A 57,671-nucleotide genomic window follows, 5' to 3' on the forward strand; every position below is an offset into this window, starting at 1 on the left:
TGTCGGAGGAGTACTCGGCGGCCGGGATGGACAGCGACTTCTTGTCGAGCAGCGGGGCGTACCCGGCCGGCCGGGCCGGCGCGGTGACGCCGCTGCCGGAGGACTTGGTCGGCGAGGGCGCGGCCGTCACCGGGGCGTTGGAGGAGGCGGAGCCCGGGGTGGTGGCGGAGCCGGACGCGGCCTGGGTCGGCGCGGCCGCCGGCGTGGACGTCCCGGGGCCGCCGCCGCCGGTGGGCTGGGCCGGGGCCGAGCTGGCGGAGTCGCTCTTCTTGTCGTCGCCCAGCTTCTTCATCAGCACGATGCCGCCCGCCGTGCCGCCGACCGCCATCACCAGGGCGACCGTCAGCAGCACCTTCCAGGAGACCCCGCCCTTCTTGGCCTTGGGCGCCGGCTCGGGCTCCTTGGTGGTGGTGACCACCGGGCCGGGCGGCGGGGTGTCGAAGGACGGCGGCTCCGGCTGGAGCTGCACGGTCGGCGGGGAGGGCAGCACCGGGGCGGTCGGGGTCTCGGTGGGCGGCTGCGGGGCGCCGTACGCGCCGACCGGCGGCGGGACGAAGCCCTGTGGCGGCCCGAACGGCTGTTGCGGCGCCGGGGTCACCGCGGTGGCCGGGTGGGTCGGCGCGTAGGTCGGCGCGGTGACCGGGGCGGCGGCCGGCGGCGGGGGAGTGGCCGGGACGGCCGGGAGCGGGGTGGGCGGCGTCGCGGGGACGGCCGGCACCGGGGTCGGCGGAGTCTTGGGGAGGTCCGAGCGGCGGGTGATCTCGGTGTTGACCTCGCGCGGCAGCCAGTCGTCGCCGAACCGCAGCTGGCCGCCGACCTCCGGGTGGTTGCGGGCGACCTGGATGATCTCGGCGGGCGTCGGCCGGTCCTCCGGGGACTTGGCCAGGCAGCGCAGGACCAGCTCGCGCAGGCCGGCCGGGACGGTCTCCAGGTCGGGGTCCTCGTGCACCACCCGGTAGAGCACCGCGGTGTCCGGGCCGTCGCCGAACGGCGCGGCGCCGCCGGCCACGTAGGCGGCCAGGGCGCCCAGCGCGAACACGTCGGTGGCCGGGGTGACCGGCTTGCCCTGGGCCTGCTCGGGGGACATGAAGGCCGGCGAGCCGATCCGGTAGCCGGTGCCGGTCAGCGCGGTGGCGTCGGCGGCCCGGGCGATGCCGAAGTCGATCACCCGCGGGCCGTCCCCGGCGACCAGCACATTGGCCGGCTTGAGGTCGCGGTGGACCACCTCGACGCTGTGGATCGCCTGGAGCGCCTCGGCGATGCCGCCCATCAGCAGCAGCACGGTGCGGACCGGCAGCGCGCCGTTCTCCCGCACCACCTGCTGGAGGGACGGGCCCGGGACGTACGCGGTGACCAGCCAGGGCGCGTCCGAGTCCAGACCGCCGGAGTCGATCACCTGGGCGGTGTAGAGCCCGTGGATCCGCTGGGCGTTGCTGACCTCCTGGGCGAAGCGGCGGCGGAACTCGCTGTCCTCGGCGAACTCAGGGCGGACCACCTTGAGCGCGACCGGGCGCCCACCCGGCGTGTACGAGAGGTAGACCCGGCCCATGCCGCCGGCACCCAGCCGGGCGAACAGCCGGTAGCCGCCGACCTCCCGGGGGTCGTCCGGGAGGAGGGGCTGGAAGACCGGCGGGAGCTTGCTGGCGTCCCGAGGCGTGTCGGCGGTCATGTGTGGTGATCCCCCTGGGAGAGCGGTGAGGTCGTGCGGCCGGCCCCCGGGCGCGATGACGGGCGCCCGGGCGGTGGTCCGGCGAGGCATAACCTATCGATCCGTCAGGTGGGCGCGCAGGTCGGACCCGGATTGGTTGCAGAGCTGCGACCTTGACATGGCGTCACCGGGAAGCCGTGCGGCGGATGGGGCCCCGGGAAACGCCTGCGGCCCCCGTCCTCCCTGGTCGGGGAGAGCGGGGGCCGCGAAGGCGTTCGACGTCAGAGCGTCAGGCCGATCTGATCGATCGCATCGATCAGATCGAGAAGACCTCTTCGATCAGCGCCTGCTGCTCGGCGCCGTGGCGCTTGGCCGAGCCGACCGCCGGCGACGAGGCCGCGGTACGGGCGACGCGGCGCAGGCGCGCCCCGTTGGCGCTGCGGCCGATGACGACCTGGAGGTGGTCGACCAGGTTCATCGCGATGAACGGCCAGGCACCCTGGTTGGCCGGCTCCTCCTGCGCCCAGATGAACTGGACGTTGTCGCCGTAGCGGGCCAGCTCCTCCTGGAGCTCGGCCACCGGCAGCGGGTAGAGCCGCTCGACCCGGACGATCGCCGTGTCGGTGACGCCGCGCTCGGTGCGCGCCGCCTCCAGGTCGTAGTAGAACTTGCCGGCCGTGATGACGACCTTGCGGACCTGGGCCGGGTCGACCGTGGTGTCGCCGATGACCGGGCGGAACGAGCCGGACAGGAACTCCTCGGTCGCACTCGCCGCGGCCTTCAGACGCAGCATCGACTTCGGGGTGAAGACGACCAGCGGCTTGTGGTGCGGGTTGTGCGCCTGCCAGCGCAGCAGGTGGAAGTAGTTCGACGGCAGGGTCGGCATGGCGACCGTCATGTTGTTCTGCGCGCACAGCTGGAGGAAGCGCTCCGGGCGGGCGGACGAGTGGTCCGGGCCCTGGCCCTCGTAGCCGTGCGGCAGCAGCAGGGTGACGCCGGAGTGCTGGCCCCACTTCTGCTCGGCGGAGGCGATGTACTCGTCCACCATGGTCTGCGCGCCGTTGACGAAGTCGCCGAACTGCGCCTCCCACATGACCAGCGCGTTCGGGCGGGTCAGCGAGTAGCCGTACTCGAAGCCCATGGCCGCGTACTCCGACAGCAGGCTGTCGTAGACGGTGTAGCGGGCCTGGTCCTCGGTGAGGTACTGCAGCGGGGTGTAGTCCTCGCCGGTCTTGCGGTCGATCAGGACGGCGTGCCGCTGGCCGAAGGTGCCGCGGCGGCTGTCCTGGCCGGCCAGGCGGACCGGGTGGCCCTCCATCAGCAGCGAGCCGATGGCGAGGGTCTCGCCCATCGCCCAGTCGATGGTGTTGTCCTCGACCGAGGCGGCGCGGCGCTGCAACTGCGGCAGCAGGCGCGGGTGGACGGTCAGCCAGTCCGGGTGGTTGACCTGGGAGGCGGCGATCCGCTTGACCATCTCCTGGGAGATGCCGGTCTGGATGTTGACCGGGAAGTCGGCGACCGGCTTGCCGTTGGTGGCGTCGGCCGGCGCCTGGGCCGCGTCGCGGACCTCGGCGAAGACCTTCTCCAGCTGGCCCTGGAAGTCCTGGAGCGCCTGCTCCGCCTCTTCCATGGTGATGTCGCCGCGACCGATCAGGCCCTCGGTGTACAGCTTGCGCACCGAGCGCTTCTTGTCGATCAGGTCGTACATCAGCGGCTGGGTGAACGACGGGTTGTCGGCCTCGTTGTGACCGCGGCGGCGGTAGCAGATGAGGTCGATCACCACGTCCTTGTGGAACTCCTGGCGGAACTCGAAGGCGAGCCGCGCGACGCGGACCACGGCCTCCGGGTCGTCGCCGTTCACGTGGAAGATCGGGGCCTCGATCATGCGGGCCACGTCGGTGCAGTACATCGAGGAGCGCGAGGACGCCGGGGCGGCGGTGAAGCCGACCTGGTTGTTCACCACGACGTGCACGGTGCCGCCGGTGCGGTAGCCGCGCAGCTGCGACATGTTCAGGGTCTCCGCGACGACGCCCTGGCCGGCGAAGGCCGCGTCACCGTGGATCTGGATCGGCAGCACCGGGAAGGTGGTGCCGCCCTGGTCCAGGATGTCCTGCTTGGCGCGGGCGATGCCCTCGACGACCGGGTCCACGGCCTCCAGGTGGGAGGGGTTCGCGGCGAGCGAGACCTTGATGGTCTCGCCGTCCAGGCCGGTGAAGGTGCCCTCGGCGCCCAGGTGGTACTTGACGTCGCCGGAGCCGTGCATCGACTTCGGGTCGAGGTTGCCCTCGAACTCGCCGAAGATCTTGCCGTACGGCTTGCCGACGATGTTGGCCAGCACGTTCAGGCGGCCGCGGTGGGCCATGCCGATGACGGCCTCGTCGAGGCGGTGCTCGGCGGCGGAGTCGATGGTCGCGTCCAGCAGCGCGATCAGCGACTCACCACCCTCCAGCGAGAAGCGCTTCTGCCCGACGTACTTGGTCTGCAGGAAGGTCTCGAAGGCCTCGGCCGAGTTCAGCCGGCGGAGGATCCGCAGCTGCTCCTCGCGCTCCGGCTTCGCGTACGGCTTCTCCAGGCGCTCCTGAAGCCACTTGCGCTGCTTCGGGTCCTGGATGTGCATGTACTCGATGCCGACGGTGCGGCAGTAGGTGTTGCGCAGCAGGCCGAGGATGTCGCGGAGCTTCATCATCTTCTGGCCGCCGAAGCCGCCGACCGCGAACTCGCGCTCCAGGTCCCACAGGGTGAGGCCGTGCTGGACGACGTCCAGGTCGGGGTGCTTGCGCTGCTTGTACTCCAGCGGGTCGGTGTCGGCCATGAGGTGGCCGCGGACCCGGTAGGAGTGGATCAGCTCCATGACGCGGGCGGTCTTGTTGACCTCGTCGTCGTGGGTGGTGGCGACGTCGGTGGCCCAGCGGACCGGCTCGTACGGGATCCGCAGCGACTCGAAGATCTCGTCGTAGAAGCCGTTCTGGCCGAGCAGCAGCTGGTGGATCGTGCGCAGGAACTCGCCGGACGCCGCGCCCTGGATGACGCGGTGGTCGTAGGTCGAGGTCAGCGTCATGATCTTGGAGACGCCGAGGCGGGCCAGGGTCTCCGGGGCGGAGCCCTGGAACTCGGCCGGGTACTCCATGGCGCCGACGCCGATGATGGTGCCCTGGTTCTGCATCAGGCGCGGCACGGAGTGCACGGTGCCGATGCCGCCGGGGTTGGTCAGCGAGACCGTGACGCCGGTGAAGTCGTCCATGGTCAGCTTGTTGGCGCGGGCCCGGCGGACGATGTCCTCGTAGGCCTGCCAGAAGCCGAAGAAGTCGAGGGTCTCGGCCTTCTTGATGGCCGCGACGACGAGCTGGCGGTCGCCGTTGGGCTTGACCAGGTCGATGGCCAGGCCGAGGTTGATGTGCTCCGGCTTGACCAGGAAGGCCTTGCCGTCCTCCACCTTGTAGCTGTGGTTCATCCCCGGGTGGGCCTTGATGGCCTGGACCAGGGCGTAGCCGATGAGGTGGGTGAAGGAGACCTTGCCGCCGCGGGCGCGCTGGAGGTGGTTGTTGATGACGATGCGGTTGTCGATCAACAGCTTCGCGGGCACCGCGCGGACCGAGGTCGCGGTCGGCACCTCCAGCGAGGCGTCCATGTTGGTGGCGACGGCCTTCGCCGGGCCGCGCAGCTGGACCAGCTCGGGGCCGGCCGGCTCGGCGGGGGCGGCCGGGGCCGGGGCGGCGGCCTTGGGGGCCGGCGGCGCGGCGGGGGCCGCGGCGAGCGGCGCGGCGACCGGGGCGGCCGGAGCCACCGGGGCCGGGGCCACCGGGGCGGCGGGCGCGGGCGCGGGCGCGGCCGGAGCAGCAGCAGCGGCGGGCGCGGGGGCAGCGGCAGGGGTCGGCGTGGGGCCGGCCTGGGTCGCGGCCTGGGTCACTGGGGTCACCTCGGTACCGGGCTTGTAGTCGGCGAAAAAGTCCCACCAGGCTCGGTCGACCGAGTTCGGGTCCTGGAGGTACTGCTGGTAGATCTCGTCGACGAGCCACTCATTGGGGCCGAAGCCAGTGGAGCTTGCCGAGCTGTTGGGGGTTTCAGGGGACTGTGGCGACACGGCGGCAACCGCCCTCTTCCGCTTCCTTTTGGGATGTTTGGACAGCGGGGATTAAGGCTACGCCCCTGACCAGTGATCGCGCAGTCCCCGGGGCTCAGGCGTCGCCCAGATCACAGTCCTGACCTGGGATTTGGCTGAAAAAGTACGTTAGAAAGCCGTATCTGAGGGGAACCGATCGGGCCCGACCGGGGTCTATATCCGGATGAAACCGGACAAAGCCCCAGCTGAACCGTTCGACGATCTTCGTGTACGTCTGTGTCGTATCTGTGACACAAACGCCCTGCGGGCGGCCTGGACGATCCGACGAGTCGCCCCGGCCCGCCCGGTCCCGGCCGCCGGTGCCGGTCGCTAGTCCCGGCCGGGCAGCCGGACCTCGATCCGGCAGCCGCGCGGCGACTCCGCGACGGCGATCCGCCCGCCGTGCAGGTCCACCGCCCAGCGGGCGATGGCCAGGCCCAGGCCGGTGCCGCCGTCCGCGCCCGGCCCGGCGGCGGTCGCGGTGCCGCTGCGGCTGAACCGCTCGAAGACCCGGCCGCGGTCGGCCGGCGGGATGCCCGGGCCCTCGTCCTCGACCTCCAACAGCAGGCCGCCGGGCTCGCCGTCGGGCCTGGCCCGCACGGTGACGGTGCCGCCGGGCGGGGAGTGCTTGCAGGCGTTGTCGACCAGGTTGGCGACCACCTGGTGCAGCCGTTCCGGGTCCGCCACGCCGGTCAGGCCGGCCGGGCTGACCTCCAGGGCCAGCCGGACGTCGCCGCGCCGGGAGAACGCCCCGCCGGCCGTCGCGCCGTCCACGGTGACCCCGCGCAGCACGCCGTCCAGGAACTCGCGCACCTCGAAGGGGCGGGCGTCCAGGTCGACCACGCCGTCGTCGATCTTGGAGAGGTCGAGCAGGTGGGTGACCAGCCGACCGAGCCGCTCGGTCTGTTCCAGCGCCGCCTCCAGCGTCGCCGGATTGGGCTGGACGACGCCGTCGACGACGTTCTCCAGCACGGCGCGCAGCGCGGCGATCGGCGTGCGCAGCTCGTGCGAGACATTGGCGACCAGCTCGCGGCGGTGCCGGTCGGCGGCCTCCAGGTCGGCGGCCATCTGGTTGAAGGTGGCCGCCAGCTCGCCGATCTCGTCGCGCGAGCTCACCTCGACCCGGCGGCTGTAGTCGCCGGAGGCCATCGCGCGGGCGGCGGCCGTCATCTCGCGCAGGGGGGCGGTCAGCCCGTGCGCGAGGAACTGCATGAAGAGCAGGGAGGCGATCATGGAGAACACCATGATGATCCGGATCTGGGTCTCGGACCGGATCGCCACGACCACCATGCCGGTGGCCAGGAAGACGGAGACGATCACCAGGAGGGCGAGCTTGCCCTTGATCGAGCGGACCGGGTCGAGCGGCCGGATGTCGGCCCAGACCCGGCGGGCGGCGCGGGCGGCGAGCGTCTGCGAGCGCGGGCCGTCGGTGTCCCCGTTGCGTTGCTGTGGAAAGGTCATTGGTCCCCTGTGCTCCCCGCGGGTGATCGCCGGCGCGGTGCGCCCGGCGGTTCGGCGACTGCGGACACGGGCCCCCCGGCGGCCCGTTGCCCGAGGTCCGCCGCTTAGGAGAGCGGGGCCTCCAGCGCGTACCCGACACCGTGCACGGTGCGGATCCAGCTCGCGCCGATCTTCCGGCGCAGCGCCTTGACGTGGCTGTCCACGGTGCGGGTGCCGGACGCGTCGGTCCAGTCCCAGACCTCGGCCAGCAGCTGCTCGCGGGTGAGCACCGCGCGCGGCTGGGCGGCCAGGCAGGCGAGCAGGTCGAACTCGGTGGGCGTCAGGTGGACGTCCCCCGAGGCCAGCCGGACCCGGCGCTGCACGTGGTCGATCTCCAGCTCGCCGAAGCGCAGCGAGCCGAGCGCGGGCGTGCGGGCGGCCTGCTGGGCGCGCTCGACGCGGCGCAGCAGCACGTTGACCCGGGCGGCCAGTTCGCGCATCGAGAACGGCTTGGTCATGTAGTCGTCGGCGCCCACGCCGAGACCGACCAGCAGGTCCGTCTCGTCGTCGCGCGCGGTCAGCATCAGCACCGGCACCGGTCGCTGGGCCTGGATCCGGCGGCACACTTCGAGGCCGTCGAAGCCGGGCAGCATGATGTCGAGGACGACCAGGTCGGGCTGCCAGGTGTGGAAGCCGTCGACCGCGCCCGGGCCGTCGTGGGCCACGGCGACCTTGAAGCCCTCCGCGCCCAGCCGGGCCGCGATCGACTCCGCGATCGTGGGCTCGTCCTCCACCACCAGCACTCTGCGCTGGCTGCTCACCGCGCCGCCGGTGTTGCTGCTGTCCTGCTGAATTTCTGTCACGGTCACGCCACCGCCCCCAGGGCTGCGGGCCGGCCACCTGTGGGGATGGCGGGGCTCCGCTCGTAGTCTTGTTCCGTCGTGGACTGTGCCGGGTCCGCCGTCCCGTCGCGCGCGGATCGGAGGACGGACTGTGGGCCGCCCACGTCTCCCGCGCACTCCGCAGCGTACGGACAGTGGATGCCTCCCGGCAGGTGGACCGGACGTTTCCGGCCCGTGGGCCGGCCTGTCAGGCCGCCCTCGGACCCACTCGCGAGTGGGCACGGGCCGATACCTTACCCGGCGATTTTTCCGCGGGTAACGGTACGTATGCAGTCGAGTTGACGCCAAGTCGCCGGTCAGAGGCCTTACTGACGCGTTAATCGGAAGAAGGTCCGGACCAATGGCGGAAATCCGGCCGACCGGTAGGCCGGGGGACTTCACGGGCTTTTCCCAGCTGGCTCTCAGGACTCCGACGTAACGTGGTCACGACAACGCCCCGCCGGGTGGGATTTCCGGCGCGCGCCGGTACGTTGGGCTCCTGGCGAGTAGCCGGTTGCTGTGGGCGTGGAGCGGGAGGCGGCATGGCTGGACTGCGGCGAGGTGCCGGACGGAACGGGTCGCCGCCGGCCGGGCCGCCGTACGGGATGCTCCGGTACGGCCTGCGGGCCGGCGTCGTCGACTGGTTGCTGGAGCGGGTCCCGACGCCTCGGCGCAACCCCTTCACGCTGGGCTATCTCGCCGTGGTCGGCGCGACCACCACCTTTGCCAAACTGGCAGATCCCGATCTCGTCCTGCGTCTGCAGGAGGCCTCCAGTTCCGACGGCCACAATCTTTTGCAGCATCCTTTGCGCGCGCTGGTGCTCAGCGGATTCTGGGTGGCCGGCGAGGTGTGGATGCCGTACCTGTGGGGATTCGCCTTCACCCTGGCGCCGCTGGAGCGCCGGGTCGGGCCGGCCCGGGCGGCGGCCGTCTTCGCGATCGGGCACGTCACCGCCACCCTGCTCTCCCAGGGCGTGGTGATCGCCGCGGTGGAGACCGGGCGGCTGGAGTCCGCGGCGATGGACTACCTGGACATCGGCGTCAGCTACGGCGTGCTGGCCTGCCTGGGCGCGGTGGCCGGGCTGCTCTCCTGGCGCGGGCGGCTGCTGGCGCTGGGCAGCGCCGGGCTGCTGATCGCCGAGCAGATCCTCACCGAGCAGGACGTGGTCACCGCCGTCGGGCACCCGGCCGCGCTGCTCACCGGGGTGGCGCTGTGGCGCTGGCTGCGCCGGGCCGAGCGGCGCCGACCGCGCCCGCGCCGGGTGGCCGTCCCGGCGGCCGGCTCCTCCTCTTCTTCCTCCCCGCCCGCGCCCGCGCCCGCGGCCGGCGGGGCCGGAGTGCCGGCCGCGCACTGAGGGTGGTCGGACCGGCACGGGGCCGGTCCTGGTCGGGTGACTCGTTCGGGTGATTTTGACGGCCCCGCCTGCGGCCTTTCCCGTTCGCTCACAGCGAACAGAACGTCGGGAACATCCGGCGGGCGCCGGGCCTTAGTCAGGTCGACTCAAGTTCGCTGACTGGGGAGAGATCATGGCATCGACGTCCACACCGCTCACCCTGCCCGTCCTGCCGCTCGACGACGAGGTCGTCCTGCCGGGCATGGTCGTCCCGCTGGACCTCAAGGACACCGAGGTGCGCGCCGCGGTGGAGGCGGCTCGCGCCGCGGCCACCGGCGCCGGCAAGCCGCAGGTCCTGCTGGTTCCGCGGGTGGACGGCTCGTACGCGGCGGCCGGCACGCTGGCCACCGTCGAGCAGGTCGGCCGGCTGGCCGACGGGGAGCCGGCCGCGCTGGTGCGCGCCGTGCGCCGGGTCCGGATCGGCGTCGGGACGACCGGCCCCGGCGCCGCCCTCTGGGTGGAGACCACGCCGTTCCGGGAGTCCTCGGTGGGCACCCCGGTGGCCGGCCGGGCCGCCGAGCTGGTCAAGGAGTACAAGGCGCTGTCCACCCAGTGGCTGCGCCGGCGCGGCGCCTGGCAGATCGTCGACCGGGTGGCGCAGATCGAGGGCGTCGGCGAGCTCGCCGACAACATCGGCTACGCGCCCTTCGTCACCGCCGAGCAGAAGCTCAAGGTGCTGCTGGAGGCCGACCAGGTCGCCCGCCTGGAGTACGCGCTGACGCTGCTGCGCGACCACCTCGCCGAGGAGGAGGTCAACGACACCATCCGCAAGGACGTCGAGGAGGGCGTGGCCAAGCAGCAGAAGGAGTTCCTGCTGCGCCGTCAGCTGGAGGCCGTCCGCAAGGAGCTGGCCGAGCTCAACGGCGACCCGGCGGACGAGGAGGGCGACTACCGCGCCCGGGTCGAGGCCGCCGACCTGCCCCAGAAGGTGCGCGAGGCCGCGCTCAAGGAGGTCGACAAGCTCGAACGCGCGTCCGACCAGTCGCCCGAGGGCTCCTGGATCCGCACCTGGCTGGACACCGTCCTGGAGCTGCCCTGGAACGAGCGCACCGAGGACGCGTACGACATCGCCGGCGCCCGCGCGGTGCTGGACGCCGACCACGCCGGCCTGGCCGACGTGAAGGAGCGCATCGTCGAGTACCTCGCCGTGCGCAAGCGCCGGGCCGACCAGGGGCTCGGACTCGTCGGCGGTCGCCGCGGGGGTGCGGTGCTGGCCCTGGTCGGCCCGCCCGGCGTCGGCAAGACCTCGCTCGGCGAGTCGGTGGCCCGCGCCATGGGCCGCAGCTTCGTGCGGGTCGCGCTCGGCGGCGTCCGGGACGAGGCCGAGATCCGCGGCCACCGGCGCACCTACGTCGGCGCGCAGCCCGGCCGGCTGGTGCGGGCGATCAAGGAGGCCGGCTCGATGAACCCGGTCGTCCTGCTCGACGAGATCGACAAGGTCGGCTCCGACTACCGGGGCGACCCGGCCGCCGCGCTGCTGGAGGTGCTGGACCCGGCGCAGAACCACACCTTCCGGGACCACTACCTGGAGGTCGAGCTCGACCTCTCGGACGTCGTTTTCCTCGCCACCGCCAACGTGCTGGAGGCCATCCCCGAGCCGCTGCTCGACCGGATGGAGCTGGTCCGGCTCGACGGCTACACCGAGGACGAGAAGGTCGTCATCGCCCGGGACCACCTGCTCCCGCGCCAGCTGGAGAAGGCCGGGCTCGGCGGCGAGCAGGTCCTGGTCGAGGAGGCGGCGCTGCGCCGGCTGGCCGGGGAGTACACCCGGGAGGCCGGGGTGCGGAACCTGGAGCGCTCGATCGCCCGGGTGCTGCGCAAGGTGGCCGCCCAGACCGAGCTGGGCGAGCGCGAGCTGCCGGTCGCGATCGGCGCCGGCGACCTGCGGGCCCTGATCGGCCGGCCGCACCACGTGCCGGAGTCCGCCCAGGAGCCGGCCGAGCGGCGCACCGCCGTCCCCGGGGTGGCCACCGGGCTCGCCGTGACCGGAGCCGGCGGCGACGTCCTCTACATCGAGGCCTCGCTCGCCGACGCCGAGACCGGCGGCACCGGGCTGACCCTGACCGGCCAGCTGGGTGACGTGATGAAGGAGTCCGCGCACATCGCGCTCTCCTTCCTGCGCTCGCGCGGCGCCGAGCTGGAGCTGCCGGTCACCTCGCTGCGCGACCGCGGCGTGCACCTGCACGTCCCGGCCGGGGCCGTCCCCAAGGACGGGCCGAGCGCCGGCATCACCATGACCACGGCGCTGGCCTCGCTGCTCTCCGGCCGCAAGGTGCGCACCGACGTGGCGATGACCGGCGAGGTGTCGCTGACCGGGCGGGTGCTGCCGATCGGCGGGGTGAAGCAGAAGCTGCTCGCCGCCGACCGGGCCGGGGTCAGCACGGTGATCATCCCCAAGCGCAACGAGGCCGACCTGGACGACGTCCCGGCCGAGGTGCTGGACCGGCTCACCGTTCACCCGGTGTCGGACGTCCGGGAGGTGCTGGAGCTGGCCCTGGAGCCGGCCGAGGTACTCGTCGCCGCGGCCTGACGCCGGGCCTGACGCCGGGCCGGGTGCCGACGGAGCAATCGGTGGGCGGGCGGCATCCCCGTGCGAGACTGCGAGGATGCCGTCCCCCACGCAGCGCGTCCTGGCCCGGGTGCCGGCCCGGCTGCGCCCGTTCCTGGTGCGGCACCGCCGGCTGGTGAAGTTCCTGGTGGTCGGCGGCGTCTGCTTCGTGCTCACGCTGGTGATCGACATCGAGCTGAAGTTCACCGTCCTGGAGCACAAGCCGGTGGTCGCGCTGACCGTCGCCACGCTGATCGCCACCGCGGTCTCCTACGTGCTGAACCGGCAGTGGTCCTTCCGGGCCGGCGGGCGGCAGCGGGAGGTGCTGCTGTTCCTGCTGGTCAGCGCGGCCGCCATCGTGGTCAACGACCTGCCGCTGGTGGTCTCGCGGTACGTCCTGGAGCTGCGCGAGCCGCACGTGGGCCCGTTCGTGCAGGAGGCGGCGGACTTCGTCAGCGGGATGGTCGTCGGGACCTTCGTCGCCATGCTGTTCCGGTACTGGGCGATGCGGCGCTGGGTCTTCACCCGCCCGGCCCGGCCGATCGCCGCCGATCCCGCCCGGCCGAGGACGCAACCGCCCCCGGAACCCGGTTACGCTGCACACGAGGTGCCACAGGACACGCCGTAGCGAGCGGAGCGGGGTGACCGGGATGCGCGAGCCGGACGGCGTCCGGACCGGGCCCGCCAGCCAGCAGGGGATGCGCCGGGCCAACCTGGCCCTGGTGCTCGACGCGATCGCCCGCGCCCCGCGCTCCCGCGCCGAGGTGGCCGCCGAGACCGGGCTCACCCGGGCGGCGGTCTCCTCGCTCGCCGAGCGGCTGATCGCCGACGGCCTGGTCGTCGAGGAGGGCCCGACCACCTCCAGCGGCAAGGTCGGCCGCCCCGGCACCGCGCTCGGCCTCAACCCGTCCGGGCCCGGCGGCCTCGGCGCCGAGATCGGCGTGGAACACCTCGGGGCCTGCGTGGTCGACCTGCGCGGGGAGGTCCGGGTCCGGCACCGCCAGGAGATCCGCAACCGGGGCCGCGAGCCCGCCGCCGTCATGCTCGACCTCGCCGACCTGCTGCGCGGGGCCGTCGCCGAGTCGGGGCTGCGTCCGGCCGGGCTGACGCTGGCCGTCCCCGGGCTGGTCGGCGCCTCCGGCGGGGTGCTCCAGCGGGCCGCCAACCTCGGCTGGGAGGACGTCCCGCTCGCCGCCGCGCTGCGCCCGGCGCTGCGGGCGGTCGGTTCGCCGGAGCTGGCCGAGCTGCCGGTGGAGGCCGACAACGAGGCCAATCTGGGCGGGCTCGCCGAACTCTGGCTGGGCGGCGGCCCGGAGCACTTCCTCTACGTCTCCGCCGAGGCCGGGGTCGGCTCGGCGATCGTGGTCGGCGGCCGACTGCTGCGCGGGGCGCGCGGCTACGCGGGCGAGTTCGGCCACGTCCCGGTCCGCCCGGACGGCCCGCTCTGCGCGTGCGGCGCGCACGGCTGCCTGGAGCAGTACGCGGGCGAGACGGCGGTGCTGCGGGCGGCCGGCCTCGCGGACGTCCGGGGCGACTGGGTGGCGCTGCTCGCCGAGCGCGCCGGGGCCGGCGAGCAGGCGGTGCTCGCGGCGCTGGCCGGAGCCGGCTCGGCGCTGGGCATCGCGGCCGCCGGCGCGGTCAACCTGCTGGACCCGGCCGAGGTGGTGCTGGGCGGCGGCTACGCGCGGCTGGAGCCCTGGCTGCTGCCCGCGATGCGGGCCGAGCTGGCGGCCCGGGTGACCGTCCGGCCCTGGGCGGACGAGCGGCTGAGGGTCTCCCGGCTCGGCCGGCGCGGGCCGCTGCTGGGCGCGGCCGTCGGCGTGGTGCGTGCCGTGCTCGCCGACCCGGGCCGGCTGGGGGCCGCCTGAACCGGTCACCCCCGCCGGCCCGGTGCGGTCAGGCCTGCTCGACCAGCTCGCGGCCGCCGGAGCGGGGGCCGCGCAGGACGGCCAGGAAGGTGACGGCGACGCCGAGCGCCGCCCACACCAGGAGCACCAGGATCGGCTGCGCCAGGTTGGTGGAGTCGAAGTAGGCGATCGACTTGGCCGCGCTGGTGCCGGCGCCGTTGGGGATCCAGGAGCCGATCGCCCGCCAGAACGGCGGCATCATCGGCGGCGGGTAGACCCCGCCCGCGCTCGGGTTGCCCAGGACGACGAAGATCAGCACCGCGATGCCGATGCCGACGATGTCGAACATGCACTGCAGCGCCATGGTGAACGCGCCGACCGTGAACACCACCAGGGCGCCCACCGCGGACAGGGCCAGGATCGAGCCCGGCAGCGCGTCCAGCACCGGCCCGGCGATCAGCGTGCCGCCGAGGCCGGCCGCGATCGAGTACAGCGCCAGCACGCCGAGCCGGATCAGCGCCCGGTGCGCGTTGGCGGGCTTGGACCCGGCGGAGATGCCGAGGATCGAGGCGACCAGGTAGCCGCCGACGCACCAGCCGATCACCAGGTAGAAGGCGGACAGGCCGTTGGTGTCGCCCTTGGCGAGCGGGACCACGTCCTCGACCTTGACCGTCCGGCCCTGGCTCTTCTCCAGGGCGGTGGTGATGGTCTCGGCGGCCTTGGCGGCGGACGGGCCGCGGGCGCCGCCGACCAGCAGGGTGTCCTCGGTCCCGGCCGGGTTCACCACCAGCGCGGCGTAGATCTTCTGGTCCTCGATCCGCTGGGTGGCGGTCGCGGCGTCCGGCGCGGTGACGGCCTTGACGGCGTCGTCCGGCACCGACTCCAGGGCCTGCACCAGCTTGGGGGAGACCTGCGGCGGGGCGACCACCGCGATCGACAGGTTGTGCGGCGTCGGGTGGTGCAGCGCCCCGATGTACGAGGTGATGAATCCGAGCTGAAGCAGCAGCACCGCGATCACCAGCAGTGCCGCGCGCGGCGTGACCGCTCCCTTCAGTTCGGCGACGAATCCCTGCCCCGGGGCGGCCATCGACATCTCCTTGTCTATCGGCGGAAAACGGATACTTCATACCATGAAGTAGTTGGCCCGCGGCACCCCGCGTGCCGCCTTCCGGCCATGGCGGCTGCGGGATACTGGCGCGGTGAGTGACGAGGAAGCCCTGCTGGCGGTGGAGCGCGAGGTCGCGCTGATGTTCCGGCGGGGCCGGGCCCGGGTGGCGGAGCTGTCCCGCCGGGTGCACCCGGAGCTGGAGGGCATGGCGTACAGCATGCTCGGCTACATCGAGCAGGCCGGGCGGGTGCGGGTGACGGACGTCGGCGTGCACTTCGCGGTGGGCAAGGCCACGGTGAGCCGGCAGATCCGGGCGCTGGAGCAGCTGGGCCTGGTGGCCCGGGAGGCGGACCCGCTGGACCGTCGGGCCGCGTTCGTCTCGCTGACCGCGGACGGGCGGCGGCGCTACCTGGTGGCCCGGGACGCCCGGATGGCGCGGGTGCGCGAGCTGATGGGCAGCTGGCCGGCGGAGGACGTGACCCGCTTCGCCGAGCTGCTGCACCGCTTCAACGACGTGTTCGGGGACTCGACCGGGAACTGAGCCGGCGGCCGGCCGGGCGGACTTTACTTGGGCTTGAAGAAAGTTGCCCTAAGCAACCATCTGGGCCTATGGTTGCTTAAGGCAACTTTCCTGTCTCCGCACCCATCCCCGCCGAAGGGATCCGGATGTCCGTCACCACCCCCGCCGCGACCGGAGCCGCCGCCGCCGTCGACGACCGACCGATGACCCATCGGCAGGTGATGGAGGCGCTCTCCGGCCTGCTGCTCGGCCTGTTCGTGGCCGTGCTCTCCTCGACCGTCGTCTCCAACGCGCTGCCGCACATCCTCACCGACCTGCACGGCGGCCAGTCCGCCTACACCTGGGTGATCACCGCGGCCCTGCTCACCCTCACCGCCTCCACCCCGATCTGGGGCAAGCTCTCCGACCTCGCCAGCAAGAAGCTGCTGCTCCAGATCGCCCTGGTGATGTACATCGTCTCCTCGGCGCTGGCCGGCCTCGCGCAGAACACCGGCGAGCTGATCGCCTGCCGCGGCCTCCAGGGCATCGGCGCGGGCGGCGTCGTGGCGCTGGGCCAGATCTGCCTGGCCGCGATGGTCCCGCCGCGCGAACGCGGTCGGTACAGCGGCTACTTCGGCGCGGTCTTCGCCCTGGCCACCATCGGCGGCCCGCTGATCGGCGGCGTCATCGTGGACACCTCCTGGCTGGGCTGGCGCTGGTGCTTCTACGTCGGCATCCCGTTCGCGATCGCCGCGATCCTGGTGGTCCAGCGCACCCTGAAGCTGCCGGTGGTCAAGCGCCCGGTGAAGATCGACTACCTGGGCGCGCTGGTCATCACCGGCGCCGTCAGCCTGCTGATGATCTGGATCACGCTGGCCGGGAAGAACTACGACTGGGTCTCCTGGCAGACCTTCGCGATGGTCGGCGGCGGGCTGCTGCTGGGCGCGCTCGCCGTGGTGATCGAACGCCGCGCGGCCGAGCCGGTCATCCCGCCGGACCTCTTCCGGTACCGCACCGTCACCCTGGCCGCGCTGGCCAGCGTGCTGGTCGGCGTCGGGATGTACGGCGCGACCACCTTCCTCAGCCAGTACTTCCAGCTGGCCCGCGCCAAGTCCCCGACCATGGCCGGGCTGATGACCCTGCCGATGATCCTCGGTCTGGCGCTCTCCTCCACCGTGGCCGGCCGGCTGATCACCAAGTACGGCCGGTGGAAGGCCTACCTGGTCGCCGGCACGCTGCTGCTGGCGGTCGGCTTCGGCCTGCTCGGCACCGCCCGCGCCGACACCGACTACACCCTGCTCTCGGTCTACATGGCGATCACCGGCATCGGCCTGGGCCTGACCATGCAGAACCTCGTCCTCGCGGTGCAGAACACCGTGCCGCGGCACGAGCTCGGCGCGGCCAGCTCGGTGGTCACCTTCTTCCGCACCATGGGCGGCGCGATGGGCGTCTCCGCGCTCGGGGCGCTGATGAACACCAAGGTGACCCACTACCTGACCGAGAACCTCGCCGCCGCGCACGTCCCGGCCGGCCACGCGGTGGGCGGCGGCGGAATCCCGGACCTGCACAAGCTGCCGGCGCCGGTGGTGCCGCTGGTGACCGACGCGTTCGGCCACGGCGTCGGCACGGTGTTCCTTTACGCCGCGCCGTTCGCGCTGCTGGCCTTCGTGACCGTGCTGTTCATCCGGGAGACCGCGCTGAAGACCAGCCAGGAGGGCTGAGCGGCAGTATCCGGAAACACGCGAACGGGCCGGGAGTGACCATTCACTCCCGGCCCGTTCGCGTTGTTCCGGCGGGTCAGTGCCCGGCGATCAGGCTCAGTCCGTAGAGGACGGCCGCGCCGCAGACCGCGAAGCAGGCGTAGGCGCCGGCCAGGGCCAGCTTCCCGCCGCCGGCGGCGGCCTGGGCGGCCTCGCCCTCGCGGGCGCTCAGCGCGGCCTCGCGGCGGGACAGCGCCAGGATGCCGAGCGCGAAGACGGCGACCACGCCGACGGTGATGCCGAAGCTGACACCGGCCGTCTGGGCCAGGGCGTTCCACTTGATGTGCATGGTGTGTGCTCCTCAGCCGGCGGCGCTCAGGCCGCGACCGTGGTCGAGGCGGGGGTGGGGGCGTTCGCGGGGGTGACGGCGGCGGGGACCTCGACCGCGGTGACCTCGTTGACGTTGTCCGCGCTGACCGGCTGGCGGCGGGAGATCACCCACATCGCGCCCGAGCCGGTCACCAGGGCGACACCGACCAGGACGACGCCCCAGGTGCCCTGCTCGGCCAGCAGGGCCGCGGCGCCGGAGACCAGGGCGGCGGCCGGCAGGGTCAGGCCCCAGGTGTAGACCATGCGGCGGACCAGGCTCCAGCGCAGCTCGCCCTTCGGGCCGCCGAGGCCGGCGCCCATGATGCCGCCGGAGCAGACCTGGGTGGTGGAGAGGCCGAAGCCCATGTGCGAGGAGGTCAGGATGACGGTCGCGGCGGCCGACTCGGAGGCGAAGCCCTGCGGCGCCTGGATGTCCGCCAGGCCCTTGCCCATCGAGCGGATGATCCGCCAGCCGCCCATGTAGGTGCCGAGCGCGATCGCGGCACCCGCGGAGACGATCACCCAGGTGGGGGGCAGCGCGCCCTTGGGCAGGGCGCCGACCGAGACCAGGGTGAGGGTGATGATGCCCATCGTCTTCTGGGCGTCGTTGGTGCCGTGCGCGAGCGAGATCAGCGAGGAGGAGAACACCTGGCCGGTCTTGAAGCCCTTGGTGGTGCTCGCCTGGTCGCCCTTGCGGGTGATCGCGTAGGCGAGCTTGGTGGCGCCCCAGGAGGCCAGGCCGGCGACCAGCGGGGAGGCGACCGCCGGGATCAGGATCTTGGTGACCACGGTGTCGAAGTTGACGCCGTTCATGCCGACACCCACGACGGTGGCGCCGATCAGGCCGCCGTACAGCGCGTGCGAGGAGCTGGACGGCAGGCCGCGCAGCCAGGTCAGCAGGTTCCACAGGATCGCGCCGACCAACGCGGCGAAGATGATCTCCGGGTGGATGCCGGTCTTCTCGTTGACGATGCCGCCGGAGATGGTGGTGGCGACCTTCACGGACAGGAACGCGCCCGCGAAGTTGAGGACGGCCGCGATGGTGACCGCGACCTTCGGCCGGAGGGCTCCCGTCGCGATGGAGGTGGCCATCGCGTTGGCGGTGTCGTGGAACCCGTTGGTGAAGTCGAAGGCGAGCGCCGTGATGATCACAACGGCCACCAGGAACGAGATGTGTTCCATACCCAAACAATCGTCGTAGTTGTCGCACGGACGTTGGTGTCGTTCGCGACCGTAGGCAGGTTTGGTAAACGGAAGGTGAACTGAGCCGGGACTCGTGGTTCCGATGGTGTCCTGACGATGGCCGTAAGCTTTCGCAGGAGTGTCTCACGACCCGCTGAGCTGGGCATTGGCGAAGAACGTCCGGGTTCGCTCCGGTTTGCTGAGACCTGTCTCACAGATCAATGGAGAATTAACCTCCCGGTCCGGGCGCGCTCTGTTTCCGGCGGGTAACCCGTGGGAGGATCGGCGGGATCCGGGGAGCCCGGGGACAGGGCAGGGCGGGGAGGACCAACCCATGGGCGGGGCTGCACAGCGCACGGAATCGGCAGGCGTGAGGCCGTGGGTGCGGGCGGCGCTGCGCTGCGGAGCCGTCCTCGCGGCCGCCGCGCTCGCACTTCCGCTCGCCACCCAGGCCGCGTACGCCGCCCCCGACCCGGGGACGCCGGTCGTCGCCGCCAGCCCCGGTGAGGACCCGCTGGCCGCCGCCAAGGCCACCCTCGGCCCGCTGCTGGACAAGCTGCACGCGCTCTACCAGGGCGCCGAGGCCGCCACCGAGCAGTACAACGGCGCGGTCGCCAAGGTCGCCGAGCAGCAGGCCGCGATCGTCGACCTCCAGGGCCGGCTGGACCGCCAGCAGAAGCAGGTCGACGCCGGCACCGACATCGCCTCCCAGCTCGCCGCCGCCCAGTACCGCAACGGCTCGGCCTCCGCGTACGCCGAACTGCTGCTCTCCAAGGACCCGTACGAGGCGGTCACCATCGCCGAGCTGCTCGCCGCGGCCAGCCGCTCGCAGTCCGAGTTCCTGGACCGGCTGAAGCGGGACCGGGACGAGCTCGCCGGGCTGAAGAAGCAGACCGAGGAGGCGCTCAGGACCTCCCAGACGCTGGTCGCCCAGCAGGACGCCGCCAAGGCCAAGGTCGCCGCCGACCTCGCCGCCGTCGAACAGCTGGTCGCCTCGCTCACCGGCGCCCAGCGTGCCGAGCTGGAGAAGCTGGAGAAGGCCAAGGCCGACGAGGCCCAGCTCGCCTTCCTCGCCTCCGGCGCCCTCGGCAAGGGCGAGCGCACCCCCTCGGTGGCCGGCCGCGCCGCGGTCGCCTTCGCCCTCGCCCAGCTGGGCAAGCCGTACCTGTGGGGCGGCACCGGCCCGGAGGCCTACGACTGCTCCGGCCTCACCTCGCAGGCCTGGCAGCACGCCGGGCGGCCGATCCCGCGCACCAGCCAGGAGCAGTGGGCCCAGCTCCCGCACATCCCGCTGAACCAGCTCCGCCCGGGCGACCTGATCATCTACTTCGAGGGCGCCACCCACGTCGCGATGTACATCGGCGGCGGGCTGATCGTCCAGGCACCCCGGCCGGGCGCCTACATCAAGGTGTCGTCGATCGGCTCGATGCCGATCCTCGGGGCCGTCCGGCCCGACCCGTCCGGCGCGGCGGACGAGGCCGGCGGCGCCTGGAAGGTCCCCGACCTGCCGGCCGGCTGGGACGCCGTCACGCCGATCGCCCCCAGCCCGGTCACCCCGGTGGCGACGACCCCCGCCCCCGGCACGCCGGTCACCCCGGGCACCCCCTCGACCGCCCCGGGCACGCCGACCAGCACGCCGACCGGCACCGGTACCCCGACCGGGACCGGCACCCCGACCGACCCGGGGACGCCGACCGGCACGCCGACCGGCACGCCCACGGGGACGCCGACCGGCACGCCGACCGGCACGCCCACGGGGACGCCGACCGGGACGCCCACCGGCACTCCGACCGGCACCCCCACCGGGACGCCGACCGGCACCCCGACCGGCACGCCCACGGGGACGCCGACCGGGACGCCCACCGGCACCCCGACCGGGACGGGCACGCCGAGCTCGACCGGCACCGCCACCAGCACCGGCACCGCCACCAGCACCGGCTCGGCGACCGCCTCGGCTCCGGGCAGCGCCACCGCGACGCTCCCGCTCGGCCTGCACTGACCTTCGAAGAACGGCCGAGGCCGCCCGGCGCCAGGAGCGCGGGGCGGCCTCGGCCGTTCCGGGGGCGACGTCCTACGACACCGCGCCGGAGTCCGGCTCGAAGCGGACCACGATCGCCTTCGAGGTCGGCGTGTTGCTGATGTCGGCGGTGGAGTCCAGCGGCACCAGCACGTTGGTCTCCGGGTAGTACGCCGCCGCGCCGCCGCGCGCCACCGGGTAGTGGACGACCCGGAAGTGCGGGGCGCGGCGCTCCACGCCGTCCGTCCACTCGCTGACCAGGTCGACGTACCCGCCCTCGGTCAGGCCGAGTTCGGCCGCGTCGGCCGGGTTGACCAGGACCACCCGGCGGCCGCCCTTGATGCCGCGGTAGCGGTCGTCCAGGCCGTAGATCGTGGTGTTGTACTGGTCGTGCGAGCGCAGCGTCTGCAACAGCAGGCGGCCCGGCGGCACCTCGGGCGCGGTGAGCGGGTTCACCGTGAAGTTGGCCCTGCCGGTCGCGGTGGGGAAGGTCCGGGAGTCGCGCGGGCCGTGCGGCAGGGTGAAGCCGCCGGGGCGGCGGACCTTGTCGTTGAAGTCCTCGAAGCCCGGCACCACGCGGGCGATCCGGGCCCGCAGGGTGTCGTAGTCGGTGGCGAAGTCCTCCCACGGCACGGTGTCCTCGGGGCCGAGCGCGGCGCGGGCCAGCCGGCAGACGATCGCCACCTCGGAGAGCAGGCCCGGTGCGGGCGGGCGCAGGCCGCCGCGCGAGGCGTGCACCTGGCCCATCGAGTCCTCGACGCTGACGAACTGGGCGCCGGCCGCGGTGACGTCCCGGTCGGTGCGGCCCAGGGTGGGCAGGATCAGCGCGCGGGCGCCGGTGACCACGTGCGAGCGGTTGAGCTTGGTGGACACGTGCACGGTCAGCCGGCAACGGCGCATCGCGGCCTCGGTGACCTCGGTGTCCGGGGTCGCCGCGACGAAGTTGCCGCCCATCGCGAAGAACACCCCGACCCGGCCGTCCCGCATCGCGCGGATGGTGTCCACCGAGTCCAGGCCGTGCGCGCGCGGCGGCTCGAAGCCGAACTCCTTGCCCAGCGCGTCCAGGAAGGCCTTGGCGGGCCGCTCGAAGATGCCCATCGTCCGGTCGCCCTGGACGTTGCTGTGCCCGCGCACCGGGCAGACCCCGGCGCCGGGGCGGCCGACGTTGCCGCGCAGCAGCAGGAAGTTGACCACCTCGCGGATGGTCGGGACGGCGTGCTTGTGCTGGGTGAGGCCCATCGCCCAGCAGACGATGATCTTCTCGGAGGCCAGCACCAGGCGGCCCAGCTCCTCGATCTGCTCCCAGGGCAGGCCGGTCGCGGCGAGCACGTCCTCGCGGCGGGTCTCCCGGGTCTCGGCGGCGAACTCGTCGAAGCCGTGGCAGTGCTCCTCGACGAAGGCGTGGTCGACCGCGTCCTTCTCCAGGATCAGCTGGTTGAGCGCGCGGAACAGCGCGAGGTCGCCGCCGAGCCGGATCTGGAGGAACAGGTCGGTGAGCTTGGTGCCGTGGCCGACCAGCCCGCGTGCGTTCTGCGGGTTCTTGAACCGCTCCAGGCCCGCCTCCGGCAGCGGGTTGACGCTGACGACGGTGGCGCCGGCCCGCTTGGCGCGTTCCAGGGCGGACAGCATCCGCGGGTGGTTGGTGCCCGGGTTCTGGCCCGCCACGATGATCAGGTTGGCCTGGTAGAGGTCCTTCAGGCTGACGCTGCCCTTGCCGACGCCCAGCGTCTCGGTGAGCGCCGAGCCGGACGACTCGTGGCACATGTTGGAGCAGTCCGGCAGGTTGTTGGTGCCGAGCCGGCGGGCGAACAGCTGGTACGCGAAGGCGGCCTCGTTGCTGGTCCGGCCGGAGGTGTAGAAGGCGGCGCCGTCCGCGGAGTCCAGGGCCTTCAGCTCCTCGGCGATCAGCGCGAAGGCGTCGTCCCAGGAGACCGGGGTGTAGTGGGTGGCGCCCTCGTCCAGCAGCATCGGCTGGGTGAGCCGGCCCTGCTGGCCCAGCCAGTAGCCGGAGCGCTCGGCCAGCTCGGCGACCGGGTGGGCGGCGAAGAACTCGGCGCGGATCCGGCGCTCGGTCGCCTCCTCGGCGACGGCCTTGGCGCCGTTCTCGCAGAACTCGGCGGTGTGCGTCTTGTCCGGCTCCGGCCAGGCGCAGCCGGGGCAGTCGAAGCCGTTCGGCTGGTTGACCTTGAGCAGCGTGGCCAGGGTGCGTCGGGCGCCCATCTGCTCGGACGCCATCCGCAGGCTGTGGCCGACCGCGGGCAGTCCGGCGGCCGCGTGCTGGGGCGCGGACACCTCGGGGGCGTCCTGCACCGGGTCGCTCTGCGGGGCCTGCTTGGCCATGACCGCTCTCCTCGGCTTCGCTCTTCCGGGCCGTCGCACCGTCGCGGGGGCCCGGCCCCATCCTTACACCTGCCGGAAGGACGGGGGAGGGGTGGCCCGGTACGCATCGGTAGAGTGGGACGGTTGGCGGGTTGGGGAGGGGCGCGCGTGCGAGTCGGTGATGTCCTCGACGGCCGGTACGAGCTGGTGGAGAAGCTCGGCCAGGGCGGTTTCGGGGTGGTGTGGCGGTGCCTCGACACCCGGATGCGGCGGTCGGTGGCGGTCAAGGTCATCGGGCACCACGGCGGTGACCAGGCGAAGGCGGCCCTGCGGTTCGTCCGGGAGGCCTGTGCGGCCGGCAACCTGTCCCACCCGCACATCGTCACCGTGCACGACCTCGGCGAGACCGAGCTCGGCGACCAGCCGGTGACCTTCCTGGTGATGGAACTGCTCACCGGCCGCACCCTGACCCAGGTCCTGCGGGACGGCGTGCCGGAACCGGCGCTGAGCCTGCGCTGGGGGCGGCAGATCTGCGACGCGCTGGCCACGGCGCACGACGCGGGCATGGTGCACCGGGACATCAAGCCGGACAACGTCATGATCACCGAAGCCGGCCGGGTCAAGGTGCTGGACTTCGGCATCGCGCAGCTGGACATCGGCGCCGGCGGGCTGACCACCACCGGGACGATCGTCGGCAGCCCGGCGTACATGGCGCCCGAGCGCTGGACCGGCGGCCGGGTCGACGGCCGGGCGGACCTGTACGCGCTCGGCTGCGTGCTGGTCGAACTCTTCACCGGGGCACGGCCGTTCGGCGGGGACTCGACGCCGGTGCTGATGTACCAGCACCTCAACGAGCCGCCCCCGGCGCTGGATCCGGCGCAGTTCGGGCTGCCGCCGGAGGTGGCCGGGCTGGTCGCCGAGCTGCTGGCCAAGGACCCGGCGGACCGGCCGGCCGACGCGCGGACCGTCGAGCGGCGGCTCGGGGAGCTGGCCGGCTGGCGCGGGGGCGCCTCGGGCGGCACCTGGGCGGCGATGCCGACGGTGGCGGACCGGCCGGGCCCGGCGGCCCCGCCGGCTGCGCCGCCTGCCGTACCGCCGGTGGCTCCGCCTGCCGTACCGCCGGTCGCCCCGCCCGCTGCGGCGCCGGTGGCCCGGCCGGTGCCCGCAGCGGTGCCCGCGCCGACGGTCGCGCCGGTGCTGTCGCCGCTCACCACGCCCCCGGTGGTCGCCCCCTCCGTCGACGCCGTACGGGCCGGGCTGCGCCAGCGCCGGACCGCCGCGTACCGGGCGGCCACCGCCGGGGAGGCCGCGATCCAGCTCCAGACCGTGGCCCGGGAGTGCGTCGAGGCGCTCGGCGCCACCGACCGGGACACCCTCTGCACCTGGCGGGACTTCACCTTCTACCTCAGCCGGGCCGGCGACCTGGACGGTGCGATCCGGCTGCTGCTGACCCTGGTGCAGGACATGCGGTCGGCGCTCGGCCCGGCCGACCCGGACACCCTGGGCGCCCGCTACCACCTGGTGTGGTGCGTCGGCGAGAGCGGTGCGACGGTCACCGCGATCCGGATGCTCGCCGAGCTGCTGCCCGACCTGCGCGCGACCTGGGGCCCGCAGGACACCCGCGTCCTGAAGGCCCGGCACGACCTCGCCGTCCACCAGGCCAACCGCGGCGACCTCCAGGGCGCGGTGCACCGGCTGAACGCGCTGCTGCCGGAGCTCGCCCAGGCGCTGGGCGACCGGCACCCGAGCACCGTCCAGGCCTGGCAGGACCTGGCCGGCTACCAGCGGCGGCTCGCCAGCCCCGGCCACCGCCCGCCGGCCGGCCGGGCCCGGCGCGCGCGGATGAGCCCCGCGGAGGCCCTGGTGCTGGTCCGCCGGCTCAGGCTCTGGGACTTCGCCAACGACCAGGACGCCCAGGCCTGCATGGCCGCCCTGGACCGCGGCACCGGCCTGAAGGGCGTCGCCGACCTGGTCTTCGAGGCCCCCGACCACGTCTCCGACGAGGACCTGGTCGAAGAGATCTACGGCCCCTGACCGCACGCCACCCCGGACCGCACGCCACCCCGGACCCGGGGCTCCGGCGGACCCGCCCGGCCCCGCGCCGGGTCAACCCGCCGGTTCCGTCAGCTGCTCGACCAGCAGGTCGACGGTGTCGAGGTCGAGGTCGGCGGCCAGGGCGCGGAGCAGGGTGCGGGCGGCGGTGTCGTTCTGCCGGAAGGACGGGGCGTTGGTGCGCGGGCGGGCGAAGGCCGCGGCGGAGCGGTGGGTGGTGTGCGGGCCGAGGGCGGTGCGGCGCGGGTGCGGGCGGCCGTCCAGGGCGGGGTCGAGCAGGCGGCAGTCGCCGGGGGCGATGGCGACCAGGCCGGAGCGGTGGGTGAACTCCCCGTCGGCGAGCACCTCCTCGACGATCCGGCCGCCCCGGTGCAGGTCGCGCAGCACCGGGTCGAGGGTGCGGGCGAGGGCGTGCTTGGGCAGGTAGGCCTCGATCAGGGCGGTGGCGGTGACGGTGTGGCCGGGCACGGTGGCTCCGGAGGCCCGCCAGGTGCCGGTGGTCTCGTCCCGCTCGACCCGGACGTCGGCGCCGAGGAAGCGCACCACCCCGGCCGCCGAGAGGGCGAGCAGCTGGTGCAGCCGGAAGCCGGGCGGGCCGGAGGCGAGGTAGCCGAAGTAGCCGAAGAACCACTCGTCCACCTCCTCGGCGGTCGAGCGGGCGGTGAGCCGGCCGGCGGCGACCACCCGGGGCAGTTGGCCGAACAGGGAGAGCAGGGCGAGGAAGGCGCCCAGGTCGGCGCTGTGCGCGGGGTCGGCGCGGCGGTCGGCGTCGGCGGCGATGTGGGCGCGCAGGTGCTCCTGGAGCTCCTCGGCGGTGTCCAGGCGCAGGCCCGCCAGCGGGTGGTCGAGCCGCTCGAAGTCGATCCGGTCGGCCGGGTCGGGGACGGCCTCGGCGATCAGCGCGGCGAGTTCGGGGGTGTACCAGCCGTGCCGGTCGTACCGGGCCAGGAACTCCGGCCAGGGCAGCGCGGTGCGGCCGAGGTGGGCGTGGAACAGCTCGTGGTAGTGCCCGAAGGCGATCTCCTTGGCCATCAACGGCCAGAAGTCGCGCCGGAGTTCGAGTGGCCCCGCGGTGGCGAGGACGGCGTCCACGGCGGCCGCGTCGAAGTACCGGGGGAGCGGGGCGGGCGGCCCCTGGAGGCGGTAGCCGGTCTTGGAGCGGTACGGCACGCCGCGCCGGGAGCCGAGGTGCAGCACCGGTTCGCGGCCGGAGGGCAGGTAGCGCAGCCCGTCGGCGGTGGCCTCGAAGCGGCCGCCGCGCCCCTCGGTGAGCAGGGCGACCAGGTCGACGGCGGCCAGGCCGAGGCCGCGCAGCACGACGTGCTCGCCGGGGGCGATGCCGGACAGGTCGGCGTCGGCGGAGTAGGCGGGCGGGAGGTGGAAGCGGCCGTGCCGGGCGGCGAAGTCGCGGTCGGCGGCGTACCGGGGGTGCGGGGCGGAGTCGAGGTGGCCGAGGGTGAGGGCGACGTGGTCGGCGGTGAGCGTGCGGTCGGCGAGGTGGACGGTCTGCGGGCCGTCGGCCGGGCCGTCGATCCGCCGGACGGTGTCCCGGTGCACGGTGATCGTGACGTGCGGCGGCAGATCGGCGACGGCGCGGCGGAACACCCAGTCCAGGTAGGCGCTCTGGGCCCGGCGGGTGGGGAAGTCGGTGGGCGCGAGGGTGCGCAGTTCGGCCCGGACGGCCGGGTCGGCGACCTCCCGGTAGGGCGCGAACTCCTCCTGCCGGACGGCCCATTCGGCGAGCGAGGGGCCGGGGCGGACCGGTCCCTCGACGGCGGAGCGCTCGTCGGTGAACATGGTGACGTCCTCGGCCATCGAGTTCATCCGCAGCAGCGGGGACTGCTCGCGGCGCCAGACCCGGCCCGCGCCGGGCGGGTACGGGTCGACCAGGTGGATGCGCAACGGCCGGTCGGCGGGCAGGAGTTCGGCCGCGTTGGCGGCGATCCGCTCCAGCAGGCCGGTGCCCCGCGGGCCGGCGCCGACGATCACCAGCGTCGTCATGACCGCACCGCCCGGCGGTAGGCGGCGCGGGCGCGCTGGAGCGGGGTGGGCGGCAGGCCGTCCCGGCTGGTGCCCTTGGCGTAGTGCCGTTCGACGTAGTACTGGCCGATGGAGAGCACCGTGGTGACCACCAGGTACCAGAGCGTGGCGACCATCAGCATCGGGATGACCTGGTAGGACTGCAGGTAGACCAACTGCACCGAGTAGAGCAGGTCGGAGACGGCCAGCACGCTGACGATGCTGGTCCCCTTGAGCGCGCTGATCAGCATGTTCCCGGCGGTCGGCACGATCGAGCGCATCGCCTGCGGGACGACGATCCGGCGCAGTACCCGCCACCGGCCGAGCCCGAGCGCGGCGGCGGCCTCCAACTGGCCGCGGTCCACCGAGAGGATGCCGCCGCGGACGACCTCGGCGGCGTACGCGGACTCCAGCAGGGTCAGGCCGAGGACGGCGGTGAGGGTGGGGCCGACCAGGTTGACGGTCCTGACGGTGACGAACTCGGGGCCGAACGGGATGCCCAGGCCGAGGGTCGGGTAGAGCGCGCCGATGTTGAAGAAGAACAGCAGCTGCACCAGCGGCGGGGTGGACCGGAAGATCCAGATGTAACCCCAACTCAGGGTGCGCAGGACCGGGTTGGTGGAGAGCCGCATGGTGGCCAGGACGGTGCCGAACACGAAGCCGAGGGCGAGGGTGACGGCGGTGAGCCAGAGCGTCAGGGTGAGCCCGTCGAGCACCGAGCGGGCGGTGAACCAGTCGGCGACCACGCCCCATTGGAAGGCGTCGTTGCGGACGACCGAGGTGACGGCCATCGCGGCCAGCAGCAAGGCGATCGCGGCGAGGACCCACTGGCCGGGCTTGCGGCGGGGGACGATCCGGGCCTCGGGGGCGGGCGGCGGGGCGGGGTGGTCGAGTGCGGAGGGAGCGGGCAGGACGTCCTGCGGGGTGGCCATGGCGGAGGCTCCTGGCGGGAGTGCGGGCGGGAAGGGGGACGGGCGGTGGCCCCGTACGCGCGGCCCGCGTCCCTCAACACGGCCTGCGCATTGCACTGCACTCCGGGTCGATCGTACGCACGCGTGATCGACGGCTGTCAAGGGCGGTCCGACGGGTGGCCGGGGCCGTCGGAAGGGCGACAGGAGATCGCAACACTGCGGCAACGAGGGATGGTTGACGTACCGGAGTGGCGGCTGCTCAACTTGAGGCCATGTACGCCGAGCAGCCCCTGGTCACCCGCGACCACATCGACTTCGGTCGGGTGTGGTCCGCGGCGTGTCACGGCTGACCCGGCAGCGGGCCGCCCGTCCGGCCCTGATCTCCCTCGGGGAGTCCTCCCTCGGTGCCCCGTCGCGGGCCGGGACCGCCGTCCGTCGCTGACGGCACCTCAGGCGCACGCTGCCGCCGCCGCTCAACTCCGCACCGCGCTCCGGCCGTTCTCCGCCCCGGGCGGCAATCCGTCGCCGCCACCGCCACCGCCACTGTCACCCGCACGTACCCGTGTTCCCGGCCGTCCCGGCACGGCCTGCTCCGGCGTACCCACCCGCGCTCCGCCGGACTCCCGCTCACCCGAAAGGTTCCGCCATGCCCGTCGAATTCCTCGGCATCGCCGCCACCGGCGATGGTTCGGAGACCACCCCCCGCACCACGGCCGCCTTCGACCGCGACTACACCCTGCGGCTGGCCAGGGCGCACGAGGACCACGGCTGGGACCGGGTGCTCTTCGCGTACGGGGCGGGCTCGCCCGAACCGGCGGCCGCGGCCGCGTTCCTGGCCTCGAAGCTCGACCGCCTCCAGATCCTGCTGGCGCACCGGCCGAACGTCTCCTACCCGACCTTCGCCGCCAAGACCTTCGCCACCCTGGACCAGATCAGCGACGGCCGGCTGACCGTCCACTTCATCACCGGCGGCAACGACCACGAGCAGCGGCGCGAGGGCGACTTCCTGTCCAAGGACGAGCGCTACCAGCGCACCCGCGAGTACATCGGCATCGTGAAGAAGGCGTGGACCAGCCACGAGCCCTTCGACCACGAGGGCGCCCACTACCGCTTCCACGACTTCGTCTCGGACGTCTTCCCGGTCCAGCAGCCCCGCCCGGCGGTCTCCTTCGGCGGCTCCTCGGAGGCGGCGTACCGGGCCGGCGGCGCCGAGGCGGACATCTTCTGCCTGTGGGGCGAGCCGCTGGCCCGCACCGCCGAGCAGATCGAGCGGGTGAAGGAGGCGGCCCGGGCCGCCGGGCGCACCGACGTGCCGCGGATCCAGGTGGCGTTCCGGCCGATCATCGCGCCGACCGAGGAACTGGCCTGGGAGAAGGCGCACCGCACGGTCGCCGCGATCAAGGACCGCCGGGCCGCCGGGGACGGCGCCCGCCGCCGGCCGGCCGGTGACCAGCCCGAAAACACTGGCTCCCAGCGGCTGCTGGAGATCGCCGAGGCCGGCGAGCGCTACGACCGCGCGCTGTGGACCCCGACCGCGGCGGCCACCGGCGCGGCCGGCAACTCCACCGCGCTGGTCGGTACCCCGGAGACGGTCGCCGCGGCGCTGCTGGACTACTACGACCTCGGCGTGGACATCCTCTCCGCCCGCGGCTACGCGCTGGTCGACGACGCGATCGACTTCGGCCGGTACGTCATCCCGATCGTCCGCGAGGAGGTCGCCCGGCGGGACGCCGCCAAGGCCGCCGCGGCGGCGGAGGCGGCCGAGCGGGCCGAGCATGACCGGCACCAGCTGATCGCGCTCCAGGCGTGAGCGGTCCAGGCGTGAGCGGTCCGGGCACACGAGGCCGGATCGGTGCAGCCGTCGAGTTCCGCCGGGTGAGCATCGACGACCCGCTGGTCGAGCCGCTGCTGCGCGAGCTCACCCACGAGTACGTCAGCTGGTACGGGCCCGCGGCGCACCAGGAGATGACCCGCTACCCGCGGGACGCCTTCGCCGAGCCGCACGGCGTGCTGCTGCTCCTGCTGGAGGACGGCGCGCCGGTGGCCGGCGGCGCGTACAAGCGGTACGACCGGCACACCGCTGAGGTCAAGCGGATGTGGACGGACTCCGCCCACCGCCGCCGGGGCCTGGCCCGCCGGGTGCTGGCCGAGCTGGAGCGGACGGCGGCGGCCGCCGGTTACACCCGCCTGTACCTCACCACCGGCCCGCGCCAGCCCGAGGCGCGCGGCCTCTACCTGGCCACCGGCTACACCCCGCTGTTCGACCTCACCGCCGATCCGGCGGCGCTCGGCAAGCTCCCGTTCGAGAAGCACCTGAAGGGCACTCCGTGAGAACCACCACCGTCCCCCGCCGCCTGCTCGCGGCCACCGCCCTGCTGCCGGTGCTGGCGCTGGCCGCGTGCGGCTCGGATCCGAAGATCGCGGGCGCGGCGGGGGCGAGCGGGCTCGCCGCCACCGCCTCCCAGGACGTCCTGTCCGGCCTGACGAAGTCGGACGCGGCCGCCGCGCTGCTGCCCGAGGAGGTCCGTACGGCCGGCACGCTGACCTTCGGCGCGTCCTTCGGCACGCCGCCCACCGCGTTCTACGCCGACCAGGCCACCAAGAAGCCCGCCGGGATCGACGTCGACTTCACCGACGCGGTGGCGAAGCTGCTCGGCCTGACCGTGAAGCGCGAGGAGGCCGCCTTCGAGACGATCCTGCCGGCCCTGGACAGCGGCAAGTTCGACGTCGGCACCGGCAACTTCGGGGTCACCACGGCCCGGCTGAAGACCATCGACTTCGTCACCTACATCGACGACGGGCAGGGCTTCGCGGTCAAGAAGGACAACACCGCCCTCCAGCCGGTCACCGACCTGGTGCAGTTGTGCGGGCTGACCGTCGGCACCGGTGCCGGCACCACCTTCGAGACCACCCTCAACAACAGGAAGAACGTCTGCACCGACGCCGGGAAGCAGCCGTACGAGGTGAAGGCCTTCAGCGAGAGCGGCGCCCTGCTCACCGGCCTCCAGCAGGGCCGGGTGGACGTGGTGATGTCCACCATCAACGGCCTGCGCTACCAGGCCTCGCAGGAGGCCTCCGGGACGCGCTTCCTCGGCGAGTTCCACCGGCTGGACGTCGGCTTCGCCTTCAAGAAGGGCTCGAAGCTGACCCCGGCCTTCCAGGCGGCCGTCAACCAGCTGATCAAGGACGGGACGTACGAGCGGATCCTCCGGAAGTGGGGGGTCACCGACTCGGCGATCACCGAGTCGAAGATCAGCCCGCCCGAACACCCGTGAGCCCCGGGCCCGTTGGAGGAGCCACCCGATGACCGTCACGACCGAGAAACCCCCGGCGCCGCCCCTTCCCGGGGCCGGGTCCGGGCCCGGGCAGGGGCCCCGCCTCGACCTCGACGAGCTGGCCGGGCTGCGGACCGTGCGCGCCCGGCACCCCTGGCGCTGGGCCGCCGGGATCGCCGCACTCGTCGTGGTCGCCCAGTTCGCCCACGGCCTGGCCACCAACCCCGGCTGGGACTGGGCCACCTTCCGGCTGTTCTTCACCGCCGACACGATCGTCCGGGCGGTCGGCCGCACCCTGAAACTCACCGCCTACGGCACCGTGCTGGGCTTCCTGCTGGGTGCCGGGGTGGCCGCGCTGCGGCTGTCCCGCAGCGCGATCCTGCGGACCATCGCCTGGGCGTACGTCTGGGTGTTCCGCTCGATCCCGCTGATCGTCCAGCTGGTGTTCTGGTTCAACCTGTCGTACCTCTACAAGCGCTTCGGGATCGGCATCCCGTTCGGCCCGACCTTCGGGGAGGTCGACACCGTCGGCGTGCTGAGCGCGCTCGGCGCGGCGGTGCTCGGCCTCGGGCTGCACCAGGCCGCGTTCGCCGCCGAGATCATCCGCGGCGGCATCCTCGCCGTCGACCCGGGCCAGCGCGAGGCCGCCGCCGCGCTCGGCATCCCGCGTTGGCGGCAGGCCCGGCGGATCGTCCTGCCGCAGGCCATGCGCGGCATCCTGCCGGCCGCCGCCAACGAGGTGATCTCGCTGCTCAAGGGCACCTCGGTGGTCTACGTGATGGCGATCGGCGAACTCTTCTACCAAGCCCAGGTGATTTACGGCCGGACCGGCCGGGTGGTGCCGCTGCTGATGGTCGCCACCGTCTGGTACGTGCTGCTGACCACCGTGCTGTCGATCGGCCAGTACTACGTCGAACGGCACTTCGCCCGTGGCTCCCGGCGCACCCCGCCGCCCACCCCGCTCCAGCGCGCCCGGGCCTTCGTCCGGAGCCTGCCGACGGTCCGGACTTCTGGAGGACACCCGTGACCACACCGATCACACTGACCACACCGACCACGTCGACCACGCCGGGCGAGGGCGACCCGCAGAGCCCGCCGATGGTGCAGGTCCGCGGCCTGCACAAGAGCTTCGGGCAGCTCGCGGTGCTGCGCGGGGTCGACCTGGACGTCCCGGCCGGCTCGGTGACGGTGGTGCTCGGCCCGTCCGGCTCCGGCAAGTCCACCCTGCTGCGCTCGATCAACCACCTGGAGAAGCTGGACCGCGGCCACGTCGCCATCGACGGTGAGCTGATCGGCTACCGCCGCTCCGGCGACCGGCTGTACGAGCTCAGGGAACGCGAGGTGCTGCGCCAGCGCACCCACATCGGCTTCGTGTTCCAGAACTTCAACCTGTTCCCGCACCTGACCGTGCTGGAGAACCTGGTCGAGGCCCCCATCGCCGCGCTGGGCCGGCCGCGGGCCGAGGCGCGGGCGGCGGCGCTGGCCCTGCTGGCCCGGGTCGGGCTGGCCGACAAGGCCGACGCCTACCCCCGGCAGCTGTCCGGCGGCCAGCAGCAGCGGGTGGCGATCGCCCGGGCGCTGGCGCTGGAGCCCAAGGTGCTGCTGTTCGACGAGCCCACCTCGGCGCTCGACCCGGAGCTGGTCGGCGAGGTGCTGGACGTCATCAAGGACCTGGCCCGCAGCGGCACCACGATGATCGTGGTCACCCACGAGATCGGCTTCGCCCGCGAGGTCGCCGACACCGTGGTCTTCATGGACGGCGGTGTGGTGGTCGAGCAGGGGCCGCCGGCCGAGGTCCTGGACCGCCCGCGGCACGAGCGCACCCGGGCGTTCCTCGCCAAGGTGCTCTGAGCCCGCCGCACTCCCGGCCCCCCTTTCACCGAGCAACCCAGCAACCCCGAAACCGAGCAACCGAGCAGGAGTTCCGCCATGTCCCTACCCCGTCGCGCCCTCGTGACCGCCGCCGGCGCCTTCGCCGCCACCCTCGCCCTGACCGCGTGCGGCAGCGGGTCCTCGGGTGCCGCGGCGGAACTCGCCCCGGCCAAGGGCAGCACCGCGCCGAACGGCACGGTGGTGAACCTCACGCCCGACCAGAACCGGGTGACCACGCCCAAAGTGGAGGCGATCGCGGCTCTGGTCCCGGAGGAGATCAGAAAGAGAGGGACGCTGACCGTGGTCGACTCCCTCGGCACCACGCCCCCGCTGGACTTCTACGCCAACGACGACAGGACGATCATCGGCGTCGAGCCGGACCTCGCCTCGCTGATCGGCAATGTGCTCGGCCTCAAGGTCGAGTTCAACCCGGTCTCCTGGGAGAACGTCTTCGTCGGCCTGGACAGCGGCAAGTACGACGTCGGGATCTCCAACATCACCGTCACCGAGGCCCGCAAGGAGAAGTACGACTTCGCCACCTACCGGCTGGACATCCTCGGCTTCGAGGCGAAGAAGGGCAGCGGCCTCAAGGTCTCCGGCGCCAAGGACCTGGCGGGCCGGACGGTCGGCGTCACCTCCGGCACCAACCAGGAGAAGCTGCTGATCTCCTGGAGCGAGGAGAACGTGAGGAACGGCCTCAAGCCGATCGAGATCAAGTACTTCCAGGGCGCCGAGTTCTACCTGGCGCTGTCCTCCGGCCGGATCGACGCCTACGTCGGCCCCAACCCCAACCTCGCCTTCCACGCCGTGCAGACCGGCGAGACCGAGGTGGTCGGCACCTACTCGGGCGGCGGCGCGGACGTCCTCGGCAAGATCGCGACCACCACCCGGAAGGACAACGGTCTGGTCCGGGCGCTGAACGGCGCCGTGAACGAGGTGATCAGGAACGGCACGTACGGCCAGGTGCTCAAGCGCTGGGGCCTGAAGGCCGAGGCCGTCCAGACCTCCGAGGTCAACCCGCCCGGCCTGCCCAAGCCGAAGGCCTGAGGGCCCGTCCGGCCCCCGCCCGTTCGCCTGTTCACCCGCGCGCCTCCCCCCGCCGCTATGGTGGCCCCGCACGGTGACCCCGCCGACGGTGAACACCGTACGGGGGCACCGGACTTGGGCCGGGCGGCAACACGGCGGATTGGGGGAGGGCGTGCAGACGGGGCAACTGCTCGACGGCCGCTACCAGCTGGAGGAACGGCTGGGCAACGGCGGCTTCGGCGTGGTCTGGCGGGCGACCGACGTCCGGCTGCACCGGCCGGTCGCGGTCAAGGTGCTGCTGGACGAGCACGCGGGCGACCAGGAGGCGGTCGCCCGGTTCGTCCGCGAGGCCCGGACGGCGGGCGGCCTCTCCAATCCGCACATCGTGACCGTGCACGACTACGGCCGGATCGCGAGCGGGCCGGGCGAGGCCCACTACCTGGTGATGGAGCTGGTCCGCGGCCGCGCCCTGTCCGCGGTGCTCAAGGAGGGCGCCCCGGACCAGGAACTCGGGCTCAAGTGGATGCGCCAGGTGTGCAAGGCGTTGGACGCCGCGCACCGGACCGGCGTCGTGCACCGGGACATCAAGCCCGAGAACGTCATGATCGACGACGGCGGCCGGGCCAAGGTGGTGGACTTCGGCATCGCCAGGCTGCTCACCCAGTCCACCGGCCTCACCTCCAGCGGCAACGTGGTCGGCACCGTGCCCTACCTGGCCCCCGAGTGCTGGTCCGGCACCACGGTGGACAGCCGGGCCGACCTCTACGCGCTCGGCGTCATGCTGTTCGAGGTCTGCACCGGCCGGCGGCCGTTCCGCGCGGCCACGGCCCCCGAGTACATGTACAAGCACCTGGAGGAGACCCCGCCCCGGGTGCGCAGCACCGACCCGGGGCTGGCCGAGCTGATCGCCGCGCTGCTCGCCAAGCGCCCGGGGGACCGGCCCGCCAGTGCCGCCGAGGTCCTGGAGCGGCTGCGGGCGATCCGGCCCGGGATGCTCCGGCCCGACGACCCCAGCCCGGAACAGCTGCGCCGCCGGGCCGACCAGGCCTGGCAGCGCGGCGCCGACGGCTCGCCCGCCGAGGCCGTCGGCATGCTGACGACGCTCATCCCCGACCTGGCCCGGATCTGCGGCCCCGACGACCCGCGCACCCTGCGCACCTGCCACGACCTGGCCCTCTGGCTGGCCGAGGACGGCAGCCCGGGCGCGGCGGTGGCCCTGCTGCGCGAGCTGGTCGTGGCGCTGGTCGGCGAGCCGGCGGCCCGGGCCGACGTGGCGCGCGACCTCGACCGCTGGCACCGGGAGGTCTCCCGCACCGGCCCGGGCGAGCCGCGGCCGCTGACCCTCTCCGGCCTGCTCGGCGGCCCCCTCGGCAGCGGCGCGCACCGCGGCTGAGGCGTCGGCCCGGGGCCGCCCGGGCTGCTCGGGCCCGCCCGGGGCCTGCTCGGGGCCTGCTCGGGGCCCGCTCAGGGCTGTCAACCGTACGGGCCGCCGATTCCGTGCTCCGGCGGATTGGAGGAATTGATAGGAATTCGCCCATCGGGACCCTCTGGTTCAACGGCTCGGGCCGTTGATATACCTCGCTTGCATAGACCGGGAGTGGTGTGCGGCCGCCCGGTGAGCTGCGACGAAATGGTGGTGACGGATCGATGAAGCTCCTTCGCGTCGGACCCCCGGGCGCCGAGCGTCCGGTCGTACTGGGCCGGGACGGCACCGGCTACGACCTCTCCGGGCGGGCCCGGGACATCGACGGGGCCTTCCTGGCCGGGCTGGACCCCGAGGCGCTGGCCCGGGACATCGCCGCCGGCCTGCTGCCCGAGGTGGACCTCGCCGGTCAGCGGCTGGGCGCGCCGGTCGCCCGCCCGGGCAAGGTGGTCGGCATCGGGCTCAACTACCGCGACCACGCGGCCGAGGCCGGGGCGGCGATCCCGGACGAGCCGGTGATCTTCCTCAAGCCGAGCTACACCGTGGTCGGTCCGTACGACGAGGTGCTGGTGCCGCGCGGCGGCGAGAAGACCGACTACGAGGCCGAGTTGGCGATCGTGATCGGCCGCACCGCCCGCTACCTGGCGGGACACCGGGAGGCCGCGGAGGTGATCGCCGGCTACACGATCGCCAACGACGTCACCGAGCGGGCCTTCCAGTTCGAGCGCGGCGGCCAGTGGGACAAGGGCAAGTCGGCCGAGACCTTCACCCCGCTCGGCCCCTGGCTGGTCACCGCCGACGAGGTCGCCGACCCGCAGGCGCTGCCGCTGCGGCTCTGGGTCAACGGGGAGCTGCGGCAGGACGGCAGCACCGCGCAGATGATCTTCCCGGTGCTCGAACTGGTCCGCTACGCGAGCCAGTTCATGGTGCTGGAGCCGGGTGACGTGATCGTCACCGGCACCCCGGCCGGGGTCACCCTGGGCCACCCCGGTACGCCGTTCCTCATTCCGGGTGACATCGTCGAGATCGAGATCGACGGTCTCGGCCGCCAGCGCCAGGTGTTCGGCAAGGCCTGACGCCCGTCGGCCCCGACCCCGGGCACGGGGGTCGGGGGCCACCGCAGGTCAGCCCACCTCGGCGCAGGTCAGCGCGGGTCAGCGCACCAAGGCGCAGGTCAGCGCGGGTCAGCGCACCAAGGCGCAGGTCACCGCACGTCAGCGCACCTCGGCGCGGACGGTCAGCACCGCGCGCAGCCGCTCGGCCCGCGGCGCCTGCGGCCCCTCCAGCGCGAGCAGCGTGGCCAGCACCCCCGCGGTCTGCGGGTCGTGCAGCGCGGTCGCCGCCGCCATCGCCGTGAACTGGTCCACCAGCCAGTCGCGCAGCTCGTCCACCGGCAGCGTGCGCCCCTCGTCCAGCCAGCTCAGCGACGCGCCCTCGACCACCGCGATCCACGAGCGCACCAGCAGGGTCAGCCGCGGCCCGGCGTCCCGCACGCCCAGGTGGCGCAGGGTCCGCCGCAGCGCCTCCCGGCGGACGTCGTCCACGATCGCCGAGGTCCGGGCCGTCTCCACCACCGAACCGCCGCGCAGCAGCGCCGAGTACCCGGCGTCGTGCTCGGCGACGAAGGCGAAGTAGCCGTCCAGGACGGCCGCCAGCTGCTCGGACGGCGTTCCGGCGAGCGGCACCGCGAAGCGACTGGTCAGCTCGTCGGCGGCGGTGCGCAGCGCGGCCTCGTAGAGCTGTTGCTTGCCGCCCGCGAAGTAGCGGTAGACCAGAGGGCGGGAGGCCCCGGCGGCCTCGGCGACGTCGTCCAGGCTGACCTCCTCGGGCGGCCGGGAGGCGAACAGCTCCAGGGCGACCGCGATCAGCTGTTCGCGTCGCTGCTGCACCGGCAGCCGTCGGTACCCGGCGCGGCGCGGGCGGAGCTCGGGGGCGGCCGGGGTGGGGGCCGGGCCGGTTGCCGTGGTGGGGCGGGCTTCCATGCCGGTCAGCGTAATGGGCGTCGGCCTGATCGGATCCTGTCGCGCACGGGTTCCCACCGTGCGGCCGTGCGGCCCGGATCCCGCCCGGGGGCCCGACCCGGTCCCGCTCGGCGAGGAGCCGACCGGTGCATGTCACCGGTAACCGGTAAAGGCTTGCAATCGGCCCGCGTCACGAAATGATGTCCGGATGGTTGAAGAACTGATCACCTCCGACGGCACCACCCCCCGCCGTATCGCCGAGGGTTACGTCCGTGCCCTGGCCGAGCTCGACCCGCTGACCGCGGTCTACCTGGGGCTCAACCCCGAGGACGACCGGCTGCCCGACCTCTCGCCGGCCGGCGCCGATGCGGTCGCCGACCTCGGCCGCCGCACCCTGGCCGCGCTCACCGAGGCCGAGCGCGCCGGCGCCGCCGAGGACGAGGCCGAGCGGCGCTGCGCCCGCCTGCTGCGCGAGCGGCTGACCGCCGAACTGGCCGTGCACGACGCGGGGGAGAACTTCCGCGCGGTGCGCAACCTGGGCTCCCCGGTGCACCACGTCCGTGACGTCTTCACCCTGATGTCCACCGACACCGAGGCGGACTGGGCCGTGGTCGGCCGCCGGCTGGCCCGCGTGCCGCTCGCGCTGGAGCAGTTCCGGCTGACCCTGGCCGCCGGGATCGAGCGCGGTCTGCTCTCCGGCCCCCGCCAGGTGTCCACCGTGGTCGGGCAGATCGGCGAGTGGCTGGCCGGGGAGGTGCCCGGCGGATGGTTCGGCGAGTTCGTCCGGGACGCGCCCGAGGGCCTGCGCGCGGAGCTGTCCGGGCACGCCGTCGCCGCCGCCGAGGAGCTGGCCGCGCTGCGCGACTGGATGCGCGACGTCTACGGCCCGGCCGCCGCGGACACCCCGGACACCACCGGCCGGGAGCGCTACGGCCGCCTGGTCCGCTTCTGGACCGGCTCCGACCTGGACCTGGACGAGGCGTACGCGTGGGCCTGGGGGGAGTTCCACGACCTGCTCGCGCAGATGGAGTCCGAGGCCGGGAAGGTCCGCCCGGGCGCCGGTCCGATGGAGGCGATGAAGTGGCTGGAGGTCGACGGCCCGGCCGTCGAGGGCGCCGAGGCCGCCCGGGAGTACCTCCAGGGCCTGATGGACCAGGTGATCCGGGACCTCCAGGGCACCCACTTCGACCTGGCCGAGCCGGTCACCCGGGTCGAGTCGAGGATCGCCCCGCCCGGCAGCGCGGCCGCGCCGTACTACACCGCGCCCTCGCTGGACTTCAGCCGCCCCGGGCGGACCTGGCTGCCGGCCCTCGGCCGGGAGCGCTTCCCGCTCTGGGACCTGGTCTCCACCTGGTACCACGAGGGCGTCCCGGGTCACCACCTCCAGCTCGCGCAGTGGAACTACGTCGCCGACCGGCTCTCCACCTACCAGGTGAGCGTCGGCGGGGTGAGCGCCAACCTGGAGGGCTGGGCGCTGTACGCCGAGCGCCTGATGGACGAGCTCGGCTACCTGACCGACCCGGGCCACCGCCTGGGGTACCTCAACGCGCAGATGATGCGGGCGCTGCGGGTCATCGTCGACATCGGCATGCACGCGGGCCTCGACTTCCCCGCCGACTCCCCGTACCGCCCGGGTGAGCCGGTCTCCCCCGAGGCCGCCCGGGAGTTCTTCGGCCGCTACTGCGGGCTGAACGACGAGTACCTGGACAGCGAGCTGGTCCGCTACCTGGGCATGCCCGGCCAGGCGATCGGCTACAAGCTGGGCGAGCGGGCCTGGCTGCGCGGCCGGGAGGCGGCGCGGGCGGCGCACGAGGCGCGCGGTGAGGAGTTCGACCTCAAGGCATGGCACATGGCGGCGCTCTCGCAGGGCTCGCTGGGGCTGGACGACCTGGTCGCGGAGCTGTCGGCGCTGTAGGGCGGCGGCCCCGGCGCGCCCGGGAGCGGGCCGGCCGGTGGGGCCCCGGGACTCGTCCGTGAGTCCCGGGGCCCTCCTCCTTTAGTCCGACAAAGGTCGATTTGGTGAGGTTTTTCCTTGCCATCCGTCCGTGCGCGCGTTTGGCTGGAAGGCGACTGCGTGACCTCTCCGTACCACTCCGGAAGGCTCGACCAGTGTCTGCGTACACCGCCACCGGTCATGAGAACGCGGACAGCCGCCGCTGGTGGGCCCTGGCGGTCATCGCCATCGCCCAGCTCATGATCGTCCTCGACATCACCATCGTGAACATCGCACTGCCGTCGGCCCAGAAGGACCTGGGGATCTCCGACGCCGACCGACAGTGGATGATCACCGCCTACACGCTCGCCTTCGGCGGCCTGCTGCTGCTCGGCGGTCGGTTGGGCGACCTCTTCGGACGCAAACGCGTCTTCACCATCGGCCTGCTGGGCTTCGCCCTCGCCTCGGCCATCGGCGGCGCGGCCGTCTCCCCGGCCATGCTGTTCGGCGCCCGGGCCCTCCAGGGCGCGTTCGGCGCACTGCTCGCGCCCTCCGCGCTGGGTCTGCTCTCGACCACCTTCTCCGATCCCAGGGAACGCAGTACGGCCTTCGGCGTCTTCGGCGCGATCGCCGGCAGCGGCGCCGCGATCGGGTTCATCACCGGCGGCCTGCTGACCGAGTACCTGAACTGGCGTTGGTGCCTGTTCGTCAACACCCCGATCGCGATCGCCACCGCCTTCGCCGCCCGCTACGTGCTCGCCCGCGACCACGTCGCCAAGGGCCGGCGGATCAAGCTGGACCTGCCGGGGGCGCTGCTCGGTTGCACCGGTCTGCTCGCGATCGTCTTCGGCACCTCCGAGGCCGTGACCAGGGGCTGGGGCGACTGGCTGGTGCTGGGCTCGCTGGGGCTCGGCGTCCTGCTGCTGGCGACGTTCGTCCTGGTCGAGAAGCACACCGACCACGCGCTGCTGCCGCTGCACATCGTCGGCGAGCGCAACCGCGGCGGCGCCGCGCTCTCGGTCGGTCTGGCCATGGTCGGCATGTTCGGCCTGTTCCTGTTCCTGACCTACTACCTCCAGGTGATCAAGCACTTCTCGCCGGTGATGTCCGGGGTCTCGTTCCTGCCGATGACCGCCGCGATCATCACCAGTTCGACCGGCTTCGCGGCCCGGCTGATGACCAGGGTGCCGTCCCGCAACCTGATCGCGCCCGGTCTGCTGCTGGCCGCGGCCGGCATGGCCTGGCTGACCCAGATGAAGGTGGACAGCCCGTGGGCCGCCATGGTGCTGCCCGCCCAGCTGCTGCTCGGCTTCGGCATGGGCCTGGTCTTCATGCCGTCGATGAGCCTGGCCACCCTGGGGGTCGCCCCGAACGAGGCCGGGGCCGCGTCGGCCACCATCAACTCGGCCCAGCAGGTGGGCGGATCCTTCGGCACGGCGCTGCTGAACACCATCGCGGCCAGCGCCACCGCGACCTACCTGTCCACCCGGATCGCGTCCGATCCACAGGTGCAGGCACAGGGCGCGGTGCACGGCTACGCGGTCGCCACCTGGGTGGCGATGGCGGTGCTGATCCTCGCCGCACTGGTCGCGTTCCTGATGATCAACCACCGCCCGGCGCCCGGCGAGGCGACCGGCGGACCGGCCGTCCCGGCCGGGGCGGAACGCGAGGCCGCGCCCCCGGCCCAGATCGACGGGCAGCCGAGCGCCAGGGCGGGCGCCACCGCCCCGGCGGACCGGCAGCGGGCGACCTGACGACGACCGCGAGGTCCTGAGGTCAACCTCCGGCGCCTGCTCGACCCCTGGCCACCGCCAGGGTCGAGCGGGCGCCGGGGTGCTGAAACGCTTCCTCTCCGTGGGGTGAGGTTTTTCTCATCCGTCTCCCAGGCACGGGTAACGACGTTTCGAGGCAAAGACGGCATAGTCATTGACCGAACCGCGACACCGATCCCCGGGCAGGAGAGACAGGCATGGGTCAGCACCGCCGCCGTAAGCCGCGCCGCCGTCTGCTGGCCCCGACCCTGTTCACCGGGCTGTCGGCCGTCGTGGTGGCCGCCGTGGTGACCGGGACGCACGGGCTGAGCCTCTCCGACGCGACGGCCGCCGGAAAGGCCGCCCGCAGCCCCCGGACCAGCGTCGCGGGCGCCCCGGACACCCCGGCCCCCGCCGCGCCCGCACCGGTCGTCGCCCCGGACACCGAGCCGAGCCCGACCGCCGGCACGACCCCGGCCCCCGGAGCCACCGGTTCTCCCACGGCCGCACCGACCCCGTCGGCGACGACCCCCACCGCACGGCCCGGCACCTCCGGCGCCGTGCTCGGCAGCACGACCGCCGCGCCGGACAACCCCGAAGCGGCCACCGTGGGCGCGCTGTTCACCGGCGCCGTCGCCGCGGGCAACCACTTCTGCACCGCCAGCGTGCTGCACAGCGCCGCCGGCAACCTGTTGCTGACCGCCGCCCACTGCCTCACCAGCACCGACGGCGTGGTCTTCGCCCCCGGCTACCGCGACGGCACCGCCCCGTACGGCACCTGGCGGGTCACCGCGGTCCACACCACCGCCGGCTGGTCCCAGAAGGCCGACCAGGACGAGGACTTCGCGATCCTGGAGACCGCGCCCAGCAGCGGCCGGAAGGTCGAGGACGTGGTCGGCGGCAACCGCCTCGGCACCGACCGGCCCTTCGGCGACACCGTCCGCCTCTACGGCTACTCCGCCGACGCCGAGACGCTCAGCCTCTGCACCAACACCACCGACAAGCAGGGCACCTACCAGCGCGTCATCGACTGTCCCGACTACCCGGCCGGCACCAGCGGCGGCCCGTGGATCGACGCCGCCACCGGCGACGTGGTCGGCGCCATCGGCGGCTACCAGCAGGGCGGCGACTCCGACAACACGTCCTACAGCGCCTACTTCGACCACACCATCGCCGGGCTCTACGCCCAGGTGGTGGCGGCGAAGTCCTGAGCCGGCCGCGTCCCGGGCCGGCCGCCGGCGCGGCACCCCGGACATGACGAAGGCCCAGATCCGTGGATCAACTCCACTGATCTGGGCCTCAGTTGCACTTCCTGCGAAGTGCCCCCGGTAGGATTCGAACCTACGCACCCGCCTCCGGAGGGCGGTGCTCTATCCCCTGAGCTACGGGGGCCTGCCGTTTCGCCGGGGCTTGCGGCTCCGACGTGAAGAACATTACCAGGCTTCCGCCGTGGTCCGTGCACGGGTTTCGCGCGAAGGCGTCCGGAGCGGCCGCGCGGGGTGCGGCACCGCGGGGGAGCGGAAGTGTCCAAAGGCCGGACGGGGCGGCGGGGGCGCCGATACCCTCGGTGAGGTGTCGGGAGTGTCCGGGCGGGTCCTCGTGGTGGACGACAGCGAGGTGATCCGCCAGCTGATCAGGGTCAACCTGGAGCTCGAAGGCTTCGAGGTGGTGACCGCAGCCGACGGCGCCGAGTGCCTGGAGGTGGTCCGCCGGGTGCGGCCGGACGTGGTGACGCTGGACGTGATGATGCCGCGGCTGGACGGGCTGCGGACGGCCGCGCGGCTGCGCGCGGCCCCGGGGACGAGCCGGCTGCCGATCGCGATCGTGAGCGCCTGCACTCCCGCCGATCTCGACCTGGGCGAGGCGGTCGGTGTGGACGGGTACCTCGGCAAGCCCTTCGATCCGGCCGATCTGGTGGCCCTGGTGCGGCGGTTGATGCGCCTGGGCGGACAGCCGGGCGGTTTTCGCCCTGAGCGAACAGACCGGACGGATCGCGGCTGACACCCCGGCCCGGGCGCCGCACCGGCGTCTCAACGGGTAAACCGGGTGGCGGGCGGGCACCCCGTCTCGCCTACGCTTGGCGTCGTGACCCCCGCAGAGCTTTCCCAGGCAGTCCAGGCCGCAGTGAGCGCCGCCGTCGAGGCGGGCGAGCTGGCCGTCGCCGTGCCCGAGCACGTGACGATCGAGCGGCCCAAGAACAGGGACCACGGCGACTACGCGACCAACGTGGCCCTCCAGCTCGCGAAGCCGGCCGGCAAGCCGCCGCGAGCCGTCGCCGAGGTGCTGGCCGACCGCCTGCGAGGGATCACCGGCGTCGCCAAGGTCGACATCGCCGGTCCGGGCTTCCTGAACATCACCCTGGACACCGCCACCGCGGGCGCGCTGGCCCGCACCATCGTCGAGGCGGGCGAGGCCTACGGCCGCAACGAGGCGCTCAAGGGCCTCAAGATCAACCTGGAGTTCGTCTCCGCCAACCCGACCGGCCCGATCCACATCGGCGGCGTCCGCTGGGCCGCCGTCGGCGACTCGCTGGCGCGGGTGCTGCGGGCCTCCGGTGCCGACGTCACCACCGAGTACTACCTCAACGACGCCGGCGTGCAGATCACCAAGTTCGCCGCCTCGTTGCAGGCCGCCGCGAACGGCCGCGAGGTGCCCGAGGGCGGGTACGTCGGCGAGTACATCGTCGACATCGCCAAGGCCATCACCGACGCCGTCCCCGGCGTGCTCGACCTGCCCGAGGACGAGCAGCTGACGGTCTTCCGCACCGAGGGCCTCAAGCTCATGGTGGCCGAGATCAAGCGCTCGATGGACGAGTTCGGCACCCACTTCGACGTCTGGTTCTCGGAGAAGTCGCTGCACGACTCGGGCGCCGTCGAGAAGGCCATGGACCGGCTGCGCGAGCAGGGCCACGTCTTCGAGCAGGACGGCGCGGTCTTCCTGCGCACCACCGACTTCGGCGACGACAAGGACCGCGTCCTGGTCAAGGCCGACGGCGACACCACCTACTTCGCCGCCGACGCCGCGTACTACCTGTCCAAGCGGGACCGCGGCACCGAGGTCGCGCTCTACATGCTGGGCGCCGACCACCACGGCTACGTCAACCGCCTCAAGGCCATCTCGGCCTGCGCGGGCGACGACATGAACCACAACATCGAGGTGAAGATCGGCCAGTTCGTGAAGATGCTTCGCGACGGCGAAGAGGTCCGCATGTCCAAGCGGGCCGGCAACATCATCACGATCGACGACGTGGTCGAGTGGATCGGCGTGGACGCCGCCCGCTACACCCTGGCGCGGTCCTCCACGGACTCCACCATCACGCTCGACATCAACATCCTGACCAGCCAGACCAATGAGAACCGGGTCTACTACGTCCAGTACGCCCACTCGCGGATGTGCGCGGTCCAGCGCAACGCCGACGAGCACGGCATCACCCGCGGCGCGGCCGAGGACTTCAAACCGGAGCTGCTGGCCACCGAGTGGGAGTCCGACCTGCTCGGTCACCTCGGTGAGTTCCCGCGCGTGCTGGCCACGGCCGGCGAGCTGCGCGAGCCCCACCGGGTCGCCGTGTACCTGGAGGAGCTGGCGGCCAAGTACCACCGCTTCTACGACAACTGCCGCATCCTGCCGCGTGGCGACGAGGAGGTCACCGACCTCACGCGCGCCCGCCTCTGGCTGGCCGACGCCACGCGTACGGTCGTCGCCAACGGCCTCACGCTCCTGGGCGTGACGGCGCCCGAGCGGATGTAGGCACCACCCCCAAGCGCACAGCGGGGGCGGCTGACGGTCAACGGAGACCGTCGCCGCCCCTCGCCATAGGTCTCGAAGGACTTCGCAGATGAGTCGCTCCGCACACCCCGCAGGCCCCCGCCACGGCGACGTGCTCCCCGAGGGCCACTACCAGGCCCCGCCGGCCGACCTGAACGCGCTCGACCCCAAGGTCTGGTCGAGGACGGTCACCCGCAACGCCGAGGGCGTGGCCACCGTCGGCGGGATCGACGTCAAGGAGCTGGCGGCCGAGTTCGGCACCCCGGCCTACCTGCTGGACGAGGAGGACTTCCGCAGCCGGGCGCGCGCCTGGCGGGACGCCTTCGGCGCCGACGCGGACGTCTACTACGCCGGCAAGGCGTTCCTCTCCAAGGCGATCGTGCGCTGGCTGCACGAGGAGGGCCTGAACCTCGACGTGTGCAGCCCGGGCGAGCTGGCGGTGGCGCTGGCCGCCGGGATGCCGCCGGCGCGGATCGCGCTGCACGGCAACAACAAGTCGGTGGACGAGCTGGAGCACGCGGTGAAGACCGGCGTCGGGCACGTCGTGGTCGACTCCTACGAGGAGATCGAGCGCCTCGCCGCGATCGCCGCCCGCCAGGGCGTCCGCCAGCCGGTGCTGATCCGGATCACGGTCGGCGTCGAGGCGCACACCCACGAGTTCATCGCCACCGCCCACGAGGACCAGAAGTTCGGCCTCTCGCTGACCGGGGGCGCCGCCGCCGAGGCGGTCCGCCGGGTGCTGGCGCACCCCGACAGCCTGGAGCTGCGCGGCATCCACTCGCACATCGGCTCGCAGATCTTCGACACCGCCGGCTTCGAGGTGGCCGCCCGCCGGGTGGTCGGCCTGCTGGCGCAGATCCGCGACGAGCACGGCGTCGAGCTGCCCGAGATCGACCTGGGCGGCGGCCTCGGCATCGCGTACACCAGCGAGGACGACCCGCGCGAGCCGGCCGAGATCGCGGCCGCGCTGGCCGACATCGTCCGCCGCGAGTGCGCCGCCGCGCAGCTCCAGGCCCCCCGGCTGAGCGTGGAGCCGGGCCGGGCGATCGTCGGCCCGACCGCGTTCACGCTGTACGAGGTCGGCACCGTCAAGGCGCTGGAGGGCCTGCGCACCTACGTCAGCGTGGACGGCGGCATGTCCGACAACATCCGCACCGCGCTGTACGACGCCGAGTACTCGGTGGCGCTGGTGTCCCGCCGCAGCGACGCCGAACCGATGCTGGTCCGGGTGGTCGGCAAGCACTGCGAGTCCGGCGACATCGTGGTCCGGGACGCCTTCCTGCCCGCCGACCTGGCCCCCGGGGACCTGATCGCGGTGCCCGCCACCGGCGCGTACTGCCGCTCGATGGCGAGCAACTACAACCACGCCCTGAAGCCCCCCGTGGTGGCCGTCAGGGACGGCGCGGCCCGGGTGATCGTCCGGCGCGAGACGGAGGAGGATCTCCTGCGTCTCGATATCGGATGACGAAATTCTCGTCTCAGATCATGGAACGACCGTAGATCCGTGCGGAAAGTCCCGGAGACTGGTACGGACCGAAGTTCCCGGCGGCCCCGAAATCCCGCCGGAAATACCGAAGCACGATGAATGCAGAGCGGAGTCGGATGATGCGTACGCGCCCGCTGAAGGTGGCGTTGCTGGGTTGTGGTGTGGTGGGCTCCGAGGTGGCGCGCATCATGACGACGACGGCCGACGACCTCGCCGCGCGCATCGGTGCCCCGGTCGAGCTCGCCGGGATCGCGGTCCGCCGGGCCGGCCGGACCCGCCCGGGCGTGCCCGAGCACCTGATCACCACCGACGCCGAGGGCCTGATCAACCGGGGCGACATCGACGTGGTGATCGAGGTCGTGGGCGGCATCGAGCCCTCCAAACACCACATCCTGTCGGCGTTCCGGCAGGGCGCCTCGGTGGTCAGCGCCAACAAGGCGCTGCTCGCCCAGGACGGCGCCGAGCTGCACGCCGCGGCCGCCGAGGCAGGGGTGGACCTGTACTACGAGGCCGCGGTGGCGGGCGCGATCCCGCTGGTGCGCCCGCTGCGCGAGTCCCTCGCGGGCGACAAGGTCAACCGGGTGCTGGGCATCGTCAACGGCACCACCAACTTCATCCTCGACAAGATGGACACCACCGGCGCCGGCTACTCGGAGGCGCTGGAGGAGGCCACCGCGCTGGGCTACGCCGAGGCCGACCCGACCGCCGACGTCGAGGGCTTCGACGCCGCCGCCAAGGCCGCGATCCTGGCCGGGATCGCCTTCCACACCAAGGTCACCGCGGCGGACGTCTACCGCGAGGGCATCACCGAGGTGACCGCCGCCGACATCGCCTCCGCCAAGGAGATGGGCTGCGTGGTCAAGCTGCTCGCGATCTGCGAGCGGGCGGCGGACGGCGAGTCGGTCACCGCCCGGGTGCACCCGGCGATGATCCCGCTGTCGCACCCGCTGGCCTCCGTCCGCGAGGCGTACAACGCGGTGTTCGTCGAGGCCGAGGCGGCCGGCCGGCTGATGTTCTACGGCCCGGGCGCGGGCGGCTCGCCGACCGCCTCGGCGGTGCTCGGCGACCTGGTCGCGGTCTGCCGCAACAAGCTCGCCGGCGCCACCGGTCCCGGTGACTCCGTGTACACGCAGCTGCCGGCCAAGCCGATGGACGAGGTCGTCACCCGGTACCACGTCAGCCTGGACGTCGACGACCGCGCGGGCGTGCTCGCCCAGGTGGCGTCGGTCTTCGCCGAGCACGGCGTCTCCATCGACACCGTGCGCCAGCAGGGCCGCGACGGCGACGCCTCGCTCGTCGTGGTCACCCACCGTGCCACCGACGCCGCGCTGTCGGCGACCGTGGACAAGCTCCGCGCACTGGACAGCGTGCGCGACGTGGCCAGCATCATGCGGGTCGAAGGGGAGTAAGGAACAGCCATGAACGCCGTTGCCGAGAACGTCGTCCGAGGCGCGCGCACCCACCAGTGGCGCGGCCTGATCGAGGAGTACCGGGACCGCCTGCCGGTCACCGACTCCACCCCCGTGGTCACCCTCCTGGAGGGCGGCACGCCGCTGGTCCCCGCGCAGGTGCTCTCCGAGCGCACCGGCTGCGAGGTCTACCTGAAGGTCGAGGGCGCCAACCCGACCGGGTCCTTCAAGGACCGCGGGATGACCATGGCCATCTCCAAGGCCAAGGAGGAGGGCGCGCAGGCCGTCATCTGCGCCTCCACCGGCAACACTTCGGCCTCCGCCGCCGCGTACGCGGTGCGGGCCGGGATGGTCTCCGCGGTGCTCGTCCCGCAGGGCAAGATCGCCCTCGGCAAGATGGGCCAGGCGCTGGTGCACGGCGCCAAGATCCTTCAGGTGGACGGGAACTTCGACGACTGCCTCACCCTTGCGCGTGAACTGTCCGAGAAGTACCCGGTGGCGCTGGTCAACTCGGTGAACCCGGTGCGCATCGAGGGCCAGAAGACCGCGGCCTTCGAGATCGTCGACATGCTCGGCGACGCCCCGGACATCCACGTCCTCCCGGTCGGCAACGCGGGCAACATCACCGCGTACTGGCGGGGTTACCGCGAATACGCCACCGACGGCCTGGCCTCGGGCACCCCGCGGATGTGGGGCTTCCAGGCCTCCGGCTCGGCCCCGATCGTGGACGGCCACCCGGTCCTCAAGCCGCAGACCATCGCCACCGCGATCCGGATCGGCAACCCGGCCTCCTGGGACTTCGCGCTCGCCGCGCGGGACGAGTCGGGCGGCCTCATCGACAAGGTGACCGACCGTCAGATCCTGGCCGCCTACCGGCTGTTGGCCGCGCAGGAGGGCGTCTTCGTGGAGCCCGCCTCGGCCGCCTCGGTGGCCGGCCTGCTGGCCAAGGCGGAGGCCGGCCTGGTCGACCCGGGCCAGCGGATCGTCTGCACCGTGACCGGCAACGGCCTCAAGGACCCGGATTGGGCGGTGGCGGGCGCGCCGCAGCCGCAGGTCGTCCCGGTCGACCCGGAGACGGCGGCCCGGAGTCTCGGCCTGCTGGGCTGACGTTGACGCCCCGTCGGGCCGACCCTTTCGGGGGTCGGCCCGACGACGTTCTTCACTGACACTTTTGTGTCAATTCCGCTTCGCATTCCAATCCGATTCCGGTGCGCATTCCGGCCAGAAACGGCAACACACCAGATCGAAGGCCCACGGGGTGTACCACTGGGGAACCTCTCTTCGATACTCTGGGTTCGGCCGTGTGGCACATGCCCCGGGTCCGGCCCCGTACGGGTCGCACCATCGACTGTGACCGCCCGCCCCGGAGGGGGCCCGCGGCCCGCTCCCCACCCCCCTGCACCGACGCGCCATCGCGCCGCCCGATTTCCCCAGGAGAGTCCACCGCATGGCCGGTCCTGCGTTCCGTGCCGCCGCCGTCCGGGTCCGGGTTCCCGCGACCAGCGCCAACCTCGGTCCGGGCTTCGACGCCTTCGGGCTCGCGCTGGGTCTGTACGACGACGTGGTCGTCCGGGTCGCCGACTCCGGTCTCTCCGTCGACATCGCCGGCGAGGGTGCCGACACGCTCCCGCGCGACGAGCGCCACCTGCTGGTCCGCTCGATGCGCGCCGCCTTCGACCGGCTCGGCGGGCAGCCGCGCGGCCTCGAAGTGGTCTGTGCCAACCGGATACCGCACGGCCGTGGCCTGGGCTCCTCCTCGGCCGCGATCTGCGCCGGCATCGTCGCCGCCCGGGCCGTCACCATCGGCGGCCCGTCCGCGCTGGACGACGACGCGCTGCTGGCCCTCGCCTCCGAGCTGGAGGGCCACCCGGACAACGTCGCGGCCTGTCTGCGCGGCAACTTCACCATCGCCTGGACCGACGAGGAGTCGGCCAAGGCGGTCAGCCTGGAGCCCTCCGGACAGGTCGTCCCGGTGGTGTTCGTCCCGGCCGGCGAGGTGCTCACCGAGACCGCCCGCGGCCTGCTGCCGAAGACCGTCCCGCTGGCCGACGCCGCCGTCAACGCCGGCCGCTCCGCGCTGCTGGTCGAGGCGTTGACCCGGCGGCCCGAGCTGCTGTTCGCGGCCACCGAGGACCGTCTGCACCAGGACTACCGCGCCTCCGCCATGCCGGACAGCGCCGCGCTCGTGGGCGCCCTGCGCGCGGAGGGCATCCCGGCGGTCATCTCCGGGGCCGGCCCGACCGTCCTCGCGCTCACCGACGAGGCGGGCGCCGACAAGGTGCTCTCCTTCGCCGGGCACCACGGCCACGGCGGCGATCCGGCGTTCGCCGCGCACCGCCTGGAACTCGACCGGACCGGGGCCACCGTGCTCCCGCTGGACGTCTGAGCTGCCCGTTCGGGCCGCTCGTCCGGGCCCGGCCTCGGCACGCGCCGAGCCGGGTCGTCCGGACACGATTGGCAAGCGCAAGGCTGGGGAATGTGTGAGGGGGTCGGTAGTGTTAACCTCATTGCTGCACCAGGTGCCCTCCGGGGCTCGGTGCGCCGCGTCCCGATCCCAGCACTCCACTGCCGTGGAGTCGCGGCGATGCACGGGGCGACGATTCTCCGGGAGCCCACCGCAGCGCGTACGCAGCCTGCCTGCGCGACATGCGGCCGCATCCCGAAGCCGTGACGGCACCTGACTCCCACCCGCGGCCTCCCACCCGAGGCCAGGACGGGCGGAGCGCGGGCCACCGTCACGCGACGGGGGCCCGGGATTCGCAGGCAGCGTGGGGGTACGCCCTCAAGGGGAGGTCGGCACACGACCGGCCCACCGCGCCACTCAGCACCACCGTGCTTCACGCACCGCACCTCGCAGCTCTCCCTCGACCGGCTTCCGCCATTCGGGGGACCACCGCCTCGGACCGACGCAGTCGAGCGTTGGTCAGGACAGCACAACCGGTCGCCGAGCCAGACAGGCCGACGTCCGCTCCAGGGAAGGACCCTTAGTGAGCGACACCACCGATCTGATGGGCGCGCGCCCGGACGCCGAAGCGTCGGACGCCGCCGCCCCCGCTGCCCCGGCGCGGCGCCGCCGCAGTGCCGCCGCGGGCCTGGACGGCATGGTCCTGGCCGAGCTCCAGAAGCTCGCCGCGGACCTGGGCATCACCGGTACCGGACGCATGCGCAAGAGCCAGCTGATCGAGACCATCAAGGAGAAGAGCGGCGGCGACCCGCTGCTCGCCGCCGGTGGCGCCCCGGCTGCCGCCAAGCGCACCGCCGCCAAGGCGGACGCCGAGGCCCCGGCCGAGAAGCCGGCCCGCCGCACCAAGGCCGCCGCCGCCGCTGCGGCCGAGGCCCCGGCCGAGCCGCAGGCCCAGATCGAGATCCCGGTCCAGGCCGCCGCCGAGACCGCCGCGCCCGCCCGTACCGAGCGCACCCGCCGCCGTGCCACCTCGGCCGCCGGCGCCCCGGCCGCCGAGGCGGCGGAGGCCGCCGCCGTCGTGGTGACCGAGCCCAAGCAGGCCGAGGCCCGCCCGGCCGAGACCCGTGGCTTCGAGGGCCGCGAGGAGGGTCGCACCGAGACCCGCCGCGACCGTCGGGACCGCCGCGACCGCCGCGAGGCCGGCGAGCGCACCGAGCGCACCGAGCGCCCGGAGGGCGGCGAGGCCCAGGACGGCGAGGCGCGCGAGTCGCGCCGCGACCGCCGCAACCGCCGCGAGCGCGCCGACCGTCAGCCCCAGCAGGGCGGCGGCCAGCAGCAGGGCGCCCAGACCGACGGCCAGCAGGGCCGCCAGGGCGGCCAGCAGGCCCAGCAGCCGCAGGCCCAGCAGGGCGGCTACGAGGACGACGAGTTCGGCGACGGCCGCCGTGGCCGCCGCGGCCGGTACCGCGACCGCCGGGGCCGTGGCCGCCGCGAGGGCTTCGAGGCCGGCGTCGCCGAGCCGCAGGTCGGCGAGGACGACGTCCTGATCCCGGTCGCGGGCATCCTCGACATCCTCGACAACTACGCGTTCGTGCGCACCTCCGGTTACCTGCCGGGTCAGAACGACGTCTACGTCTCGCTCGCCCAGGTCCGCAAGAACGGCCTGCGCAAGGGCGACGCCATCACCGGTGCGGTCCGCCAGCCCCGCGAGGGCGAGCGCCGCGAGAAGTTCAACGCCATGGTGCGGCTGGACTCCGTCAACGGGATGGACCCGGAGAGCGGCCGCGGCCGTCCCGAGTTCAACAAGCTGACCCCGCTGTACCCGCAGGAGCGGCTGCGCCTGGAGACCGACCCGGGCGTGCTGACCACCCGGATCATCGACCTGGTGTCGCCGATCGGCAAGGGCCAGCGCGGTCTGATCGTCGCGCCGCCGAAGACCGGTAAGACGATGGTGCTTCAGGCGGTCGCCAACGCGATCACCCACAACAACCCCGAGTGCCACCTGATGGTCGTCCTGGTCGACGAGCGTCCGGAGGAGGTCACCGACATGCAGCGGTCGGTGAAGGGCGAGGTCATCTCCTCGACCTTCGACCGCCCGGCCGAGGACCACACCACCGTCGCCGAGCTGGCCATCGAGCGCGCCAAGCGCCTGGTGGAGCTGGGCCACGACGTGGTGATCCTGCTGGACTCGATCACCCGCCTGGGCCGCGCCTACAACCTGGCGGCGCCGGCCTCCGGCCGCATCCTGTCCGGTGGTGTCGACTCGACCGCGCTGTACCCGCCGAAGAAGTTCTTCGGTGCCGCGCGCAACATCGAGAACGGCGGCTCGCTGACCATCCTGGCCACCGCGCTGGTCGAGACCGGCTCGCGCATGGACGAGGTGATCTTCGAGGAGTTCAAGGGCACCGGCAACATGGAGCTCAAGCTCGACCGGAAGCTCTCGGACAAGCGCATCTTCCCGGCCGTCGACGTGGACGCCTCCAGCACCCGCAAGGAGGAGATCCTGCTCGGCAGCGAGGAGTTGGCCATCGTCTGGAAGCTGCGCCGGGTGCTGCACGCGCTCGACTCGCAGCAGGCGATCGAGCTGCTGCTGGACAAGATGAAGCAGACCAAGAGCAACGCCGAGTTCCTGATGCAGATCGCCAAGACCACCCCCGGTTCCGGCGACTGACGGTAGCCGGACGGCAGTTGCAGCACGGAACCCCGGATCGCGCGAGCGGTCCGGGGTTCCGTGCGTTCGGTCCGCTTTGTTTCGGAGTTGGGACAGTGTGGGCCTTTTGGATCATCTTGTCCGATTTACTCTGGACCGTATGGCCGAGCACAAGAGGGTCCCGAACCGCCGCCGCAAGGTCCTGCGGGTGGCTGCCTGCGCGTTCGCCGCGCTCGTCGTCCTCGGGGCCGGCGCGGCCGGGTACGCCTACTTCCGGCTCAACGGGAACATCAAGAGCGTCGACATCGACGCCCGCCTCGGCGACGCCCGGCCGCCGGCCGCCACCGACGGCTCGTTCAACATCCTGGTGCTGGGCTCCGACTCGCGCAGCGGTGAGAACGGCGGCCTGGCCGGCGGGGACACCGGCGACACCGCCCGCTCGGACACCGCGATGGTGGTGCACGTCAGCCAGGACCACTCGCGCGCCGACGTCGTGTCGATCCCGCGCGACACCCTGGTCACCCGCCCCGAGTGCACTGACGCCACCGGGAAGCCCGTGCCCGGCGCCAAGCGCGCGATGTACAACAGCGCCTTCGAGAGCGGCGGCGCGGCCTGCGCGGTCAAGACCACCGAACTGCTCACCGGCCTGCGGATGGACCACTACCTGCAGATCGACTTCGCCGGCTTCGCCCGGGTCGTGGACGCGATGGGCGGGGCCACCGTGACCACCACGGTGGCCATCCACGACAAGGACAGCGGGCTCGACCTCGCGCCCGGCGAGCACCACCTCGACGGCCGGCAGGCGCTCGCCTTCGTCCGCACCCGGCACGGCGTCGGCGACGGCAGCGACCTCGGCCGGATCGAACTCCAGAAGCAGATGGTCAAGTCGCTGCTCCGGCAGGCCGGCGGGGTCGGACTGTTCTCCAACCCGGTCAAGCTGTGGTCGATCGGCGACACCATGACCCGCAGCGTCACCACCGACTCCGCGCTGGGCTCGGTGAACGACCTGGTGGGGCTGGTCCAGGAACTCAAGGGCATCGGGCCGGACCAGCTGGGCATGGTCACCATGCCGGTGGTGACGGCCCCCGGCGACCCCAACCGGGTGGTCGCCCAGCAGCCGCAGGCCGACCGGCTGTGGGGCGCGCTCAAGGCCGACCGGCCGATCCCGCAGGACATCGTCTCCGCGCAGCCGGAGAACCCCGCCACGGCCGCCCCGACGGGCTCGGCGAAGCCCTCGGCGGGGCCCTCGGCGCGGGCGTCGGTCGGCGGCTAGCGACGGATCCCCCGGCCGTGCCCGGAATATCCCGGAACACGACCCGGTTTGGGAAGATGCGGCCGGTCCTGGCAGACTGGTCCGTCGGTCCCGGTTCACGTGCGGCACTCCAGCCGCCGACCCGGTGCCCTCCCGAAACCTAGGAGAACCCCTTGAAGCCCAACGTTCACCCCGAGTACGTGGTCACCCGTGTGACCTGCACCTGCGGCGCCGAGTTCGTGACCCGCTCGACCGAGACCAGCGGCGAGATCCGCGCCGAGGTCTGCTCGCAGTGCCACCCGTTCTACACCGGCAAGCAGAAGATCCTCGACACCGGTGGCCGCGTGGCCCGCTTCGAGGCCCGCTTCGGCAAGCAGCACAGCGCGAAGGCCTAGCGCTCCCTCGGCGCCGGTTCCCGGCGCCCCCGTACTCGTTCCGGGGGCGCTGGGGGCCGGCGCCGTTCGCGTCCCCCCACACCAACCGATCCCCGGGAAGAAGGCCACCCCATGTTCGAGGCAGTCGAAGAGCTCCTCGTCGAGCACGCCGACCTCGAAAAGAGGCTGGCCGACCCGTCCGTCCACGCCGACCAGGCCAACGCCCGCAAGCTGGCCAAGCGGTACGCCGAGCTGACCCCGATCACCCGGGTCTACCGGGAGTGGCGGCAGGCCGGCGAGGACATTGAGGCCGCGCGCGAACTCGCCGCCGAGGAACCGGAGTTCATCGCCGAGGTGAAGGACTCCGAGGCCCGCCAGGAGGAGCTGACCGAGGAGCTGCGGCTGCTGCTGGTGCCGCGCGACCCGAGCGACGACAAGGACGTCATCCTGGAGATCAAGGCGGGCGAGGGCGGCGAGGAGTCCGCGCTGTTCGCCGGCGACCTGCTCCGGATGTACCTGCGCTTCGCCGAGCGGATCGGCTGGAAGACCGAGATCATCGACTTCAACGAGTCCGACCTCGGCGGCTACAAGGACGTCTCGGTGGCCGTGAAGACCAAGGGCAGCAGCGAGCCCGGCCAGGGCGTCTGGGCCCGGCTGAAGTACGAGGGCGGCGTGCACCGCGTGCAGCGCGTCCCCGCCACCGAGTCGCAGGGCCGCATCCACACCTCCGCGGCGGGCGTGCTGGTCACCCCCGAGGCGGAGGAGGTCGAGGTCGAGATCCACGCCAACGACCTGCGGATCGACGTCTACCGCTCCTCCGGCCCCGGCGGCCAGTCGGTCAACACCACCGACTCCGCGGTCCGGATCACCCACCTGCCGACCGGTATCGTGGCCTCCTGCCAGAACGAGAAGAGCCAGCTGCAGAACAAGGAGCAGGCGATGCGCATCCTGCGTTCGCGGCTGCTGGCCGCCGCGCAGGAGGAGGCCGAGCGGGAGGCCTCGGACGCGCGTCGCAGCCAGGTCCGTACGGTGGACCGCTCCGAGCGGATCCGGACGTACAACTACCCCGAGAACCGCATCTCGGACCACCGCACGGGGTTCAAGTCGTACAACCTGGACCAGGTCCTGGACGGCGACCTGAACGCGGTGATCCAGTCCTGCGTCGACGCGGACGCGGCGGCCAAGCTCGCCGCGGCCCAACAGAACTGAGACCGGCGCGCCCCAGCCCGACGGACGGCGGAAGCCGGAGCGCAGAAACAAGAGGTCGTACGGATGAACCTGCTGCTCGCCGAGGTGGCCCAGGCCACCCAGCGGTTGGCCGCGGCCGGCGTGCCGTCGCCGCGCTTCGACGCCGAGGAACTCGCCGCCTACGTCCACAACGTCAAGCGCAGCCAGCTCCACACGGTGAAGGACGCCGACTTCGACGCCCGCTACTGGGAGGCCGTCTCCCGCCGTGAGGCGCGCGAACCGCTCCAGCACATCACCGGGCGGGCGTTCTTCCGCTACCTCGAACTCGAGGTCGGCCCCGGGGTGTTCGTGCCCCGGCCGGAGACCGAGACCGTGGTCGAGTGGGCCATAGACGCCGTCCGCGACATGGACGTGGCCGAGCCGCTGGTCGTCGACCTGTGCTCGGGCTCCGGCGCGATCGCGCTCGCGCTGGCCCAGGAGCTGCCGCGCTCGACCGTGCACGCCTTCGAACTCGACGAGGGCGCGCTGGAGTACACCCGGCGCAACATCGAGGCCAGCCCCGACCGCGCCCGGGTCACCCTGCACGCCGGGGACGCCACCCAGGCCTTCGCCGACGACCGCTCCTGGGACGGCCGCTTCGACCTGGTGATCTCCAACCCGCCGTACATCCCGCTCACCGAGTGGGAGTACGTCGCGCCGGAGGCCCGCGACCACGACCCGCAGATGTCGCTGTTCTCCGGCGAGGACGGCCTGGACACCATCCGCGGCATCGAGCGGGTCGCCGCCCGACTGCTGCGCCCGGGCGGCGCGGTGGTGATCGAGCACGCCGACCAGCAGGGCGGCCAGGTGCCGTGGATCTTCAACGAGGAACGCGGCTGGACGGACACCGCCGACCACCGCGACCTGAACAACCGGCCGCGGTTCACGACCGCCCGCAGGGCGTCGTTGTGAACAGTCGAGCGCAGTACGACCGCCCGCAGGGCGTCGTTGTGAACGTCGGGCGCCGTACGGCCGCTCGGCACGCCGCGCCGTGAACGTCATGAGCCATTCCGAGAGGGGACCGCACCGATGAGCCGCCGCTACGACTGTGCCGACGCCGGGGACCGCGCCACCGGCCTGCGCGAGGCCGCCTCGGCCATCCGCCGCGGCGAGATCGTCGTGCTGCCCACCGACACCCTGTACGGGGTCGGTGCGGACGCCTTCTCCCCGGAGGCCGTCGCCGCGCTGCTGGCCGCCAAGGGCCGGGGCCGCAACATGCCCTCGCCCGTCCTGGTCGGCTCGCCGACCACCCTGCACGGCCTGGTCACCGACTTCTCCGAGCAGGCCTGGGAGCTGGTCGACGCGTTCTGGCCCGGCGGGCTCACCCTGGTCGCCAAGCACCAGCCCTCGCTGCGCTGGGACCTCGGCGAGACCCGCGGCACCGTCGCCGTCCGGATGCCGCTGCACCCGGTCGCCATCGAGCTGCTGAACGCCACCGGCCCGCTCGCCGTCTCCAGCGCCAACAAGACCGGCGGGCCCTCCCCGGCGACCTGCGACGAGGCGCAGCAGCAGCTCGGCGACGCCATCTCGGTCTACCTGGACGGCGGCCGGGCCGACCACGCCACGCCCTCCACGATCGTCGACGTCACGGGCAAGGTCCCGGTCCTGCTGCGGGCCGGCGCGGTCAGCGTCGAGCAGCTGAGGGAGGTCGTCCCCGACCTGGAGGCCGGAAGTTGACGCCCACCGCCGAGCTCCACGCCGGGCCCGGTATAGCGCCGTACCTGAGCGTGGGCCCGCGGCCGCTGGACCACTTCCGGATCCTGTTCGTCTGCACCGGGAACATCTGCCGCTCGCCGATCGCCGAGCGGCTCACCCGGCGTGAGCTGGACA

Annotated in this window: 43 protein-coding genes and 1 tRNA gene (2 of these 44 running past the window's edge); 32 read left to right on the top strand and 12 right to left on the bottom strand. The window is 73.0% G+C overall.

What is annotated here, in order from left to right; translation table 11 throughout:
- The 4 genes from ABTY15_RS04435 to ABTY15_RS04450 form a co-directional block, all read right to left on the bottom strand.
- Positions 1 to 1,669, bottom strand: partial view of a serine/threonine-protein kinase gene (locus ABTY15_RS04435; RefSeq protein ID WP_350575817.1) — the 5' portion only. Its footprint begins 353 nt before the window's first position; the window shows 1,669 of its 2,022 coding nt (coding positions 1–1,669); it begins with the start codon at positions 1,667 to 1,669; its stop codon lies beyond the left edge, outside the window.
- 295 nt (positions 1,670 to 1,964) lie between these two features.
- Entirely contained in the window at positions 1,965 to 5,729 is a 3,765-nt protein-coding gene (locus tag ABTY15_RS04440) for a multifunctional oxoglutarate decarboxylase/oxoglutarate dehydrogenase thiamine pyrophosphate-binding subunit/dihydrolipoyllysine-residue succinyltransferase subunit (RefSeq protein ID WP_350575820.1), read from the bottom strand.
- A gap of 348 nt (positions 5,730 to 6,077) precedes the next feature.
- The gene (locus tag ABTY15_RS04445) at positions 6,078 to 7,208 is read right to left on the bottom strand and encodes a sensor histidine kinase (RefSeq protein ID WP_350575823.1); all 1,131 of its coding nucleotides are present in this window, start codon (positions 7,206 to 7,208) and stop codon (positions 6,078 to 6,080) included.
- A 104-nt stretch (positions 7,209 to 7,312) separates the two neighbouring features.
- Positions 7,313 to 8,050, bottom strand: a complete 738-nt coding sequence (locus ABTY15_RS04450) for a response regulator transcription factor (protein WP_350575826.1) — start codon at positions 8,048 to 8,050, stop codon at positions 7,313 to 7,315.
- Positions 8,051 to 8,610: 560 nt separating this feature from the next.
- Between ABTY15_RS04450 and ABTY15_RS04455 the strand changes: the two genes are divergently transcribed.
- The 4 genes from ABTY15_RS04455 (at position 8,611) to ABTY15_RS04470 (ending at position 13,878) form a co-directional block, all read left to right on the top strand.
- A complete protein-coding gene (locus ABTY15_RS04455) occupies positions 8,611 to 9,423 on the top strand; it encodes a rhomboid-like protein (RefSeq protein WP_350575829.1) in 813 nt (270 codons plus the stop codon).
- Between the two features lie 172 nt (positions 9,424 to 9,595).
- On the top strand, positions 9,596 to 11,992 hold the full coding sequence (gene lon, locus ABTY15_RS04460) for an endopeptidase La (RefSeq protein WP_350575832.1): 2,397 nt from the start codon (positions 9,596 to 9,598) through the stop codon (positions 11,990 to 11,992).
- Positions 11,993 to 12,068: 76 nt separating this feature from the next.
- Positions 12,069 to 12,638, top strand: a complete 570-nt coding sequence (locus ABTY15_RS04465; RefSeq protein ID WP_350575834.1) for a GtrA family protein — start codon at positions 12,069 to 12,071, stop codon at positions 12,636 to 12,638.
- 22 nt (positions 12,639 to 12,660) lie between these two features.
- Positions 12,661 to 13,878 (top strand): ROK family transcriptional regulator, encoded by a 1,218-nt coding sequence (locus ABTY15_RS04470; protein ID WP_350575837.1) that lies wholly within the window; start codon positions 12,661 to 12,663, stop codon positions 13,876 to 13,878.
- Between the two features lie 28 nt (positions 13,879 to 13,906).
- Here ABTY15_RS04470 and ABTY15_RS04475 read toward each other — a convergent pair whose 3' ends face one another.
- A complete protein-coding gene (locus ABTY15_RS04475) occupies positions 13,907 to 14,944 on the bottom strand; it encodes an ABC transporter permease (RefSeq protein WP_350575840.1) in 1,038 nt (345 codons plus the stop codon).
- A 112-nt stretch (positions 14,945 to 15,056) separates the two neighbouring features.
- Here ABTY15_RS04475 and ABTY15_RS04480 point away from each other — a divergent pair, with 112 nt between their 5' ends.
- Positions 15,057 to 15,506 carry a MarR family winged helix-turn-helix transcriptional regulator gene (locus ABTY15_RS04480; protein ID WP_350575843.1) on the top strand — a complete coding sequence of 150 codons (450 nt, stop codon included), beginning with the start codon at positions 15,057 to 15,059 and terminating at the stop codon, positions 15,504 to 15,506.
- A 125-nt stretch (positions 15,507 to 15,631) separates the two neighbouring features.
- Entirely contained in the window at positions 15,632 to 17,185 is a 1,554-nt protein-coding gene (locus ABTY15_RS04485) for an MDR family MFS transporter (protein WP_350575846.1), read from the top strand.
- Positions 17,186 to 17,261: 76 nt separating this feature from the next.
- Here the strand turns inward: ABTY15_RS04485 and ABTY15_RS04490 are convergent, their stop codons facing one another.
- Together ABTY15_RS04490 and ABTY15_RS04495 are read right to left on the bottom strand one after the other, a co-directional pair.
- A complete protein-coding gene (locus tag ABTY15_RS04490) occupies positions 17,262 to 17,513 on the bottom strand; it encodes a hypothetical protein (protein WP_350575849.1) in 252 nt (83 codons plus the stop codon).
- Between the two features lie 26 nt (positions 17,514 to 17,539).
- Complete coding sequence (locus tag ABTY15_RS04495) at positions 17,540 to 18,715, bottom strand: inorganic phosphate transporter (protein ID WP_350575860.1); 1,176 nt, start codon at positions 18,713 to 18,715, stop codon at positions 17,540 to 17,542.
- Positions 18,716 to 19,085: 370 nt separating this feature from the next.
- Here ABTY15_RS04495 and ABTY15_RS04500 point away from each other — a divergent pair, with 370 nt between their 5' ends.
- Positions 19,086 to 20,714 carry a C40 family peptidase gene (locus tag ABTY15_RS04500; RefSeq protein WP_350575867.1) on the top strand — a complete coding sequence of 543 codons (1,629 nt, stop codon included), beginning with the start codon at positions 19,086 to 19,088 and terminating at the stop codon, positions 20,712 to 20,714.
- Between the two features lie 72 nt (positions 20,715 to 20,786).
- Here the strand turns inward: ABTY15_RS04500 and ABTY15_RS04505 are convergent, their stop codons facing one another.
- A complete protein-coding gene (locus ABTY15_RS04505) occupies positions 20,787 to 23,072 on the bottom strand; it encodes an FdhF/YdeP family oxidoreductase (RefSeq protein WP_350575869.1) in 2,286 nt (761 codons plus the stop codon).
- Between the two features lie 147 nt (positions 23,073 to 23,219).
- On the opposite strand from ABTY15_RS04505, the gene ABTY15_RS04510 reads away from it, so the two are divergent.
- Positions 23,220 to 25,085, top strand: a complete 1,866-nt coding sequence (locus ABTY15_RS04510; RefSeq protein ID WP_350575872.1) for a serine/threonine-protein kinase — start codon at positions 23,220 to 23,222, stop codon at positions 25,083 to 25,085.
- Positions 25,086 to 25,157: 72 nt separating this feature from the next.
- On the opposite strand, the gene ABTY15_RS04515 is transcribed toward ABTY15_RS04510, so the two are convergent.
- Entirely contained in the window at positions 25,158 to 27,104 is a 1,947-nt protein-coding gene (locus ABTY15_RS04515; protein ID WP_350575875.1) for an FAD/NAD(P)-binding protein, read from the bottom strand.
- The gene (locus tag ABTY15_RS04520; RefSeq protein WP_350575879.1) at positions 27,101 to 28,054 is read right to left on the bottom strand and encodes an amino acid ABC transporter permease; all 954 of its coding nucleotides are present in this window, start codon (positions 28,052 to 28,054) and stop codon (positions 27,101 to 27,103) included. Before ABTY15_RS04520 ends, ABTY15_RS04515 begins: the two co-directional genes overlap by 4 nt.
- A 625-nt stretch (positions 28,055 to 28,679) precedes the next feature.
- On the opposite strand from ABTY15_RS04520, the gene ABTY15_RS04525 reads away from it, so the two are divergent.
- From ABTY15_RS04525 to ABTY15_RS04560, 8 genes are all read left to right on the top strand, one after another.
- Positions 28,680 to 29,843, top strand: coding sequence for an LLM class flavin-dependent oxidoreductase (locus ABTY15_RS04525; RefSeq protein ID WP_350575881.1), 1,164 nt, complete (start codon positions 28,680 to 28,682; stop codon positions 29,841 to 29,843).
- 65 nt (positions 29,844 to 29,908) lie between these two features.
- Positions 29,909 to 30,364, top strand: coding sequence for a GNAT family N-acetyltransferase (locus ABTY15_RS04530; RefSeq protein WP_350575883.1), 456 nt, complete (start codon positions 29,909 to 29,911; stop codon positions 30,362 to 30,364).
- A complete protein-coding gene (locus ABTY15_RS04535; RefSeq protein ID WP_350575884.1) occupies positions 30,361 to 31,308 on the top strand; it encodes an ABC transporter substrate-binding protein in 948 nt (315 codons plus the stop codon). The genes ABTY15_RS04530 and ABTY15_RS04535 overlap by 4 nt, the downstream gene beginning before the upstream one ends.
- Before the next feature lie 28 nt (positions 31,309 to 31,336).
- Positions 31,337 to 32,335, top strand: a complete 999-nt coding sequence (locus ABTY15_RS04540; protein WP_350575887.1) for an amino acid ABC transporter permease — start codon at positions 31,337 to 31,339, stop codon at positions 32,333 to 32,335.
- Between the two features lie 71 nt (positions 32,336 to 32,406).
- Positions 32,407 to 33,159, top strand: coding sequence for an amino acid ABC transporter ATP-binding protein (locus tag ABTY15_RS04545; RefSeq protein ID WP_350576150.1), 753 nt, complete (start codon positions 32,407 to 32,409; stop codon positions 33,157 to 33,159).
- A 78-nt stretch (positions 33,160 to 33,237) separates the two neighbouring features.
- Positions 33,238 to 34,227, top strand: a complete 990-nt coding sequence (locus ABTY15_RS04550) for an ABC transporter substrate-binding protein (protein ID WP_350575889.1) — start codon at positions 33,238 to 33,240, stop codon at positions 34,225 to 34,227.
- A 151-nt stretch (positions 34,228 to 34,378) separates the two neighbouring features.
- The gene (locus ABTY15_RS04555; protein WP_350575891.1) at positions 34,379 to 35,599 is read left to right on the top strand and encodes a serine/threonine-protein kinase; all 1,221 of its coding nucleotides are present in this window, start codon (positions 34,379 to 34,381) and stop codon (positions 35,597 to 35,599) included.
- A gap of 254 nt (positions 35,600 to 35,853) precedes the next feature.
- Complete coding sequence (locus ABTY15_RS04560; RefSeq protein WP_350575894.1) at positions 35,854 to 36,705, top strand: fumarylacetoacetate hydrolase family protein; 852 nt, start codon at positions 35,854 to 35,856, stop codon at positions 36,703 to 36,705.
- Between the two features lie 138 nt (positions 36,706 to 36,843).
- On the opposite strand, the gene ABTY15_RS04565 is transcribed toward ABTY15_RS04560, so the two are convergent.
- Positions 36,844 to 37,611, bottom strand: a complete 768-nt coding sequence (locus ABTY15_RS04565; protein WP_350575896.1) for a TetR/AcrR family transcriptional regulator — start codon at positions 37,609 to 37,611, stop codon at positions 36,844 to 36,846.
- 187 nt (positions 37,612 to 37,798) lie between these two features.
- Here ABTY15_RS04565 and ABTY15_RS04570 point away from each other — a divergent pair, with 187 nt between their 5' ends.
- The 3 genes from ABTY15_RS04570 (at position 37,799) to ABTY15_RS04580 (ending at position 42,485) form a co-directional block, all read left to right on the top strand.
- Positions 37,799 to 39,505 (top strand): DUF885 domain-containing protein, encoded by a 1,707-nt coding sequence (locus tag ABTY15_RS04570; protein ID WP_350575899.1) that lies wholly within the window; start codon positions 37,799 to 37,801, stop codon positions 39,503 to 39,505.
- Between the two features lie 194 nt (positions 39,506 to 39,699).
- On the top strand, positions 39,700 to 41,277 hold the full coding sequence (locus ABTY15_RS04575) for an MFS transporter (protein ID WP_350575902.1): 1,578 nt from the start codon (positions 39,700 to 39,702) through the stop codon (positions 41,275 to 41,277).
- A gap of 215 nt (positions 41,278 to 41,492) precedes the next feature.
- Positions 41,493 to 42,485 (top strand): trypsin-like serine peptidase, encoded by a 993-nt coding sequence (locus ABTY15_RS04580; RefSeq protein ID WP_350575905.1) that lies wholly within the window; start codon positions 41,493 to 41,495, stop codon positions 42,483 to 42,485.
- Positions 42,486 to 42,594: 109 nt separating this feature from the next.
- On the opposite strand, the gene ABTY15_RS04585 is transcribed toward ABTY15_RS04580, so the two are convergent.
- A tRNA-Arg gene (locus ABTY15_RS04585) sits at positions 42,595 to 42,666 on the bottom strand.
- A 189-nt stretch (positions 42,667 to 42,855) separates the two neighbouring features.
- Here ABTY15_RS04585 and ABTY15_RS04590 point away from each other — a divergent pair.
- The 13 genes from ABTY15_RS04590 to ABTY15_RS04650 form a co-directional block, all read left to right on the top strand.
- Positions 42,856 to 43,275 carry a response regulator gene (locus ABTY15_RS04590; protein ID WP_350576153.1) on the top strand — a complete coding sequence of 140 codons (420 nt, stop codon included), beginning with the start codon at positions 42,856 to 42,858 and terminating at the stop codon, positions 43,273 to 43,275.
- 84 nt (positions 43,276 to 43,359) lie between these two features.
- Positions 43,360 to 45,021: an arginine--tRNA ligase gene (argS, locus tag ABTY15_RS04595; protein WP_350575907.1), complete on the top strand. Its 1,662-nt coding sequence runs from the start codon at positions 43,360 to 43,362 to the stop codon at positions 45,019 to 45,021.
- An 88-nt stretch (positions 45,022 to 45,109) separates the two neighbouring features.
- Positions 45,110 to 46,504 carry a diaminopimelate decarboxylase gene (gene lysA, locus ABTY15_RS04600; protein WP_350575909.1) on the top strand — a complete coding sequence of 465 codons (1,395 nt, stop codon included), beginning with the start codon at positions 45,110 to 45,112 and terminating at the stop codon, positions 46,502 to 46,504.
- Between the two features lie 137 nt (positions 46,505 to 46,641).
- Entirely contained in the window at positions 46,642 to 47,934 is a 1,293-nt protein-coding gene (locus tag ABTY15_RS04605; RefSeq protein ID WP_350575912.1) for a homoserine dehydrogenase, read from the top strand.
- A gap of 9 nt (positions 47,935 to 47,943) precedes the next feature.
- Positions 47,944 to 49,041, top strand: coding sequence for a threonine synthase (gene thrC / locus ABTY15_RS04610; protein WP_350575914.1), 1,098 nt, complete (start codon positions 47,944 to 47,946; stop codon positions 49,039 to 49,041).
- A gap of 340 nt (positions 49,042 to 49,381) precedes the next feature.
- A complete protein-coding gene (gene thrB / locus ABTY15_RS04615) occupies positions 49,382 to 50,320 on the top strand; it encodes a homoserine kinase (RefSeq protein ID WP_350575916.1) in 939 nt (312 codons plus the stop codon).
- A 601-nt stretch (positions 50,321 to 50,921) separates the two neighbouring features.
- A complete protein-coding gene (gene rho, locus ABTY15_RS04620; RefSeq protein ID WP_350575919.1) occupies positions 50,922 to 53,009 on the top strand; it encodes a transcription termination factor Rho in 2,088 nt (695 codons plus the stop codon).
- Positions 53,010 to 53,148: 139 nt separating this feature from the next.
- Positions 53,149 to 54,261 carry an LCP family protein gene (locus tag ABTY15_RS04625; protein WP_350575922.1) on the top strand — a complete coding sequence of 371 codons (1,113 nt, stop codon included), beginning with the start codon at positions 53,149 to 53,151 and terminating at the stop codon, positions 54,259 to 54,261.
- Positions 54,262 to 54,413: 152 nt separating this feature from the next.
- On the top strand, positions 54,414 to 54,635 hold the full coding sequence (gene rpmE / locus ABTY15_RS04630) for a 50S ribosomal protein L31 (RefSeq protein WP_153462614.1): 222 nt from the start codon (positions 54,414 to 54,416) through the stop codon (positions 54,633 to 54,635).
- Between the two features lie 111 nt (positions 54,636 to 54,746).
- Positions 54,747 to 55,823 carry a peptide chain release factor 1 gene (prfA, locus tag ABTY15_RS04635; RefSeq protein WP_350575926.1) on the top strand — a complete coding sequence of 359 codons (1,077 nt, stop codon included), beginning with the start codon at positions 54,747 to 54,749 and terminating at the stop codon, positions 55,821 to 55,823.
- Positions 55,824 to 55,886: 63 nt separating this feature from the next.
- Entirely contained in the window at positions 55,887 to 56,753 is an 867-nt protein-coding gene (gene prmC / locus ABTY15_RS04640) for a peptide chain release factor N(5)-glutamine methyltransferase (RefSeq protein WP_350575929.1), read from the top strand.
- A gap of 117 nt (positions 56,754 to 56,870) precedes the next feature.
- On the top strand, positions 56,871 to 57,518 hold the full coding sequence (locus ABTY15_RS04645) for an L-threonylcarbamoyladenylate synthase (RefSeq protein WP_350575931.1): 648 nt from the start codon (positions 56,871 to 56,873) through the stop codon (positions 57,516 to 57,518).
- Between the two features lie 32 nt (positions 57,519 to 57,550).
- On the top strand, positions 57,551 to 57,671 hold the start of the coding sequence (locus tag ABTY15_RS04650; protein ID WP_350576160.1) for an arsenate reductase/protein-tyrosine-phosphatase family protein. The gene runs 521 nt beyond the window's last position; only the first 121 of its 642 coding nucleotides appear in the window; the start codon lies at positions 57,551 to 57,553; the stop codon falls past the right edge of the window.

The organism is Kitasatospora sp. NPDC097643 (genome assembly GCF_040302625.1).
Lineage (GTDB): Bacteria > Actinomycetota > Actinomycetes > Streptomycetales > Streptomycetaceae > Kitasatospora.

Excerpts from the sequence above, each read along its gene's own strand:
- ABTY15_RS04445 (WP_350575823.1), bottom strand. The coding sequence starts at position 7,208 with ATGACCTTTCCACAGCAACGCAACGGGGACACCGACGGCCCGCGCTCG.
- ABTY15_RS04455 (WP_350575829.1), top strand. The coding sequence starts at position 8,611 with ATGGCTGGACTGCGGCGAGGTGCCGGACGGAACGGGTCGCCGCCGGCC.
- lon (WP_350575832.1), top strand. The coding sequence starts at position 9,596 with ATGGCATCGACGTCCACACCGCTCACCCTGCCCGTCCTGCCGCTCGAC.
- ABTY15_RS04465 (WP_350575834.1), top strand. The coding sequence starts at position 12,069 with ATGCCGTCCCCCACGCAGCGCGTCCTGGCCCGGGTGCCGGCCCGGCTG.
- ABTY15_RS04470 (WP_350575837.1), top strand. The coding sequence starts at position 12,661 with ATGCGCGAGCCGGACGGCGTCCGGACCGGGCCCGCCAGCCAGCAGGGG.
- ABTY15_RS04475 (WP_350575840.1), bottom strand. The coding sequence starts at position 14,944 with ATGGCCGCCCCGGGGCAGGGATTCGTCGCCGAACTGAAGGGAGCGGTC.
- ABTY15_RS04485 (WP_350575846.1), top strand. The coding sequence starts at position 15,632 with ATGTCCGTCACCACCCCCGCCGCGACCGGAGCCGCCGCCGCCGTCGAC.
- ABTY15_RS04490 (WP_350575849.1), bottom strand. The coding sequence starts at position 17,513 with ATGCACATCAAGTGGAACGCCCTGGCCCAGACGGCCGGTGTCAGCTTC.
- ABTY15_RS04495 (WP_350575860.1), bottom strand. The coding sequence starts at position 18,715 with ATGGAACACATCTCGTTCCTGGTGGCCGTTGTGATCATCACGGCGCTC.
- ABTY15_RS04505 (WP_350575869.1), bottom strand. The coding sequence starts at position 23,072 with ATGGCCAAGCAGGCCCCGCAGAGCGACCCGGTGCAGGACGCCCCCGAG.
- ABTY15_RS04515 (WP_350575875.1), bottom strand. The coding sequence starts at position 27,104 with ATGACGACGCTGGTGATCGTCGGCGCCGGCCCGCGGGGCACCGGCCTG.
- ABTY15_RS04520 (WP_350575879.1), bottom strand. The coding sequence starts at position 28,054 with ATGGCCACCCCGCAGGACGTCCTGCCCGCTCCCTCCGCACTCGACCAC.
- ABTY15_RS04525 (WP_350575881.1), top strand. The coding sequence starts at position 28,680 with ATGCCCGTCGAATTCCTCGGCATCGCCGCCACCGGCGATGGTTCGGAG.
- ABTY15_RS04540 (WP_350575887.1), top strand. The coding sequence starts at position 31,337 with ATGACCGTCACGACCGAGAAACCCCCGGCGCCGCCCCTTCCCGGGGCC.
- ABTY15_RS04545 (WP_350576150.1), top strand. The coding sequence starts at position 32,407 with ATGGTGCAGGTCCGCGGCCTGCACAAGAGCTTCGGGCAGCTCGCGGTG.
- ABTY15_RS04550 (WP_350575889.1), top strand. The coding sequence starts at position 33,238 with ATGTCCCTACCCCGTCGCGCCCTCGTGACCGCCGCCGGCGCCTTCGCC.
- ABTY15_RS04560 (WP_350575894.1), top strand. The coding sequence starts at position 35,854 with ATGAAGCTCCTTCGCGTCGGACCCCCGGGCGCCGAGCGTCCGGTCGTA.
- ABTY15_RS04565 (WP_350575896.1), bottom strand. The coding sequence starts at position 37,611 with ATGGAAGCCCGCCCCACCACGGCAACCGGCCCGGCCCCCACCCCGGCC.
- ABTY15_RS04570 (WP_350575899.1), top strand. The coding sequence starts at position 37,799 with ATGGTTGAAGAACTGATCACCTCCGACGGCACCACCCCCCGCCGTATC.
- ABTY15_RS04580 (WP_350575905.1), top strand. The coding sequence starts at position 41,493 with ATGGGTCAGCACCGCCGCCGTAAGCCGCGCCGCCGTCTGCTGGCCCCG.
- lysA (WP_350575909.1), top strand. The coding sequence starts at position 45,110 with ATGAGTCGCTCCGCACACCCCGCAGGCCCCCGCCACGGCGACGTGCTC.
- ABTY15_RS04605 (WP_350575912.1), top strand. The coding sequence starts at position 46,642 with ATGATGCGTACGCGCCCGCTGAAGGTGGCGTTGCTGGGTTGTGGTGTG.
- thrC (WP_350575914.1), top strand. The coding sequence starts at position 47,944 with ATGAACGCCGTTGCCGAGAACGTCGTCCGAGGCGCGCGCACCCACCAG.
- thrB (WP_350575916.1), top strand. The coding sequence starts at position 49,382 with ATGGCCGGTCCTGCGTTCCGTGCCGCCGCCGTCCGGGTCCGGGTTCCC.
- ABTY15_RS04625 (WP_350575922.1), top strand. The coding sequence starts at position 53,149 with ATGGCCGAGCACAAGAGGGTCCCGAACCGCCGCCGCAAGGTCCTGCGG.
- prfA (WP_350575926.1), top strand. The coding sequence starts at position 54,747 with ATGTTCGAGGCAGTCGAAGAGCTCCTCGTCGAGCACGCCGACCTCGAA.
- prmC (WP_350575929.1), top strand. The coding sequence starts at position 55,887 with ATGAACCTGCTGCTCGCCGAGGTGGCCCAGGCCACCCAGCGGTTGGCC.
- ABTY15_RS04645 (WP_350575931.1), top strand. The coding sequence starts at position 56,871 with ATGAGCCGCCGCTACGACTGTGCCGACGCCGGGGACCGCGCCACCGGC.